We start from the raw sequence: 42,474 nt of genomic DNA, 5'->3' as shown, positions 1-42,474 counted from the left end.
TTATACGTAATTTAAGGGTTTTCATGTACTTATATTAACAATCAAAACTCAAGGAAAATAGTCCTTAGTTAAATCAAACGACACTTCATGTCGTGTCGCTTATATCTCTGACCTGAAGGACAGAGTTTTACGCTCCATTTGATAAAAATTGACAGTTCACAGAAAAAAGCTCAGTCTAATTTACAAAATCATTCGAATACTTCATAACTCTGTGAACACGCGACTCTCTTGGTTTCAACAGTTTCAATCCAGTGCAATCATTATGTATTGCTTGCAAATTTGTATTGTTTTGAGTGGCACCACGCTCGGATTATATTTTCTCGGTTTTCATAGTTTTATTGTGCCCGTCACCTTAGGTGCGATTGCTACCGCGCTCACCGACTTTGATGACCGACTCAGCATCCGACTGCGTAATTTGCTCTATGTCTGCGTACTCTTCTTTAGTGTCAGTAGTATTTTAGATTTTCTCTATCCTTATAAGCTGCTGTTTATCTTGTATCTTTCACTGTCCAGTGCAGGATTTATTTTATTAGGAGCTTTGGGGCAACGCTATGCCACGATTTCTTTTGGCACGATTTTACTATCGATCTACACCATGTTCGGCTTGGGCGAATATGACATCTGGTATTTTCAACCCAGTTGCTTTGTTCTAGGGGCCTTATGGTATGGCTTCACCTCAATTCTTTTTTACCTGATTAAACCCACCCTACCCGTACAGGACAATCTCTCGCGTTGTTTTTTACAAATCGCCGAAGTACTGAATGCAAAAGCACGCTTATTTGACCCAGATAATGTCAACAATGTGGAACATTTACTGTATGAATTATCACTCAAAAACAGTGATGTCATCCCGAGTTTAAACACCACCAAAGCTTCTTTACTCACCCGTTTAAAAGCCTCAAGAGCCAATAAAAACACCATCTACTGGCTGAATTTATATTTCTTGGCACAAGATATTCACGAACAGGCCAATGCGAATTATTTACACTATGAACAAATTCATCAAAATTTTAGCCGTACCGATTTAATTTTCCGTTTTCAAAAAAATATTCGATTACAGGCGCAGGCTTGCCAACAGTTGGCCTACTGTATATTGCATCGGCAGCCCTATCAGCCTGATCCCATTACTGCGCAAGCACTGGCACATTTGCATGCCTCTTTGCAGGAGTGGATGACCAACAATCCGCAAAATATAGAAGTAAAAAACCTACAGCTGATCTTGAGTAATTTGGACAGTGTACAAGAACGCTTTTCGCATGTTCAGGATTTAGATCATTCACAGCAACAGGCCTATCAGCAGCATATTGATAACCTCAATTTACTTGATGACGATATTCATGGGTGGCATGATTTATGGCTCAAACTGAAACAGCATTTGAGTCCCGAATCTGCCTTATTTCGCCATGCCGTTCGCATCGCTTTTGTCTTTGCGATGGGCTATGCCATTTCGCTATTGCCCTTTGCTAAAAATGGCTACTGGATATTATTGACCAGTTTATTTGTCTGTCAGATGCGTTATTTTGCGACCAAAAGTCGTTTAAAAATGCGGACATTGGGAACCATATTAGGGGTCTTACTTGGCATTCCTATTTTGTATTTTGTGCCGAGTGTCGAAGGTCAATTGCTACTGACGATTATTTTTGGCGTGTGCTTTTTCTATCTGAGTGCCAAAAAATATGCCATGGCGACCCTCATGGCAACCTTAATGGTCTTGCTGATTTTTAATTTGAAAGGCGCAGGTTATGCGGTCATTTTACCGCGTATCGTTGATACCCTACTCGGCTGTTTTATTGCATGGTTTGCGGTGAATGTGATCTGGCCAGATTGGGACTTTCGCAATATTTCCAAGACCATTCAAAAAAGCTCTGCTGCGACCCTGCATTATTTTGATGCCGTGGTTGAGCAATATCTCCATGGGAAAACCAATAGCATTGATTATCGGCGTGCCCGTCGTTCAGCCCATAATGCTCAAACTGAACTATCGAGCATGATTTCAAGTTTAAGTACCGAGCCTGAACCCGACCAAACTTTGATTCAACATGCTTTTCGCTATTTGGTCTATAGCCATAGTCAGCTCAGTTATATTTCGGCATTGGGGAGCCACCGTGAACAGGTACAAGACCAACAAGTCCTTGAACTGCTGCAATGGTGTCAAAGCACCTTAGACGAGGTCTTAATTCAGCAAAAACCGCTCAACCCTGAGAAAATTCAGCAAAAACTTTTCGAAATTCAAACATTCAGCACTGAAGAAATGCGGTCTAATCACCTGCAACTGGTGCTCAAGCAGATCAGTTTATTATTAGAAACATTAGCCGAACTGATTCAGCTTCGAACACAGCTGATTCAGGCAGAAATAAAATAGAATCATTTGAGACTCATGATGAAAATGCTTAGTTTAGATTTTAGACGCCTCATATTACCTATGATTGTGGCGACCTCATGTTTAGCTGCGTCTTCTGTTTTTGCAGCACCGACAGCACAAGATTTAAAGCGTATTCTGGAATGTCAGGCCGATTACGACACCTACCATGACACTTTACTCGACTATGAAAAGGTTCTAGGGCAATTGGGTTGGAAACGCCATGATGACCCACATCAACCGTTTATTTATATCTATAAAAATAAGCAGGCTGTAGAGTTTTTTGGCATGCCGACCCAAGAAATTGGCCTGTCTTCCAATGCAGTATTCGCAATCTATCGCCAAGCCGATGTGAAAAAACTTGCCCAAAAGTATGGCATTGAGCAGCATCCAATGTTTGCCAATATGCCGTTTTTCCGTGGTGAAAAAATCCTACGCACGGAAGCTGAAACGGATGATCTGCATGCCATCAATCACAAACTAAGCCTGTCTGAAATGACCGGAAAAAGCCCGATGATTTTACTCGGCTGTAACTATGAATTTGATCAGGGTTCGATTGAAGACGCCTTAGCGGATCTAGAAGATTAATCCGAGCAGATAACTCAGAATTAACTTAAAAAACATTTACTTAGATTCAATATGCGAATCAATTATTTCAACATGAACGCTTCGTTCCTGCTGTGCTTTCAGGTACACTCAAGACTGAAATCACTTTGAATTTAGACTTCGCATGAATATCAAGACCTTACGCTTTGTGGGCCTACTCGAAGGCATCTCCTTTTTATTATTGTTGTTCATTGCTATGCCAATGAAGTACCTGATGGATAATCCAATATTGGTCAAATACGTCGGTATGGGACATGGCGTCTTGTTTATTGCCTTCTTGGTGGTACTATTTGTGGTCTGTGAAAAGCAAAAATGGTCGCTTAGCGTATTTCTAATGGGCCTGATTGCATCGATTTTGCCTTTTGGCCCGTTCATTTTCGATCGCAAATTAAAAAATGCAGAACAACCCGCAGCATCAAATTAAGACGGTATACAGCAAATAAAAAAGCCCAATGTTGTTCTACACAGCATTGGGCTTTTTCTATGATGGCATGAACTCGAATTTAAAATTCACCCGACAATTGACGTTGTCGCATAATATCTCGCACCACCAAACGTGGTAGGCTGAACCACAAGATAATGAGGGTAAATCCTGCCAAACTATAGGCCCAAAGGCCAAAGTTTTCATACAGTACACGTACGATTTCAATCACGGCAAAGAACGTCAGCATCATGATCACAGACACTGCCGCAGCCACTGTGCCCTTCGACATTTCAGACGACATTAAGGCAAAACGATAGAGCACAGAAAAGCTAATCCCTTCACCAAAACTGACCAAACTCATACCAAGAATGAGCAATGTCAGAAAATAACTTTCAGTCATCGTCCCAATCACCACAAGGCTCGTCCCGAGTAACATCAACGGTAGCCCGATCATCGCAGACTGACCTAGAGGCAATTTGTCGATGATTTTAATCAGGACAATATTGCCGATGATCAGCCCGCCCAAAACAGGAAACTGTGCCATGCCGTATTGCATACTACTCAGTCCAAGCTGCTCCACCAATATGACCGGAGATAGCGCAATCCACAGCATCAGTGGCATTGCCACCATCGGTAGACCCAGTGTCAGCGCCAAAAAGCGTTTGTTTTTTAACACCTGTTTAAAGTCATCAATGATATAGCCCACCGGTTGCTTTGGAATGCTGATGTGCTGAGTCGGCATCTTGGCTTTTAAACCAAACCAACTCAGAAAAGATAGAAATGCGATTCCAATAAAGCCCCAATGCCATGACACGTGATCAATCATAAAGGCACCGAGGACGGGACCGATCAGTGGCGCCAGTAGTGAAATATTCGCCATGATCGCCATGACTTTGATGGCATCACGCTCTTCAAAAGTTTCCTGAACAGCAGCATAGCCCACGGCAGAAATGACCGACAAACCAAAACCTTGTAAAAAACGCAACGTTAAAAAGCTTTCGATATTATGCGTGAGCAATATCGCTAGACAGCATAAGCTAAAGAATGCCACACCACCCAACAGGACTTTTTTACGGCCTAATCGGTCTGACAATGGCCCTAATATCGCAGCGACACAAGCACCTCCCAATAAGTAAAATGACATCGACGAGGGTGCCCATGCACTACTCACACCAAACTCTTGGGTAATCGCAAGCATGGCGGGTTGCACTAAGTCGTTTCCGATATAGACAGAAAATTCAAATAAAACCAGTGCCAAGGGAAACATTAAGGTGGCACGACTTAATTTTGTGGTTTGTACGTTTTGCATTGTTATCTACATATCAAATGTGTGCTGTCGAGCTTGAAATGACAAATAGGGAGAGACACTTCAGCCCAATGACGAGCACTGTAATATTAATTTTAAAAATGAATTTGCGGCGTATCCGCCATATGTGCGTCGTATTCACAAGACGCTAGATAGAGATAAAATGAACTTCAACGAACCGATCTGTCGGTTTGAGTCCGACTATTTTAACAGTGTTTGCTGGCGTTGTATTGGTCTTTTTATCTAGCCACTTTTATGGCTTTTCATTGTCTGCTTTTTGGATAAAGCGACCTTGTTTTAGGTCCTCATAGGCTTGCATGACTTCTGCAAAATGATTCATCACAAAATAACCTCGCCCATAGATGGGTTCATTTAAAGGCTGCGCCGATAAATACAACATGTGGCTATCTTCAACTGCCGTCAATTCGACATTTTCACCTTGGCTCGACATAACTGCCATATGCTGTGCATTTAATAGTTCATCCGTTTCATTAAATTTCAGTTTGCCTGAGCGTAAATACACAAGCGTGGTATCCCTTCCTGTGCAGGTAGTGTGATACTTTGATTGGCACTGACAAAGACATCAAATACTTGCATGGGTGTATGTGTCTCTGCGGGGCCGTGGGCCGTTAAATATTGCCCTGCAATGATCCGTATATAACCGGCATCTTGGGCTAAATTGACCTTTGGAATACTGGCTTTGGTTAAGCTCTGATAGCGTGCAGGATTCATTTTATCTTTAGCAGGTAAATTGACCCACAATTGCAATATTTCAAATGCTCCGCCCCGCTGTGCAAAGGCTTGGCTAAAAACTTCTTCGTGTTGTATGCCTGAAGCAGCAGTCATCCACTGTACATCTCCCTCACCAATGACACCACCGCCGCCAGTCGTATCATGATGTTCAAGTTCACCTTTAAACACCAAGGTGACGGTTTCAAAGCCTCGATGTGGGTGTTCCAGCACACCTTTTTTCAGTTGGGTTGGTTTCAGCACCCCAGGCCCTAAATGGTCGAGTAATAAAAATGGCGAAACAGTATTGCCCAATTCATAATGGGAAAAAACTGAAGTCACTGGAGCAAAGTCACCGACAGGTGTGCCTGAATCATTGACGTGAATAAAAGCGAGGGTTTTCATCATACAATTGAAATCTGATCATGATTTGAATTCGGTTCAATATTATTAAAAACTATACGAACTCACGAGAAAATTTTTAGGATTGAATATTCTATGTTTAGGATGAAAATTAAGATACGCGGAAACTCATCCGCAACTGTCCGAGTCAGGACACATTCAATATGTAAAGTTTCTGCGACCTACACAATTGAAGATGGTATTTGACGAGTTTTGCGGATGAAAGATGGTTTTGCTACTTTTGCCGAAACAAAAGTAGATACGAGCTCCAATCATCGAATTTAAAATGAAAGGACCCCGTCATGCTGAATATTTAATAAGAAATTTAGACCTTAACTTTTTATAATTTAAGGACACTTCGCCGATTGGAAAGTCTTGGTATTTTTACCACGTTGGCACTGATATTCCTTTTGTGTATTTACACGCTGCCAGTCACCATCCACCAATCTAAAACTATAAATAGTACGAATTGATTTCACCGAATCATCCATCAAACCTGTTTCAGTCACTTTCACCTGTCCCGCATTTGGCGACTCAACACGGTTAAAGTACTGACGAATTTCCACAGTCGACAACTCTTTACGCAAATCAGGACGTTCTTTTAATACCTGATCGAGTGGTGTAGCAGAAGAACCGACTTTAGACACAATTTTCTGCGTTGTCGCACAACCCGCCAACATCCCCACACACAATGCAGACACAGCAATTAAACGATACATAGAACCAACTCAAATTTATTATTCAGACCTATCATGCCGAACATTTGTCCAAAACACTATTTAAGCAATGTAAAAGAAGTACCCCATTCCAAAAATCAATGTGTGGTCTCTCATCCATACGCGGCTAAAAAGGCGTGCTATAGCCAAAAAAAACGCATCCGAAGATGCGTTTTCAATCGTCTTTAAAAAATTAAAGATCGAACAATTTACCTGGGTTCATAATTGCATTTGGATCGAATACTTTTTTCAATGCTTTCATATATTCGATTTCTTCTGCTGAACGTGTGTAATCGAGGTAAGGCTTCTTAGTCATACCCACGCCATGTTCTGCAGAAATTGAACCGTCATATTTTTTCACGGTTTCAAATACGTATTTGTTTACCACTTGGCATTTTGTAAAGAATTCATCTTTACTTAAATCCGCAGGTTTCAAAATATTTAAGTGCAAGTTACCGTCACCAATATGACCGAACCAGCAAATTTCAAAGTTTGGGTAGTTCGCTTCCACAATTGCATCAATTTCTTTAATAAATGCAGGCACATGTGTAATCAGAACAGAGATGTCATTTTTGTATGGAGTGAACGGTGCGATTGACTCTGAAATGTCTTCACGTAAACGCCATAAGCTGTGTACTTGGTCTAAGCTTTGGCTCATCACGCCATCCAGTACCCAACCTTGTTCCATGCAATGTTCAAAGATTTCCATTGCCGCATCCATGATTGGTTCAAATGGTGCTTCAAACTCAAGTAATACATAGAATGGACATGGTGTTTCAAACGGACGTTGTACATGGCCATTGTCCAATACTTTTTGCATTGCAAGCTCACCAAAGAACTCAAATGCAGTCAGGTCGATTTTCTTTTGGAAGGCATGTAGAACAGGCATAATCGCATCAAAATCAGGCACACCGAGAACCAACACTTGTAAGTCATGGGGTTGACGTTCAAGTTTGATTTCAGCTTCAGTCACTAAACCTAGCGTACCTTCACCACCAATAAATAAGTGTTGAAGCGCATAACCCGTCGCATTTTTGATCATGCCTTTGTTCAAGCGCAGGATGTCACCTTTACCAGTAACCACAGTCATGCCCAACACCCAGTTACGAGTCATGCCGTATTTAATCACTTTAATACCACCCGCATTGGTACCAATGTTGCCGCCAATTTGAGATGAACCTGAAGATGCAAAATCAACTGGATAGTACATGCCTTGTTCTTCAGCATAGTTCTGAAGTTGTTCAGTCACTACACCTGCTTGTACGCGAACCATACGGTCAGCTGGAAAGAATTCCAAGATTTGATTCATCTTGTCCATGCTCACCACGATTTCACCGTTAGCAGCCACAGCACCTGCTGATAAACCTGTACGACCGCCACTTGGGGTAATCGCGACATTAAATTGGTTTGCCAGCTTAACAATTTGTTGAACTTGCTCTGTGCTTGAAGGGAAAACGACGACCGACGGGTTTGGATCGAAGTGCTTAGTATGGTCACGACCCCAATTTTGGAGACTATCCGCATCTGTTTTAATACGGCTTTCGCCAACAATAGCGGTCAATTGGGTCAATAACTCTGGGGTTAAAGCGACTGGAGCATTCATCGTTTTCAGACCTTGCAAGAAGTAAACAAGTTTTTTTAAAGGTCCAGACTTCATTCAGTCAAAACTGCGGTAACGCATATTTCAAGGGAAAAAGCCTGAAACAGAGCGCATCAAAATGTCAGGGAATTGGTCATGATGATTTTGAGCGGCACCATTATAAGCTATAACTGGGCTTTTTTTGACAAAACCCAAAGAAAAACGTGATTTCAAAATGTCACGAGGAATATGACCAAGTTAATTAGACCAAATCTAAAAAATATTGACTCATCATTCGCCAAAATAGCCATGACGTCGGTCATAAAGGAAATGTATATCAGGCGACTTCCTATGCTATTATATGCGCACTAAATTTGGCCTTTGTAGCGGAGCCGTAATGAGCCAACATCTTTCTTTACCTAAAGATAAAATTCGTTTCTTGTTGTTAGAAGGCGTTCACCAAAACGCAATCGACACTCTAAATGCTGCTGGATACACCAACATTGACTACCGTAAAACTGCGCTTGAGGGTGAAGCGTTGAAAGAAGCGGTTAAAGATGCTCACTTCATTGGTATTCGTTCACGTACTCAATTAACTGAAGAAGTTTTTGAAGCGGCGAACAAACTGATTGCTGTGGGTTGTTTCTGTATCGGTACAAACCAAGTGAACTTAAATGCTGCAATGATTCGCGGTATTCCTGTATTTAACGCACCATACTCAAATACTCGTTCAGTTGCTGAACTAGTACTTGCTGAAGCGATTCTATTACTTCGTGGTGTTCCTGCAAAATCTGCTTCAACTCACCGTGGTGGTTGGAACAAGTCTGCAGTCGGTTCATTTGAAACTCGTGGTAAAACTTTAGGTATTGTTGGTTACGGTTCGATTGGCTCGCAACTTTCTGTACTTGCTGAAAGTTTAGGTATGCACGTAATTTATTACGATGCAGTGACTAAGCTTCCGATGGGTAATGCACGTCAAGTCGGTTCTATGGGTGAACTTCTTGCCAATGCAGACGTCGTATCTCTACACGTTCCAGACGTTCCATCAACTCGCAACTTCTTCGGCAAAGACCAATTTGCTCAAATGAAAGAAGGCGCAATCTTCCTCAATGCTGCACGTGGTACATGTGTCATCATTGAAGATCTTGCTGATGCAATCAAATCTGGTCATATTGCTGGTGCGGCTGTAGACGTATTCCCTAAAGAACCAAAAGCAAACGGTGAAGAATTCGTTTCTCCACTTCGTGGCTTAGACAACGTGATTTTGACTCCTCACGTGGGTGGTTCAACAATGGAAGCGCAAGCGAACATCGGTCTTGAAGTTGCTGAAAAATTCGTTGCTTACTCTGATAAAGGTATGACTTTATCTGCAGTGAACTTCCCAGAAATCGCGTTACCGTTGACTGAAGGTAAACACCGTTTACTTCACATCCACAAAAACGTGCCGGGCGTTCTTTCAAAAATCAACAACTTGTTTGCTGAACACGGTATCAACATCTCTGGTCAGTCTTTAATGACTAAAGGTGATGTGGGTTATCTTGTGATGGACGTTGACGCAACTGCTTCTAAAGAAGCATTGGATACACTTCACGAAGTTGAAGGTACGATCCGAGTTCGCGTATTGTTCTAATCACCTTAGACACTGAAGCCACAGCCTTCGGGCTGTGGTTTTTTTATTGTAATAAACTTTTAAAATCTGGCTAGTGCCACTCTCCCGCTCTTCGAGTCATCGAAACAAATTTAGTTTATGCCAAATTTTAAAGTTGCACCGGCTGTCCAAGCACCGCTGATCTTGCTTATTGCCATGATCAGCATGCAAAGCAGCGGTTCATTTGCCAAATATCTTTTCGGTCAATTTCCCATACTGACCGTTTCGGCCATGCGTTTAATGCTAGGCGCTTTGATTTTGGCGATTATTTTTAAAGTTTGGCAGATCAATTTTAAACAAGTGAAATGGTCGTCGATCCTCAGCTATGGCTGTGCCTTAGCAGGGATGAATGTATTATTTTACTTGTCGATTGATCGTCTCCCGCTCGGCATTGCCGTCTCTTTTGAATTTATTGGCCCGCTCAGTGTCGCACTATTTGCTGCACGCCGAAAATTTGACTTTATTTGGGTCGGACTGGCTATTTTAGGCCTTATCCTACTTTTTCCTTTTGACCAAGCTGCACAACGACTTGATCCTGTTGGCATTGCCTTCGCTCTTGGCGCAGGTGCCTGCTGGGCACTCTATATCGTGGCAGGTCAGAAACCCTCTGGCGTTTCAGGCAACCATACGGTTTGTTTAGGTATGTTTGTCGGCATGTGTATGCTCATGCCGATTGCATTATTTGCAGGGATTCCTGCACATGCCTTTGAACCGATGAGCCTCCTCTATTTTCTTGCTTTAGCCACTTTGGCCAGCGCCATCCCCTTTAGCTTAGAAATGATTGCACTCCGCAATTTAACGGCGCTCAGTTTCGGAACGCTTATGAGCCTAGAACCTGCAATTGCAGCACTCTCTGGTTTTGTCTTTTTAAATGAACAATTACTTTGGACCCAGTGGTTAGCCCTTGCTGTCATTATCTGTGCCTCGATTGGGTGTACCTATACCACGCAAAAAGCCAAAGCCATTTAAATTCAAAATATGTTCCCATGACAATGGATGAACTACATGAATCTCAGACTCAATTTTTTGAATTCAAATTGAATCATGACGTGCTCAGTCCTGCTCTTACATCAGCCGAGCCATAGAATTTTAAATTCAAAATCCATCATGATTTGATCAAATGTTAAAATTCACTCAATTGTCAGCATTACCCGCTATACTGTACTGATTCAAAAATAGGGCTTAACACCGCCCAACAACTGTGTGCCACATGCCAAATTCACAACTTCTTGCTGTTGTTTTCATGGTGCTCTCCATGATCTCCTATCAGATCAGTGCTTCCTTTGCCAAACAACTGTTTTTGGTACTAGACCCACTGAGCGTGACCATTTTAAGGCTGTGTTTTGCCTCGATTATTATTTGTTTGATGTTTCGCTCTTGGCACATTTTAAAACGACTTTCATTTTTAAAATGGCGTGATTTACTCTGCTATAGCGCAGCCCTGTGCCTCATGAATGTCTTATTCTATATGTCACTGGGCAAACTCCCTCAAGGCATTGCCGTTGGACTGGAGTTTATTGGGCCGCTAGGTTTGGCGCTGCTGTCGATAAAAAATCGTAGCGACTATATCTGGGTGTTTTTGGCGATCTTAGGGATTGCGTTGATGGTGCCTTGGGGACAGGCTCAAAGCGGCAATTTCTCACTGATTGGTGCAGCTTGTGCATTGGCTGCCGGACTCTGTTGGGCCTTTTATATTTATTTCGGGCAAAAAGTGGTACACCAAAATATTGGCATGCATGCACTGACCATTGCCATTAGTTTATCGGCATTGACCTTATTACCTATCGGCCTCTATAACAACGCAGCAGCTTTAATGGACACACAATATTGGCCTAAAGCACTGTTGATTGCCATTTTAGCCACAGCGATTCCCTATGCCCTAGACCTCAAAGCCTTAAAGATTCTAAGCAAGCTAAGCTATGGCACATTGTCGAGTATCTCACCTGCTTTGGCAGCTATTACGGGTATGGTTTTATTGGGAGAACGTATCGGCATGTGGCAATGGATCGCACTGCTGTGTATTATGCTCGCCTCAGTCGGGGTGACGATGCGTTCCTCTAAATCGGAAACAGCCAACTAAATTTTTAAAGGCAAAATAGTTAAATAAAAATGGCGGGATTGCCGCCATTTTTCAACACCTTGTCTAAGAACTCCTACATCTAAGCTTTTAAATACAAGGCTTTTAAATACAAGGTTCGAAAAAGTCTAGCTTCTATAAAGGACTTAACCAGTCAGGCTGTCTTTATCTGCTTTTTTATATTTTTTATACTCGGCTAAGTATTGTTTAGCCAAAGCTTCTTTTTGCTTATCATCCAATATTTTACCGGCTTGTTGAAAGAAACCGTGTTCCTCTTCCTGTAAATGATGATGCACAGTTTCTGAAAGTTTTTTGGCAATGGCCAGCCAGCCCGGATTGCTAAATTCAGTCTCAGTCAACTGCTCTAAAAGTTCGTCCATTTCATGATGTTCAGCCAAGGCATGACGGGTAATATTCAGCCCCGAATCGGTCATCATTAAAGGAATATAAAAATATCGGTCTTCCCCGACAGCATGCGCGAATAATTCATTTTTAAGTCGGTCAAACAAATCCCGACGTTCTGGACTATCACCAGAAGTTTGTACTAATTGTTCTGCAAGCGCTCTTTGTTGTTCATGACTTTGACGTAAAGCTTCAAAAATATTCATTCTGATGATGCCCTCTGATGCTTAGCGATAGCTGAGTATTTTTTTAATTCAGCAAAATAAAGTGCTTCATTTTTATACTAAACATATCCGCATCAGAATACAGCGCAGCTCTGTTAAGTTTTGTTTTAAGCTTGTCCCGTAAAGGTTTGATACCCTAGCCGTACAATCAAAATACTCACCAAAATCAAAAATAGAATTCGAATAAAGCCACTGCCGTATTTAATCGCCGCACGTACACCAACGATCGAGCCTAATATATTCGCCACAGCCATCATTAAGCCTATAGCAAATAACACATGGCCTGTGGGCGCAAAAAAACTCAATGCAGCCAAATTGGTGGTTAAGTTAGCCACTTTAGACAAAGCAGAGGCATGTAAAAAGTCGGCTTGTAGATAACGAATAAAAAAGAAGATAAAGAAACTGCCCGTGCCTGGCCCAAAGATGCCGTCATAAAAGCCAATCACCAAACTACCAAGAGCGGCAAGACCGAGAATTTTAGGGGTCAGTTCTTGGCGTACATGCACCTGACCAAATTGTTTTTTGGCAAAGGTATAGATCGCAATCACGATCAACATGACCAAAACAAAAGGCCGTAAGACTTCTTTTGGAATCATCGATACACAAGCTGCGCCCACAAAGGAGGCAACGAATGCACAACTTGCAATGACCGCAAGTAATTTCCAACGTAGTTTAACTTGGCGTAAAAAGGAATAGGACGCTGAAGCCGTACCAAAGATCGAAGACAACTTATTGGTGCCAAACACCGTCGCCGGAGATAAGTGCGGCATGGCATTCATAATGGCTGGAATTTGAATTAATCCTCCGCCCCCCACTGCTGCATCAATTGCACCGGCAAAAAATGCAAAAAATAAGAGGCTTAAAATAATTTCAATGTCCATAAGAACTCTTCAATGCTGTATCAGCTACTCTAGATTTAACACACGCTTAGGCACCAAACGTTTACGGTCTGTAATTTCAGCCAGCCCTAAACAACGCTCACCTTCAAATACCAAGACCTGCGCTTCTGCCTCATGTTCAATATTACTTTCCATGCCACGACTGAAATATTCTGCACGCCCTTCTGGCGCTTGCACTTTGCAGAAATGATCGACGGGTGAATACACCGGCAGCAATAATGCTTCACGCTCCGCTTCGGTCAAGCTTTCCAAATATTCAATGGTGTAAGTTGGATTGAGGTCAAAATGCCCTGTTTGCGTACGGTGTAGATAGGTCAAATGTCCAAAAGTACCCAATGCTTTGGCAATATCTTCGCCTAAAACACGAATATATGTGCCTTTGGAACAGGTGATGTCGAGTGTAATACTATTCTCATTAAATGATAATAACTCGATGGCATAAATCGAAATTGGACGTGCTTCACGCTCTATTTCTATGCCTTTACGCGCCAACTCGTACAGCGGGCGACCTTCTTTTTTCAGCGCAGAATACATCGGTGGAATTTGTTGAATATCCCCTACAAATTGCGCCAAGACATTTTGAATATTTTCTTCAGTCAATGTTGGAACAGCTTGCTCTAATAGTATTTCACCTTCCACATCACCCGTCGTGGTACTGTGTCCTAAAAAGACCGTGGTTTTATAACGTTTAGTCGAATCCAATAAAAAATGCGAAAACTTTGTTGCTTCACCTAAGCAAATCGGCAATAAACCTGAGGCTAATGGATCTAGCGCACCTGTATGTCCTGCTTTTTGTGCTCGATACAACCAACGCACTTTTTGTAATGCAGCATTCGAGCTAATGCCCAAAGGCTTATTTAATAAAAATACACCATGTACTGGACGACGCTGAATCTTAGGAGAAGCTTTTTTCATGACTAAAATAGGGCAAAAAGAGAACTGCGCCATGGTATCAATCCATGCTAAGCGTTTACAACTTTTCTATGTTTTTATCATTCTTTTATGTCATATTGAGTTCACATTTAGAACTCATAAAACAATTAAAACGGAATAAAGGTGCATTGGGATATGCAAAAAAATAAACTCTGGCTGATTTTAGCCATTGTGGTTATTGCGGCAGCCGCATTCATGTATTGGCTTGCGCCAAAAACATCACAAAATGATCCTTCAGATCAATCGATTCAACAACAAAATACGCCTTTAGCTCAGGGCGAAAATGCTACAGCACAAGCCACAAGCGGTTCTTCACTGCTCAGTCCAAGTCAACAAGACACGGAAGTTAACTGTCAAATCAGTATGGATGGTTCAAACCACCTGATCGTGAACGAACAAACACGGAATTGTTTTGAATATTTCATCACTCAATATGGTGAAAAGTCGATAGATCAAATCAAAAAGGATTTTAAAGCCTACATTGCACAAGGTCATAAAGAACCGGCGCTGTCCCAAATTTATGATTTGTGGGATCGCTATATGAAATATCGTGAACAATTAGGTAATTTACAGCCACCAAGTGACGACAAAGAATCTCCACAATATTATCGCTCGATCTACAGCAGCACACAGAATTTAAGAAAACAGTTCTTTTCTGATTATGAAATTGAAGGTTTATTTGGCAAGGAAAATACCTATCACGAATACACGCTGAAACGCATGGAAGTGGTGAATGACAAAAAACTGTCTGAGTCTGAAAAAGCCAAAAAACTAAAAGCCCTGTTTGATGAACTCCCAGAAGACTGGAAAGAAAATCTGGAACAAATCAATAAACTTGAAGATTTACGTAAGCTCACAGCAGACATTAAAGCCCGTGGTGGTTCAAGCGAAGAAATCCATCAAATGCGGTTAAATTTAGTGGGTCCAGAAGCTACTCAGCGCCTTGAAAATCTAGACAGCCAGCGCAGCTCTTGGAAATCTAGCGTAAATCAATACCTCACAGAGCGTGACAGCATTGTGAAAAGCAATATGAGTGACAGTGCGAAACAACAAGCGGTGCAGCAACTCCGTAATCAACATTTTAAATCGAAGGAAGATCAGCTCCGCGTCAGTACCTTTGAATCTGTGCATGATCAAGGTGGAAAATTACCTTTCGCAGAATAACTGCAAACAACAATTTAAAAACAACTTCAATTTCAGGATGAAATGATGAAAAAACCACAAGCTCTTTTATGCGCAATCATCGCTGCATCAGCAGTGATCTCCAGCACACAATCCCAAGCGGCGCCAGGACTCCAACATGTCACCGCCAACAGCTCGGCAAACTATGCCAAGACCAAATATCCGATTGTGTTTACCCATGGTATGTTCGGGTTTACTCGCATTGGTTTTGACAGCTTTGGCATGGATTATTTTTATCAAATTTTGCCAGATTTAGCTCGTAATGGGGCCAATACCTTTGCTGCCCAAGTTTCTCCGCTAGAGTCGACAGAAGTTCGTGGTGAACAGCTCCTGAGCCAAGTCGAAGAAGTCCTTGCCCTGACGGGTCAACCTAAAGTGAACCTCATTGGTCATTCACATGGTGGGCCAACAACGCGTTATATTGCAGCGATCAAACCTGAGTATGTAGCATCAGTGACTGGTGTTGCAGGAACATACCGAGGTTCTTTAGTCGCAGATAAAATTCAAGCCAACAAAACCATAGACTCAATCTTTGGCATACTTGGAGATCAACTTTTAGCACCTATTATTACTTGGGCTGAGGGCAACTCTAGTCTACCTAACAGTGTTGATGCATCACTTACCGCGATCAGTGAAAAAGGTTCGGCTGAATTTAATGCAAAATTTCCGACCGCAGCACTAGCAGCGAACTGTAATCAATCGGGTGCCAAAGTCGACAATGGCGTGTATTACTACTCATGGACGGGTACAGCGCAAACCACGAATGTATTAGATGTATTAGATACGGTCATTAGTCAGCTTGCCCCTTTGGTCTATGGAAATCGTGACAATGACGGTTTGGTTGGACGCTGTAGTACTCACATCGGACAAGTAATCCGTGACGACTACAATCACAACCACTTAGATGAAGTAAATATGGTCTTTGGTCTACGCAGCCTATTTTCACCTGACCCAGTTGCGCTCTACCGCCAACATGCCAATCGTTTAAAATTACAGGGTCTGTAACCTCAAAAGTTGGTTCCCTTTCAGCACTGAAAAGGACGTCTTTGGACGTCCTTTTTTGTTTACAATGTTTTTATTTGTAAGTATTAAACAAGCTAATTCAATAAGTTATTAAATCATAACAACTAAAATAAATAGCAAAAATAAAAGACGAATGTATATAAATATACTTGTCACCTCAACGCCGCCCATGTCCTAAAATGACATGGAATTTCAAACCGAGCATGAAAAAATGACAAGGCATCTTTGTCTATTCAAACTCTCTAAAATCAAAGATATGGCCTAGCCAATCACAAAGATGTTGCTTAAAAACAGAGAGTATTTTCGTTATTAAAAAGTAATAAAAACAACATCAGATCAAGGAACATTTATGCGATCTTTAGTAAACACGGCCAAGATGGCCTCTGTAGCTGCAGTTGCAGGCTTAGCGATGAGTATATCGGCAAGCACTCAAGCTGCGCCTAGCGTCCTCCAGGTGAAGGAAACGGTAAAATCTGACTACGCAAAAACCAAATATCCAATTTTAATGGTGCATGGTTGGCTCGGTTGGTCACGTATCGGTACCGACACCATCGGACTAGATTATTGGTACCAAATCTTGCCAGATATGGCACGAAATGGCTCAACCGTATTCGCAGCGCAATTATCTCCTGCAAACACCACAGCACATCGTGGCGAGCAGTTAATTGCACAAGTTGAAGATGTTTTGGCTATTACAGGGAAGCCAAAACTTAACTTAATCGGTCACTCTCATGGCGGCCCAACTGTATTGTATGTTGCTCAAACAAAACCACAGTACATTGCGTCTATTACAGGTGTTGCAGGAACCTATCACGGCTCTAAAGTAGCGGATGATATTCAAGGCAACTCACTTTCTCGCACTGCCTTTAATATTTTAGGTGACTATATTGTCGGCCCACTGATTGCTTTAGGTCAGGCAAAACCTGAGCTTGAAATTGATTTCGATGCTTCTATGAAATCATTATCACAAACAGGTTCTGCTGCATTTAACAGTACGGTTGCAAAATCTGCTGTAGCTGACGGTGTTTTGGCATCTTCAGAAAATTGCAGCAAAAACTTAAAGCAAGTCGACAGCAAAGGCATTCAGTACTATTCATGGACCGGTGTTGCACAAACCACGAATCTACTTGATATCGATACGATCCTGATGCAACTCGGACCATTGTCTTACGGCAATAAAGACAATGACGGTATGGTTGCACGTTGTAGTGCTTATATCGGTAAAGTCATTAATGACAGTTACAAACTTAACCATACCGATTTAGCCAATATGATGTTCGGCTTAACAGGTCTATTTGCACAAGATCCTGTTGCGCTGTACCGTCAACATGCAAACCGTTTAAAACTGCAAGGACTTTAATTCTTATCGTTGAAATTTAAATGCAATAAGGGGGCTTCGGCCCTCTTATTTGCTTTTATCAATCTGAAAATTCGTGATCTTTTATTTTGTTACATTTAGCGTCACAGTTAATCTTTTTCAATTTGCAACAGGTGATCTTTATTGCTTTATTAGAAGTGACAATAAATATTGTCATAAAACAATAATACATTGAGGATCGCTCATGAAATACGGACCATTTTTAGCAGGTTTAATTGCAGCTACGTTCATCGGTAATGTATCTGCCTCGCAAGCAACCCAAGTCACCGCCAAAGCTAGTTCTAGCTATGCAAAGACCAAATATCCAATCGTATTTAACCATGGTATGGGTGGTTTTATTACCGTTGGTACGGACTCATTTGGACTCGACTATTGGTATCAAATCCTTCCTGATCTTGCTCGAAATGGTGCAAATGTTTGGGCAACTCGCGTATCGCCTTTTAACTCTACCGAAGTGCGTGGCGAACAGCTTCTACAACAAGTCCTTGAAATCCGAGCACTCACTGGTGCAGATAAAGTGAATTTAATTGGACATAGCCATGGTGGACCAACGATTCGTTATGTTGCCGGTGTTCGCCCAGATGTCGTGGCTTCATTAACCAGTGTTGCAGGACCTCATCAAGGCTCCCCTGTTGCAGACTTAATTTTAAAAGCTGAAGGCACCGCTGTGGAAGCACCCTTGGTTGGAGCTGTGAATTTTGTCTCTAAAGCCATCGTTTGGGCGCAAGGTCTAGATCCAAAGACTTACCCTCATGACGCATTGGCAGGTGGTTCAAGTTTAACGCTAGCGGGTTCTGCAAAGTACAATGCCGCATTCCCTCTGGGCTTGCCTAAATCCAATTGTGCTGATGGCAATAGCGTGGAAAAAGGCATTTATAACTATTCATTTACAGGTGTGGGCCAAATCACCAATATTTTAGATTTAGACTCAGCCCTAAAAGTGACCGCATTACTGATCGATGGCGGAAAAGACAATGATGGCCTCGTATCACGCTGTAGTGCCAAATTTGGTAAAACCATTCGTGACAACTACAACTGGAACCATTTAGATGAAGTCAACCAAGTGCTTGGTCTCAAAGCGCTATTTGCACCAGATCCTGTCGATGTCTATCGTCAACATGCAAACCGCCTAAAATCTCAAGGTTTATAATTTTCTTTCTCGCATAAAAAATGCGCCAAAAGGCGCATTTTTTACAGCGTTGTAAAACAAATTATTTTGCTTTACGAGCTGGTAATTTTTCACGAATACGTGCAGCTTTACCAGACAATTCACGTAGGTAGTAAAGTTTAGCACGACGAACGTCACCTCGACGTTTCACTTCGATACCAGCAACGATTGGTGAGTGAGTTTGGAATACACGCTCAACACCGAAACCGCTAGAAATTTTACGTACTGTGAACGCAGAGTTCAAACCACGATTTTTCTTAGCAATTACAACACCTTCAAATGCCTGAAGACGTTCACGCTCACCTTCTTTTACTTTAACTTGAACAACTACTGTGTCACCAGGAGCAAAAGCAGGGATGTCTTGTTTCAACTGTGCATTTTCAACAGCTTGTACTAAAGGATGTTTACCGCTCATGGGGTATCTCCGATTATGCGAGTTAGAAGAGGTCTAATCATCGCTGGGGCTAGAGGCTAAAGCGCATAGACCCGATTGACTTTCCCTTTATGCTTGACCGCTTCAATGCATAAAGAGCCTAATATAAGATTTAAAAAATTAAACCTTGGAATCTTTTAGCCATTTCTTTTGCTGCTTGGTCAATTCAACTTTTTCAACCAACTCAGGTCGGCGTTCTAAAGTGCGTTGATATCGCTGCAAAAACCGCCATTTCTCAATATTGGCATGATGTCCTGATTTTAATACTTCAGGAACATCTAAACCTTCAAAATGGTCTGGCTTGGTATATTGTGGGCAATCTAAAAGACCATCCACAAATGAGTCTTGCACATGTGATTGTTCATCAGACATTGCACCCGGAAGTCTCCGAATCACACTATCCAATAAAACCATCGCAGGGAGTTCACCACCAGATAAAACGTAATCGCCTATTGACCATTCCTGATCAACATATTGTTGGATCAAACGCTCATCTACACCTTCATAACGACCACACAATACAATCAAACCATCATATTTGACGAAATCTTGTACCGCAGGTTCATTTAAGGTTTTTCCTTGCGGCGACATATACACCACAGGGACATGAACAGCACCCGCTTGCTTGGCAAGCTCTTTGGCATGATGAATTGCTTTCGCTAATGGCTCAGCCATCATCACCATACCTGGACCACCACCAAATGGACGTTCATCCACTCTTTTGTAGTTGCCCTCAGCAAATTCACGTGGATTGATACAATGAACTTGCACAATGTCACGTTTTGCTGCGCGCCCGCTAATACCGTAGGCTGTAATCGCTTCAAACATTTCAGGAAAAAGCGTAATGACTGCAAAAAACATCGCAGACTCCTCTATTTTCCTGCTGCGTCAATCCTTAAAGGATTAATAATCTACGCCCCAATTTACGTAGATACGACCAGCTTCGAGATCAACACGCTGTACCACATCTTTATGCCATGGAATCATTCGCTCTTCGCTATCGACGCTGTCAGCAGTAGCGCGAACTACCATCACGTCGTTAGCACCTGTTTCAAACAATTCGTGGATTTGACCGAGGTTGACTTCTTGTTCATCTTCACCCAGACCTAACACTGTTAAGCCCTTCAAATCTGACCAGTAGTACTCGTCCACGCCTGCTTGAGGCAGTTGCGATTTAGAGATCCAGATATTTGCGCCAACCAAGTTATCTGCCGCGGTACGATCACTCACACCTTTTAGCGAAACAACCAAGCCTTTGCCATGTGGTTTCCAACGTTTTACATCTACTGTTTGCCAACCTGCTTTGGTCTCAATGTACCAAGGGAGGTAGTCAAAAATATTGCTCATAGGTTCTGTATTGGAATAGACCCAGAGCCACCCATTTAATCCATATGCTGAACGTAGCTGTCCAATCTGAATACGATCTTCGGGAACATTCTGTGTTGGTGTCATGGGTAACCTACTACTAATTAAGCAGTAGCTGCAGCTTTCTTAGCTTCAGCAGCTAAAGAAGCAACACGTTCTGAAGGTTGAGCACCTTGTGAAACCCAGTGAGCAAAACGGTCAGCATCTAAACGAAGTTTTTCTGCTTTACCTTGAGCTGTAGGGTTGAAGAAACCAATACGTTCGATGAAACGACCGTCACGTGCATTACGGCTATCAGTCACAATGATTTGATAGAACGGACGTTTTTTAGCACCACCGCGTGCAAGACGAATAACAACCATGATAGAACCTTATAGTTTTTACGGATTATCCCTGTACCGACCATCGATACATTTCAAACCCCTTTCATAGAGGGCAATATTTTACGTGAAATTTGCCCTGAATGAAAGATCAAAAAGTGTTTATCCACAATTTTGAATTTGAGGTTATTTGCCGTCCCAATTAGAGGTAGCTGATGGGATACATGGTGTGCCAGAATTTTTGTCAGAGCCTTTAGTCCAACAACGCTCCCCTCGGGAGTTTAAAACCAGATGTCCATTACCCGATTGTTGCTGCCCATCTACTGGTGTCGCAGTTAAAACCCATGCATCGCCCGTCATTACTCCATTTTCAGAGGGAGTAATGACTAAATTATAAAGTGTCTGACCATTACGGGGTAAGATACTTGGAACGTTTAAATTAGCAATACTCACACCATTAAGACTGTAATTATTAACTTTAAAGTTAATTAAGTTTCTTGATACTTCCAATATTTCTGCTTGAGCTGCAACCCTTTTTGTCTTTTGTGTATATTCTTGGTAGCTAGGATATGCAAAAGCAGCTAAGACGCCAACAATAGCAACAGCTATCATTAATTCGACCAACGTAAAACCACGATTTACCATTGCTCAGCTCCATCACCACAACCCGTACGACTAACTAAATTTGCTTTATTTTTACACTTATTACCTTCGCTCGTAAGCAAAAAGTTAAAACTCTTATCTTTTACAAGTGAGTTAGACGAATTTTTCGTTACAACAATCGCCCAGTGTTGAGCTAAACCCAGCGTATCAGTATCAGGATCATTACAGGAAGCATCAACTAAAACTTGATTATTTGCACCATTATCAACCAAGTTTAATGTGAACTGCACATCTGCACCCACAGTATTAATTGGATAGTTAATAGCCGTTAAATTATCTACTGTACCACCATAGTAATCCTGTAAATCAAAGCATTTATAAGTAAAATTTTTTGCCTTATGCTTTTCCAGAAGAGTGGAAATTTTAAGCATCTCTTGTGTTACACCAGCCTCTGCTGCTCTACGAACGTAGGCTTGATAACTTGGAAAAGCTATAGCTGCAATAATAGAAATAATTATAATAACAACCATTAATTCTATTAATGTAAAACCACGATTAAAAATTATCTTCACGTGTTCCTACCTTTTCTCAAACCAACGTGTTGGATTTAGCACACGATTACATTGCCAAGTACCTATACCAGCAGTATTTGTAGATAAAGTAAAATTACCGCAACTGTTTCCAGAGCCGCTAGAATCTCCTTTGTTAGCCAATGCTAACCCCTGAATCCCTTTGCCAACAACATTTGAATTTTTGTATTCACCACCTACCAATTGAACTCTGAACCCAGATTTTTTTTCTTGAGCAGAGTCAATAGCTCCTGCTGTCGTTATGCAAACACCAAAAGGCAAACAGTACTGCTGGCGATCTGTTTCACCAATGACACGTGGTAAGCATGGATCTTGAGGACTAATACCAGTACCTTCTGGATCATACACAGGTATAAACAAATTATTTCCAATTGCAATCGGTTCCTCAAATGCTTTTAAACCACCAGATTGTCTAAATGTATTATTCGCCAATTCGCCTGCTTCTGTAGTATCCCAACTCCAAGACAGTGAGCGATACCATCCCTGCTTATGCGTTGTTGCATTAAAAAACTTGCTATAGATTGTTTCGTTACCAGAAATACTATTTTGTGGATTCTGAAGTAAATCAGCCAGTGTCAAGTCACGCGTCTTTAAGCGGTTCTTACTTGGTAAAGCTTCCTCTGTAGTAGCAGATGTATAATCGCCAGTAAGTGCTCTATTCGTGATCAAATCTTTATTAATAAAGTCCAAATCAAACAAACCATAAACTTTATTGGTCGGACGGTTTGCTAAAGCTACTAGTGGACTTAAACCATCTCGCCCTTTAACAGGAGCAACATCTAATGGCGTACTGCGATCTCCAGAAGCAGCACCAACCAAAATAAATGTTTTGCCATCCTCATCATGGATTGTCAAAGTCACTGGTTCATATAACCGTGGGTTATCACCATTCGTTATTGCTGCCCCTGCTGATGTAGTTGCTAAATTCGCCAATCTAACGGTACGAACACCGAAATTCGAATATGTGGTAGCACCACTAGATGTACTTTTGGTTTGATAGTTATCCATATCAACACGGAAAACCTGGCCACCTAAATCACCAAAGTACAAATGATCCACATAACCATCGCCGTCTCGGTCTAAAGTACTAATACGTGAAACAATACTATGTTTTAAATTAGGATTATTCGCATCAGAGCCAGTGTTACTTACCCAAAATAAACGCTTTCCAGTTTCAGCATCAACTACATAAACAGCATTACCTTTTGCCTCTGTTTTATTACAGGTATCAACAACATTTCCAGCAGGATCTTTTAGTTGATATTCTGAAGGATTAGCTACACCTAATTTAAAACGTGGATATTCATAACACGCATCATATCCACCGCCAACAACCATCGCCCGAGTCGGCACACCTTTATAACGAATATTAATTAATACAGGTTTAGACCAAGACTGCCCCATTCTAGTGTAATTTAATTGATCTGTTCCTATTCTAAATTTAAGCTTCGGCGCACTGGTATCGAGTACATCTAAGGCATAATAGCTAGACCCCCCCATTCTTAACCCGCCAAAAACATTCATTTTAGTTGCTTTAATCTGCGCATTTGGATAAGTCCCTTCTGTTCTGTATTCAGAATCAACTATCCATGGTGAATCAACTCCATGTGCAGGTGCTGGTGTACCTGAACCTGCTTTAACTAAAGCATTAGAAGAAATTTGGTTATTTAATATCTCTGTTGGCAAGAACACCATTTGTTCCTCACCAGTTGCTCCATCAACAATATGCAAACCACCTTCCATCGAACCATACAAAACAGATTGCTTACGTGGTTTTAATATTGTTTTGTCTGGAAGCTCAATATCACTTGTTGCCAACTCGCCTGACTCTGTTACAGTGCCTGAATATGTCATTTGTACTGGAAATGAATGAATAATTCCTCCCATTGAAAAATATGGAGAACCTTCATAACTCACTTCCGAATCTGACGGTATAGCTTCCAAAGCAGTGTCTACTTTAAAACCAATGTAATTTAATAGTTTTAATCTAAGTGCTATTGGAAAATCTTTTAGAATCTCTTGACTCTTAAAGCGATCTAAAATTGTACTTTTCGAACTGGTTGTTCCAGCTGATAATTTAGGTACCTGTAGCAGTGGTTGAGGTTCATCATAATCACCATTACTTTTTAAAGTAGATAAAGCCGTAACCTTACTAGCATCTGCACGTGCAGCATCTGTAAATACTTTTCTAGACTTTGCAGTGCTTGATGCAATTGGAACTGGCATCATTTCATAGGCGCCGCCTACGTTAATTGTTCCACCATCATTTTGAGTCCGCGCACCCCATAAATTTTTTGTTGCTGTTTCAAAATCACCTTTCGTATCAAAAATATTAGTTGTCCCATCAACCAACACGCCGTTTTTAAGACTATATTTTTTTAAGTTACCAACCCATGCCAATAAACTTGGCTGCGCAGGATTTGGCTCTAACATACGGAGGTAACCTACGTTTTGTAATCCATTCGGGTTCAACGCATCGACAGGTACAGAAATTGTTCCTGTCGGTAAAGGCGCTAATGGATCGGTTCCTAGATTATCGATAAAGTTTAAAACACTTGTTGTTATATCATTTGCAGAGTTTGCTGTATAAAATCCACCATTGCCGTAGCCTTCTACATGGTTTGCATATGCGGCCGTATTTTTAGTTAAACCATCTGCCTGATAGTGCGAGCACACATCTCCTTTCGGGTTGGACCCTAATCGGCAAGCATTCTTTACATCATCACTACTTAAGCTATTAAAACTACCACTATATCCAACAAAAGCTGTTTGGATTTTTACACCTGCTGGATTCACCCCAGAATATAATCGTTTAGCAAACTCTCCCATACACTTCCATGCACCACCAGAATCACCACCTGTTAATGGGTTAGAAAGATTCCCAGAATTCACATTACAAGAGAAATTTGGAACACTTGTATTTAGGAGTGGGTTCGCCATGGCATTGATCATTTGTTTTTCAGCATTTGCATCTGATGATGAATTAGGGACACCATCAGATAAAACATAGACCCCTTGTCCATCACACGTAACACGCTTATCTATGGCAGGCAGAGGCGAATTATAGTGTTGCACACCATCAGTCGTTATTTTTCCAACGGAATTCGCCATCCCAGAATATGATGAAGAGTTGGTAGGAACTGTTTGTTTAATTGTTCCATTTTTTATGAAATAGTAGCGAACACCATTATAGACCTCACTAAAATCAGAGCTTATTCTATCAAACTCACTACCGCTAATTTCTGTCCACTTATCACAACCATAGTAGTTATAACCATCAACGGTATCGATATTTGTTAAGTATTTATCACATTTATAATATCTATAACCATAACCCGACGCATAGGTTCTTGCAAGATTTTGATTATAAACAATTATATCTTTTTCTATATTATAATTATCAGTTCGCGTCCCCATCAAGTATGAAGCCGCTTCAGTATAACCATGTGCCGTTGGCGTTCCCCCAACAACAGATATAGCATTAACAGCTGCCAGCATATCGCGTCGCTGTTGTGAGTCAAACACCCCCTTTGTCTTAGTTGACGGACCTAACTTCTTCGCCTCCACTAAAATTTTACCCCTCATATATTGGGCGTCTGCGCTATTACTATTACCATCGCCAGGATATTTACCCAAACCAATCACTACATTTTCTAATTTCGGATCATTACTATTTAAAACTGCCCTCAACCCATCTTTTAGAGCTTCAATTCTTTTCGGATTCGAAGAAGTAACATTTGAATATTGGCCTGACATCCCCCAAGCCATACTACCTGAAACATCGACCATCATTACAATAGTTTTCTGCCCTGCAGTAGGCATTGCATAAATTTGCAAATCACTCGCCTGTGTGACACCACTGCACATCAGTGCTGTCAAAGAAGCACTAAGCACAGTCATTTGAATTTTTTTAAGTTGCATAATATATCTCCGACTTTGCTTAAGGTGCTTCTGTTTGGTTTAAAAATGCTGCCAAAGTAAACTCTTGTACCTGACTTACTACAGGAATATTGTATTCACTGAGACAATCTCTAAGCGTTTTTTTATTTGATAAATCTGGATTCAAGTTATCAGATATATAGGTTTTATTTGAAGATAAACAATTGGTTTGAACATCGTCCAAACTTACATTTGCATAAGCAGGTAAAAAAGCTGTCGTAGTTACTCGAATAGTATCCTGAGATATCAAATTTTTTGGTAAACCTGTCCCTTCACTTAAATTAGTACCCCTCACTAAATTATCGCCTGGACTTTTTGTGACATCTATTGATTTAGGAATAGTAATTGCTACCTGAGTAACCACGGCCTGTCTAGCACTACCAAAATCCCTTTTAATGTTGCAAAACCCAGAAACACCACTATTAACCAATCTAGCATCATCTCCACTATCATTCGCAGTAATAACTGATGTATCAGCATTTAATCCAAAAGCCCTATTATTGGTTGGCTTATAACAGAAAATAAATTCCTTATTTACACCTTTATCATCAATAGCTGCACCAACCGCTGTCGTATAACTAACAAGCCTACTTAAATCTGCAGTATTTAAATATTTATTTAATGGTGTATCTGCAGATTGACTAAGCAATTGGTTTATCTGCGCATTTGTTGCTACACCTAAAGAGGTAATCCCCATTTTAATAGCATAAGTTCCAACGACCATAATAATTAAAAGCAAAAAGAGAACTACTATTAAAGTTGCTCCTTTCTGTTTATTTTTTAGATTTATATTAGTTTGATTAATCATTATTTCGCCCCAAACCATTTCTAAGTGCTACTGTCGCAATATATAATTGTCGTGGAACTCTGTTCTCCTCAGTTGTATCAGTCAATGTACCTGATAGCTGAGGTATTGAAGAACCAAATAAATCATATATTTGAGCAGGATTAATATTTTGACTCGGCACTGAACTATCAGAACGAATTAATGTACTTAATTTCACTGCAACTAAACGCATATTGTTTTTTGTTTTAAATGTATCTATATCGTAATACGCCAAATTTCCAGTATCAGTCATCCCACCTAACAAAACTTTAAATTGATCAACTTTGGGAATAATAATTTGGGAATTAACACCCAATCCACTAATTTCTGTTGGGTTATTCTGTACTGGATTATCTTTTACAATCTCTTCAGTAGTACCATCCCCATTTGTTTTTTGTTCAGTAATAGTTGCTGGTGTTGGTGTATTAGCATCACAAACTAGTGATAAAAAGTTATTATCCTCTCTTAAAAAATATCGCTGAACAATCAAATCACCTGCTCTAACAGAAATACCCTCGCAATTGAACATTGTAGTAGGCGCAACAAATTGTATCGTCAATTGATCACTTTCAATATCTGACATATTTGATGGTCCATTAGTTTGACTAACAAGATTCTCTGCCGAAATAGTCGCACCAAGGTTCGCATTTAAATTAGATGCATTAGTCCCTGCAGTTAAAATTACTCCACCTCTAGGAGTATCTGATTTTATTTCATATTGATTACTATTTCCAAAATTCAACATTTGAATATCTTTAATAATATAATCAATACCAAACAAACCACTATCTTGTATCTGAGAGTTAGCTTCTTGCAATCTAGTTGTAATAAAACTCCCTAAAATAAGCTGAACGGCTGCAGCTGTTACAATTAATCCTAAAACCAATGCAATCATTAACTCTAACAATGTGAACCCTCGTTGCTTTTCATGAATAGTCATTAATAAACCTCCATCATCATGCAACTAGAACCAACTACATAAACACCAGCAGCGCTCATACATTGACTCGTATTTTGACGTATATCTGTGTCACCCCAAGCAGCAAAAATACAATTTCTGCGATCAGCCGCAGCAACACTTGTCGTACCCGGACAATTCTCCATACGCAAATGCAGTCCAAAATTACGTGCATTTGCTTGAGCTTGCTGAACATCATTTCTTGCCATTGCAGTTACATCACACCCAGTATTCGTTGGATTTATGCACGCTGTGGAAATTGTAGTAGGTATATCTTGATTAACTAAAGCCATGTATGAAGCTCTGCCTGCGTTGTTCGCTCGCATGCTTTCAGCAAGACCTTTTAATACAAAAATAGCATGTGATCTTTGTGCTGCTTCTGTTGATGCTTCAACTGCTTTTACTTGCAGTGCGGTATATCCAAGAACGCCAATAGATAGTAAGAGCAATGCCACTAAAACTTCCATCAGACCGACACCTTGTTGACTTTGACTTATCATCAACATTCCCCTTCTTCCATTGACTCAAATGCACCAATAATCGAAAATGTAATAATCTTTGCTTTTTTTAATTTTTCTGAGCATAAAGTTATTGTTCTAGGATAATTCTCTATCTGATCTTTTAATACACCATCCACTAAAATTTGATCAGAAACCCATTCTTTCTCACCATTTTGATTAGTTTTTTCTTTCATTTTTACAAAATTTCTTGGCAACATCATACCCTGTGGACTAAATATGATATTAGGTGGGGAGCTATATCCTTGTGGGATTTGCTCTAACTTAATATTGACATTATTAGATACCCAAAAAAAATTAGTTGGTGTTACAGTCGTACTACCATTTAATTGAACAACCGTATTCGTCCTAAGTAAAATAGCCTGACTACGCGCTTGGCTTAAGACCAAAACCAACTCTTTTGCATTTGCTTCTAAAGCTTTTTTATTGAGCAAATCCCCAAACGAAGGCGCAGCCATCATGGCAATAATTGCCATCACAGCAATCGTCACAATCAACTCAATTAATGTGAATCCTTTATTTTTCTGCATACTCCCCCCAAGGCGCGCCAAACTTTACCCTATTAAAAATAATATCTAATTAAATTACAAAACCAACACAAATAAGGATAAAAGGCATAAAAAAACAGATAATTGCCAAAAAGCAATTATCTGTCAATTCTTAAAAAATTCAGAATGTTAAATCATTAACACTTTATGCCTGAGTTACAGGTATACGTAACTCTTTTGGCAAACTAAATGTAATATTTTCTTCGCGGCCATCCAACTCTTGCGGTGCTTTTGCACCCCAATCTTGTAAGCGCTGAATCACTTGCTTAATTAAAATTTCAGGTGCCGATGCTCCTGCAGTTACACCAATTTTTGTGTGCTCATTAAACCAGTCTTGCTGCAACTGATCGGCATTGTCCACCAAATACGCATGCTTACCCATCCGTTCAGCCAATTCACGTAATCGGTTCGAGTTCGAAGAGTTCGGTGAACCCACAACCAAAACAACATCACATTGCTCAGCCAGATCACGTACGGCATCTTGGCGGTTTTGAGTGGCATAACAAATATCATCTTTACGCGGCCCCTGAATTTCAGGAAACTTCTGACGTAAGGCATCAATGACTTTTGCTGTGTCATCTATAGAAAGCGTTGTCTGAGTTACAAACGCTACTTTTTCAGGATGCACCACTTTTAGATCAGCAACATCTTGTTCATCTTCAACCAAATAAATCGAACCACCATTTTTGGTGTCATATTGACCCATTGTCCCTTCAACTTCTGGGTGACCTTCATGACCAATCAAAATCGCTTCCACACCTTCACGAGCGTACTTGGTCACTTCTATATGCACCTTGGTCACCAAAGGGCACGTCGCATCAAAAACTTTTAGCCCACGGCGTTCAGCTTCTTGTTGTACCGCTTTAGATACACCATGCGCACTGAAGATCACAATATTGTCATCAGGTACTTCATCCAGTTCATCCACAAATATCGCACCGCGTTGACGCAAGTCGTCCACCACAAATTTATTATGTACTACCTCATGACGCACATATATTGGGGGGTTAAAGCATTCCAGTGCACGGTTCACAATCGCGATGGCGCGATCAACACCTGCACAGAAACCGCGTGGATTAGCTAAAACAATTTCCATAGAATCCTCAATGCCCACTCAATTTTACGGGTATCACTTGAAATAAATGTAAACAATAGACGTCTGACTATTTTGTTTGGCGCGCGTCTGCTCTAAAATAGAGAAGATATTTTATCATATCAGGAAAAATATCATGTCGGGTCTCTTGTTTGTCGTTTCTGCTGCTTCGGGAACGGGCAAAACATCCCTCGTTAAAGCCCTGCTTGAACGTGTAAACAATTTACATGTCTCTGTTTCTCATACCACTCGTGGTCAGCGTCCTGGCGAATTAGACGGCGTACATTACCATTTTGCTAAAAAAGAAGACTTTCTATCTTTGGTAAATGAAGGCGGCTTCATTGAATATGCAGAAGTTTTTGGTAATTATTACGGTACTGCACAGCGCACTGTAAAAGAACAATTGGCCAAAGGTCATGACGTTTTACTTGAAATTGACTGGCAAGGTGCTGAACAGGTTCGTAAACTTTTTCCTGAATCTAGACAAATTTTTATTCTCCCTCCGAGTCAGTTCGATTTACGTCAACGCTTATCCAATCGTGGTACAGACTCTGTTGAAGTGATTGAACATCGCCTCAGCTGTGCCGTAGAAGATATGCAGCAATATGTTAATTTTGACTATGTCATTATTAATGATGACTTTAATAAAGCACTGCATGACTTAGAGTCTGTGATTATTGCCAATCGTCTTGTTTTAAAACAACAAGCCATGCGCCATGAAAAACTGATTGAGAAATTAATCACCCCTACGGAACAGTGATTAAAACTTGAGTCTATAGACAAAGCACCTTATACTGCACAGTCTGTTAAAAATTTATATTCAAACGAGAATTCTTATGGCACGCGTAACCGTTGAAGATTGTTTAGACCATGTAGACAACCGCTTTGAGCTTGTACTAGTGGCAAGCAAACGCGCGCGTCAATTGGCACGTCAAGGTATCGAACCTACTGTTGAGTGGGACAATGACAAACCAACCGTTGTTGCTCTTCGTGAAATCGCAGCGGGTCACGTTTCTAAAGACATTTTGAAACAACGTGAACAAGACTACCAAACTTCAAGTTTAGACCTTGCACTTTCTGCAAATAACCTAAACTTAGACGGTTTTTCTTTCCAATAAGATAAACCTGACCTTAAAAGCCTAGTTTTTAACTAGGCTTTTTTTATGGATTCTCTTTAATATTTTACTCAGAACAGTTATAACATAAGCTTAAGAAGTGCAAAGCAAGCGAAAAAGATTTTCATTTTTTTAAACTAAAAAATTGACAAGTCATGCGATATGCATTTCATTAAAGTATTAACCGTTTCATTTGTAAATCAGTAGTAAAAGGGTGTTCTATGCCAGGCCCAATGGTCAGCCAAGCCAAGCAACAGTTAAATGTGATAATCGACGCTTACCTTTCAGTAAGTGATGTCGAACGCGTGCTTGAAGCTTGCGACTATGCGGATATTGCCCATGATGGCATTACTCGTAAAAGTGGCGAACCCTATATCCTTCACCCGATTGCGGTGAGCTGTATTTTGGCGCATATGCGCCTTGATGCGGAAACTTTGATGGCCGCTTTACTGCATGATGTCATCGAAGATACTGAATTTACCAAACAAGATATTACTGAAAAATTTGGCCTGACCGTTGCTGAACTCGTCGACGGTGTCACCAAACTCAGCCATTCTAGTGATAAAGAATATAATAAAGCCGCATCCTTCCGTAAAATTCTGCAAGCCACCCTACAAGACCCACGTGTCATTATTATTAAACTTGCGGATCGTTATCACAATATGACCACACTGGGTGCTTTACGCCCTGACAAACGTGCTCGTATTGCCCAAGAAACCTTTGAAATTTTTGTGCCTATGGCACGTCTTGTCGGTATGAATGAAATGGCCGACAACCTTGAACATTTGTGTTATCAAAATCTCGACTTAGATATGTATAACAATGTTCAAGAAGCGTTATTGCAAACCAAACCGAAACGCTGCGAATACCAAACCAAGTGGGAAAACAACCTCACCGCCTTACTAGAACAGCACCATATTTCAGGTCGAATTAAAAAGAAAAATAATAATATTGAATTACTTCGCCACTTCGTAAAAAACGATATCGATCTGCAAGAGCTCACTCATAGTCATGCCTTTGAAATTATTTTACAAAGCATCGCAGACTGTGACCGACTTGCTGACATCCTCAAAGAAAGCTTTAAAGTCCTTAATTACGCCGATCATATCCGTCGCCCACTCCCAGGTGGCAACCAGTCACTGATGATGCGTTTAAAAGGTGAAAAGACCATTTTATCGCTGACCATCCAAACAGAGCTAATGCGTAAAGCGGCGCGGTTTGGTGTGGTCCTCGGTGAAAATGCACCGCAAGCTTGTCGTTCAGCGATCCAAGCCTCCATGCAAAATTTAAATGTGTTAGTCGATGGTGCATGCGCCAAGACCACATTTAGTGAATTACTCGATTATCTACATCAAGAAAAAATTTGGGTTTACACCCCACACGGTCATTTGCATGAACTCCCTCAGGGTGCCACAGCGGTTGATTTTGCTTATTCAGCAAGCTTATTTTTGGGCAACCATGCCGTTGGTGCGAAAATTGATGGGGAAACCAAGCCCCTTTCAACACCATTACTGAGTGGTCAAGTGATTGAAATTATCACTGATGTTCTTGCAACACCAAACCCTGACTGGCTAAGCTTTATTAATACCCAAAAAGCCCGTCGTGCATTACAAAATATCCTCCGTGACCAAGACCAAGATGAACAACGTTTAGTTGGTCAGCAAGCTTTAAATCGCGCATTAAAACTCTTTAACCGTTCTGTAAGTGATTTGACATTAGCGGATTGGGAAAATGTGCTGAATTGGCGTCATTTAAATGATAAAGAACAATTATTTGAACAGATTGCCGTGGGGGACTTACTACCTCAATTGGTTGCCAATCATTTATATGCTCAAGACACCATTCAGACTTCAAACTCTGCACGCTTGATCTTGGGCACAGATGGTGTCGACGTTAAATATGCGCACTGCTGTAACCCGGTTTTAGGCGATCCAATTCAAGGTCATTTATCGCGTCGTGGTTTGATTGTGCACCGTTCACGTTGTCATAATTTATTGCATGAACAACATTTACATCCTGAAAATATCATGCCTTTACACTGGACTACAGAAGACAGTGAGGACATTAGTTTTACAGCCTATTTATGCTTAAATATGCTGTTAAATGATGAACAAATTTCAGAGCTGATCTATCTATGCCGTAAAGAAAAAGTCGGTGTAGAAACTGTCCGTTCACATGAAGAAAAAACCTATGTGAATATTGTTGTACACAATCGTAAACAAATTGCCGAAATTATCCGTAATTTAAGAATGCATTTTGGCTTCCCACGCATCAGTCGTTTGGCACAACCTGTTGCCATTGCTGAGCCTGCGAAAGTTGCCAGCTAACCTGACACCGCATTTTTATATATGTTGTGTCTGTGATGATAATAGGAGAAATAGATGTCCCGCCAGGTAATCCATACTGAAAATGCACCCGCTGCAATTGGTACTTACTCACAAGCCATTTTAGTGGGCGACACTTTGTATTTATCAGGTCAAATTGGCTTAGATCCATATAGCATGGAGCTGGTAGAAGGCATTGAAGCTCAAATTCGCCGTGTATTCGACAACTTAAAAGCGGTATGTGAAGCGGCAGGTGGTACGCTAGCCGATATCGCCAAGCTGAATATTTTCCTCACTGACCTTTCTAACTTCCAATTGGTCAACCAAATTATGGGCGAATACTTTGCTCAACCCTACCCTGCACGTGCTGCACTCGGTGTAGCCAGCCTACCAAAAGGTGCACTAGTTGAAATGGATGGCGTGGTTATTATTAATCAATAAGTTAGAAAACACCGATTAAGCCTTTCACGAAATATCTCATACTAAAAGAACAGAAGCCTCATAAGGAAATCTGAGCATCACTCAGATTTCCGCTTAAATGACATTTTTTATTCAAAAACCCAATCATCATAAAAGTTTTTTCAAATGATTTTTATTGACAAACGATAATAATTATCAATAATATTACTTATCCCATTTATTCACTTGGTTTGATTTCATGTACGTTTGTTTGTGCCGTGGTATTACTGATCAAGACATTAAAGATGCAATTGCCAATGGCGCAGAAAGCTATCGTGAAGTTCGCGATATGCTTGATTTAGGCACCTGTTGTGGTCGCTGTGCTCCTGAAGCACGTATGATCATCAGTGATGAAGTTGCGCAAATTGCAGCCCGTATCGCAATTGCTGCATAAACCAAGCTTTTAAATTTCCTCAACAATCATAATTATAAAACCAATGGTCTCAGACCATTCCTCCTCCCCCGCTTCTGACTCTAAGCGGGTTTTTATTTATTAAAACCCTGAAAATTAGCGCCTTGTTTTGATTGTGATTTTCATTTGCTGTTCTATAAAACACTCGCTAAATTGCACTTTGTTGTTTAAGATATTTCTATTCTAATATCGAATTTATATTGCTTAGTTCGAGCTTTATTGCAGTTAAGGAGTCAGACATGAAAGGCAATCGTGATGTAATTAATCAGTTAAATCAGGTGCTTTATCATCATTTAACTGCAATTAACCAATATTTTCTTCATTCACGTATGTTTAACGATTGGGGCATTGAGCAACTGGGTTCTGCGGAATATAAAGAATCAATTCGTCAAATGAAGCATGCCGATAAAATTATTGAGCGCATTTTGTTTTTAGAAGGCCTGCCTAATTTGCAGCACCTCGGTAAACTATATATCGGCCAGCATACCGTTGAAGTTTTAAATTGTGATGTGCGTAAAGTCAAAGAGAACATCGAAGCCATTCAAGCTGCGGTTAAGCTAGCAGAAGAGCAGCTAGATTATGTCACTCGAGATCTGGCTCAAGAAATCTTAGAAAAAGAAGAAGAATATTTAGATTGGACAACGACTCAGCTTGATCTAATTCAAAGTGTAACTATTGAAAACTATATTCAAAGCCAGCTTTGATTTCTTAAAGACATAAAAAAGCCATCATGATGATGGCTTTTTTATTGAGCTGAAACTATTTCGGCATATCTTTAATAACTTCATCATAGTTCAGTTCAGTTTTTTGAATCGTATTCAAACGCCAGAGCTGGTGATGTGCCTCTTTAATATAACCATTATAGGCCAGTAAACGAATATATTTTAGCAAGTTGTATTTAGTTGGATAACTCACCACCAATTTTTCATGTTGATGGATTTCGTCCTGACTTATCTTGGTATAAGGATCTACCCGGATCCAGTCAATACGATGATTAAATTCCGTCAATAAGAAAATTGGTTTTTGATTGGTGATTTTTTCGGGTTGCTGTTCATAGCGAATGCTCTGACCGAGTTTTGGCACAGCAGTATCATAATCCCGGTAAATGACTGCAATTAAAATAACACCTGTAATGAAGATTAATTTCATCAACCATGCTGGCATGACAAGCTGCTTAACCATATCAGCTCGCTGCGCCAGTACTGTACCGATAATAAAACCCACTGGTAACAAGAAATAGGCATAATGCTGTGGGAACTCAAACATGGCATGAGTGACAAAAGCACCAATCATTAATATATCAATGACAGACTCGGGGGTTTTCACCCATCGCTGCATTTGATAGCCCAAGTAGCCGAAATAAGCTAAGAATGGGACACCAATCACTACCCCGTTCCAGATCAGGAAATCGATAATAAAATTATGTGCGCTACGAATCCAGACCGGACCTTGAACCGTATCCGTTATTGAGACAAAAGCAACACTGGTTTGATACCAGCCATAGCCAAACCATGGCTGGGCCTGAATCGCGGCCAACATTTGCTGCCAGATGGCAAGTCGTGACATATCCCCTGTGGCACGTGACACCAACTCACGACTACGGATCACCTCTGCATCTGTCATCTGTGCAATCAGTAGACTCAATACAGGGAACAACCAGATAAAGACAATAAATAGGAATAGCAAGAGACTGCTGTAATACCATTTCAGGCGAATAATGCCTTTATATTGATAAATGGCAAGATAAATCATGATGACTATGGCAGCTACCCACGAGGTACGGGATTGGCTAAGCGCGATGCCCATAATGATCGGTAATGCGCAAGTCATTAACCACTTTGTTTGAATCTTTTTCTTTTCATAAAGATATAGGCAACTCATCAGCGACATAAGTAAAAACGTCGCCATATTATTTGGCTGGGCAAAATTGGCATAGGGACGTTGAGTACCACTGATATTCACCATGCCTGGCAAGACTGAATCCAGATTTATCCACTGACATAGAGCAATTAAGCCTGTAATGGTGCCTGACACCAAGAATACATAGCTTAAATGGGTAAAGGTTTCTTCTCGGCTATTGTTTCCTGTAGAAAAATTATAGCCAAGTACACTTGCCAGCCAAAAGCTAAAAACAAAAATAAAGCCTATCATGGCAGTGCTAAAGAAAAATACCTGTCCTGTCAGAAAATGTATCAGTGGTACACAGGCGAGTAGCAATAATGGCAGACTGAGAGCTGGAATTTTGAGTTTTTCTTTGAGGCAAATTGCAGCTAAAGCAAATAGTGCAAAAAAGGCATATAGCTCACCCGTATATGTCACCCAAGGCCGATAGTGTACAGGCATCAGCCAAGCAAGGGAGATTAGAATTGCTGCGACGAGTGCGAGCGTGAATTTCATAAGAACTTCAGGAAAAGGAAATTTTGCACATCATAATCAAAAATAAAATCTTACTAAACCAATAGAATTAATTTAAAATGATTAAAAATTAATCTATCAACTCATCCATTATTTTATATTTAATTTGACTTCTCTGAATATGAGAATCTAACTTACCCGAAGAGCTACCAAACCAAACAATAAAATCACCTTTTTCATTATAGATTACCCAAGATATAGAAGAAGGCATGTATCCTTGTTTTATAAGAAATTTTTTATCTTTATACTTTATAAAATTAAATCCTGTGTTTTGACAAATTTCATTCTCTATACATAAATCTTTTTTCAAGTTTTCCTCTAAATTAAAAAAATTTTTGGTTGAAATTTTCTTTAATTGATTAGCGAAATTTATTCCTGAAGTTATTATACCCGCAGAAAATGCTAAACCTTTATAATCAAATGTTTTAAGATCCTCTTCTGCCCATTCCTTAGAATAACGAAAGTCATAATTCACTTCATTTTTAATTTTATATGGCGCAGCAATATAGAAATCATACACAGTAAATATTTGTTCTATTTTTTTGTTGCGTTTATTTTCTAATAACCAACCAAGCAAACATGTATTACGGTTATCATATGCATAATAGCGCCCTGGTTTAAAGTCTAACTTTTGTTCTGCTAGCTTATTGATTTCATTTATACACCAAGGAGTTTTTCCTTGTTCCATTACAACATCCAAGCTTTTACCACGATCAAAACCAGATTTATGAGATAAAAGATCTTTTAAAGTAATATCTAGAACTCTTTTATCCTTTACTTTATTAGGAAAATTTAAGATATAATTTACAAAAGGCTCTTTTAAATTAATTTGGGATTTATCAGCTAATTTTAAGATCTCATATGAGGTAAAAATTTTTGTGAGGCTTGCAATTCTAAAATGAGTATTTTCAGTAATTTTTTCCGAAATGTAGGGGAATTTCTGCCAACCTGTAGCGCAAGAATTTAAGTGACCTTTTTTATAGATAATCAACTGATTTCTAAGAGATCCAAAGTCTTTTATTATATATTCTAGAACTTTTTGATTTATATTTTTATCAGAACATTGAATATGCTTAGAGGTCAAATAACTTTCTATCGGATAAATTTTTTTTTGGAGATAAAAAGAATTTTTCCAAATAAAATTAATAAGATATATTTGGCTAAATAAAAAAATTAGTATAAAAATTATTATTTTCATATTATAAAAATGAGGCAAAAAAGATTAATTTCTTTCTTGCCTCTAGATAATTAACCAGCTGTTACTGTGGTTAATGTTTCTTTTACACAACCATTCGGAATAAATTTAGTTTCCTCAATGTCTGTCTGACATTTCCAAGAACCGCCATCCGCATTTGTTGCACGAGTCCATTGAACGCTTTTACCACGAATTGCACCACTCGCACTATTACCAAAAGTACCTTTAATAGATACAGCACCTGTACTAAAGTTTGCAACAATTACAGCCTGCTTATTATCTGCTGTTCCAGTAGGCATAGTAATAGTAGAAGGAGTAGAAGGAGTAGAAGGAGTAGAAGGAGTAGAAGGAGTAGAAGGAGTATCCTCACCTAATAAACTAGACTGAGGTACACTAAAGGTACATTCTGTACCATCTGTTAAACATAAATCAACTAGAGTACGTAAATTACCTAATTCACCTGTAACACGTGTAACTTGAGACTTAGTTACATAATTTTGGTATTGCGGAATCGCAATCGCAGCAAGAATACCGATAATCGCAACAACGATCATTAATTCGATAAGAGTAAAACCCTTTTGAACTGATTTCATAACATTCTCCACAAATGTTTTTTAATTTAATTATTTAATAAAGCTATGTAGCTTGTTTTATAAATAGCACAGAGCGTGCCAAGATTTATTATAATAAAATTGACAGAAAAAACAGCACTTTAAGAAAATATTTTTATTTTTGTAAATATTGTGTCTCTTTTTGTGTAAAAAAGTGACGATTTGTGTCACTTTCCTACGCTTTATTACCTCAAAATAATTGGTGTATTGCTCAGTTCATTGGCACGGTCTACAGACTTACCTGCATAAAACTCATCCATGACATTTCCGATCTCTTTTACACCCTCTGTCATGGCAGTCCTATACATCTCTTTTTGCATGTGTTGAATGATCCTTTGGCAAATTCCATCCCAAATATTTTGCTCTGTTGCATTTTTAATGCCGCGATCAATCACAATTTCAACCTGACGTTCACACAGGTTTAAATACAGTAAAACACCACTATTAAATTCCGTATCCCACACACCCAGTTCCGCAAAGAGCTGTTCAGCACGTGCACGAGTATTCTGATAATAAGCTTGGTTTGAAGGAATATGCCCTTCGATCACCACTTGTATTTCACCTACATGTCCATGCTCTGCTGCTGTGACTGCTTGCGCAATGGCCTGCTGATCTTGCTTATTAAAAAAACGGTTTGCCGCAGGCATATAAAAGAAGTGCTTCAACCAGCGTTTAAAACTTGGTTGTTGTATTTCCTGTGTTTTAGGACAGGTGACAATTTCTGTTGTTTCTGTTTTCGTTACCATGAACCTGATGCTCCCCCTCCGCCAAAACCACCACCGCCTCCGCTATAGCCTCCGCCACCAAAGCCACCAAAGCCACCACCTCCGCTACGGCCTCCACCACCCCCACCACCGGCAAGGAACATTTGAAAAATGGTTTGAGCAATAGCAGTGATGAGTAGAAAGAATATTGCCCCACCCATCAACAGACTGGTGAGTAGACCTGCACCATTGACCAAACCCGCAACGGTCCCGGCAACAGCTGCAGTTGACGCACTTAAGCGCTTACCCACAATAAAGGATGCAAAAATACCAATCACCAAAATAATGAGAACCGTTGTAAACGTTTTCTCTTTGGCTTGTTGCTCGTGTAAGGCTTGTTCTTGGCGTTCTTTTAACTCTTGGGCTGCTTGAGCTGCAACTTCAGGGTCTTGATTTAAAATTTGGGTTATTTCTGTTAAGCCAGCATCAATGCCTTGAGCATACTGTGCTTGTTTAAAATACGGAGTGATTTGATTACGAATAATGCGACTAACGATGATATCAGGCATGATTCCTTCCAGCCCATAACCCGTCAGGATTTGAATTCTGTGATCATTCACAGCAATCGCCATCAATATCCCGTTGTCACGTTTTGCTGAACCGAGTTGCCATTTTTCTGCAACACGCATGGCATAATCAAAAATATCTTCTTGACCTGTGGTTGGCACAATCACGACGCCAATTTGTGCCTTGCCTTGTTCGTGTAACTGTAAAATTTTCTGGCTAATGGCTTGCTTTTCAGCAGCGGAAAGTAAGTTTGCCTGATCAACCACCGGCTCATTCAGTGTTGGCAAGCCACGAATCGACTCGCCATCTGCCATATCATTAGCGATATTCGGCTGCTGAATTTTGATTTCAGGCTGTGCTGTTGTATCTTTTTGCGTAGCTGACTGCTGATCTTTTAATATTTTACCGACAACAACTGTTTCAGCATCTACATCTGTAGCGGTGGCAGTTTCTGCATGTGTGAAACCCACCACACACAATAAGCATGCTAAAACCATGCGCTGCAGCCACAACAAACCTGTATGTTTTAGCTCAAAATCCACCATCAGCCCACCTCACAATGCAGTGATGCCAATTAATTAAAATCAACTTTCGGTGCAGTTTGTGCACTTTGCTCTGCGCTAAAGTTAGGCTTGGTATCCATACCGATAACTTTAGCTGTCATCACTTGCGGGAACTGGCGTGCATAGCCATTAAAGTCTTGTACCGTAGTAATGTAGCGATTACGTGCGACAGCGATGCGGTTTTCAGTGCCTTCTAACTGAACTTGTAAATCACGGAATTGCTCATTGGCTTTTAAGTCTGGATAATTTTCCGAGACTGCAATTAAACGAGAAAGTGCGCTGGTCATCTGCGCTTGAGCTTCTTGATATTTTTGGAACAGTGCTGGATCTTCCAAAACTTCCTTATCCACTTTTAAGCCCGCAACATTGGCACGTGCTTGAGTCACTTCTGTCAGTACTTGTTCCTCATGTTTCGCGTAACCTTTAACCACGTTGACAAGATTAGGTACCAAATCTGCACGGCGTTGATATTGGTTTTGCACCTCAGACCATGCTGCTGTAACGGCTTCGTCTTTGACTTGTAATGTGTTATAGCCACAACCACTCAGGGTCAACGTACTGACTAATGCGATTGCGAGCATGCTTTTTTTCATTGAATTCATAACCCTTAACCTCAAGTATTTATTTGTAATTGTTTAAATAAATTCATTCTAACCTTATTTTTCGAATGAATTATGTATTTTCTTTGTGATTAAACTGATCTACTCGAAAAATATTTAGCATTAAAAAAAGCCCACAACTCGGGCTTTTTTAACATTTTGAATTAACTATACAATTGCGGTGTAATTTCAGTCTGAAAACTTTCCATTTGATATTCATCAGCAAGGCGTTCTTTCCAATATTTCACGATCTGACTGTAATCAATTTCGCTCGGATGGAATTCTGCTTTGTAATATGACAAATATTCAGGCGCCAATTGAATAAACATTTTTGCCAATAAATACGCCCCGAAAATATTTCCGCCTATCTTCGGTAAACTTTTTTTCTTATCCTGCATAAATAGCTTCGTTGCAGAATAAAACGTGAGACTTGCAAAACCCGTGGTCACACTGCGCATAATCATGCGACGTATTTTGTCATCACCATAGACATGTTGATATACATCGAATGCCACTGCGCGATGCTCAATCTCTTCAATTGCATGCCACACCCAAAGTTTCACTGCATCATCATCTAAAGTACTCAGCACTTCAGGATGTCTTAAAATATAGCCGCCAAGCAAAGCGGTAAAATGTTCAAAAGCACAGGTGATTGCAAGTTGAATCTTTGGATGTAAGTTTTTTACATAGCTGTCTTTACGTGCCAGCCATGCTTGGAAACGATCTAAATTATAGTTTTCACTGCGCCAAGCATCGTTAAATTCAGCATGGGCTTTGGAATGCATCGCTTCTTGCCCAATAAATGCTGCGATCTCTGCTTGCAATTTTTCATCACTGACTTTATCCCGTACATTGCGCACGCTATACACAAAGAATTGCTCACCAATGGGAAAGGTCGATGACAATGCCGTCAACAAATGCGACATCACCGGTGAGTTGGCAAAATAATGCCGGCGAATCGCTTTAGGATTGAATTGTGCTCGACGTACCGTAATGCCAATGGCTTTAGGACGATTTAGATATGTTTTTTGTGTCGTCACTTGCGTCATGGTCGCTTCCTAAGATTTGGATCATGATCGCAGTATGTAATTCCTAAGCTCTTTCACACATGGCAAAATGTGCTAGCACATTTGCATATAGCCAAATCCTAAAAACTATAGAACAATAGAGATATGGGATATTCAAAAGATTTTAAAGACAAAGTCATAGAAATTATGATTCGAGATGAAATGTCTGTGCGAAAAGCAGCACAGCATTTTAAC

The 42,474-nt window shown here is 40.2% G+C and carries 41 protein-coding genes and 1 pseudogene; 16 read left to right on the top strand and 26 right to left on the bottom strand.

Annotated elements, in window-relative coordinates; all coding sequences use genetic code 11:
• Positions 1-211 precede the first annotated feature (211 nt).
• From yccS to FTT88_RS11885, 3 genes are all read left to right on the top strand, one after another.
• Positions 212-2,362 carry a YccS family putative transporter gene (gene yccS / locus FTT88_RS11895; protein ID WP_373685353.1) on the top strand — a complete coding sequence of 717 codons (2,151 nt, stop codon included), beginning with the start codon at positions 212-214 and terminating at the stop codon, positions 2,360-2,362.
• A 15-nt stretch (positions 2,363-2,377) separates the two neighbouring features.
• On the top strand, positions 2,378-2,947 hold the full coding sequence (locus tag FTT88_RS11890) for a hypothetical protein (RefSeq protein WP_180105652.1): 570 nt from the start codon (positions 2,378-2,380) through the stop codon (positions 2,945-2,947).
• Positions 2,948-3,089: 142 nt separating this feature from the next.
• Positions 3,090-3,389 (top strand): DUF3817 domain-containing protein, encoded by a 300-nt coding sequence (locus FTT88_RS11885; RefSeq protein WP_180092516.1) that lies wholly within the window; start codon positions 3,090-3,092, stop codon positions 3,387-3,389.
• A gap of 79 nt (positions 3,390-3,468) precedes the next feature.
• On the opposite strand, the gene FTT88_RS11880 is transcribed toward FTT88_RS11885, so the two are convergent.
• From FTT88_RS11880 to FTT88_RS11865, 4 genes and pseudogenes are all read right to left on the bottom strand, one after another.
• Positions 3,469-4,698 (bottom strand): MFS transporter, encoded by a 1,230-nt coding sequence (locus FTT88_RS11880; protein ID WP_180105653.1) that lies wholly within the window; start codon positions 4,696-4,698, stop codon positions 3,469-3,471.
• A 250-nt stretch (positions 4,699-4,948) separates the two neighbouring features.
• Positions 4,949-5,829 (bottom strand): annotated as a pseudogene (locus FTT88_RS11875) (pirin family protein).
• A gap of 344 nt (positions 5,830-6,173) precedes the next feature.
• Positions 6,174-6,545 (bottom strand): hypothetical protein, encoded by a 372-nt coding sequence (locus FTT88_RS11870; protein WP_078192499.1) that lies wholly within the window; start codon positions 6,543-6,545, stop codon positions 6,174-6,176.
• A 190-nt stretch (positions 6,546-6,735) separates the two neighbouring features.
• Positions 6,736-8,145, bottom strand: coding sequence for an FAD-binding oxidoreductase (locus tag FTT88_RS11865; RefSeq protein WP_180105654.1), 1,410 nt, complete (start codon positions 8,143-8,145; stop codon positions 6,736-6,738).
• Positions 8,146-8,518: 373 nt separating this feature from the next.
• On the opposite strand from FTT88_RS11865, the gene serA reads away from it, so the two are divergent.
• The 3 genes from serA (at position 8,519) to FTT88_RS11850 (ending at position 11,849) form a co-directional block, all read left to right on the top strand.
• Positions 8,519-9,751, top strand: coding sequence for a phosphoglycerate dehydrogenase (gene serA, locus FTT88_RS11860; protein WP_078192852.1), 1,233 nt, complete (start codon positions 8,519-8,521; stop codon positions 9,749-9,751).
• A gap of 117 nt (positions 9,752-9,868) precedes the next feature.
• Entirely contained in the window at positions 9,869-10,738 is an 870-nt protein-coding gene (locus FTT88_RS11855; RefSeq protein ID WP_180105655.1) for an EamA family transporter, read from the top strand.
• Between the two features lie 241 nt (positions 10,739-10,979).
• Positions 10,980-11,849, top strand: coding sequence for a DMT family transporter (locus FTT88_RS11850; RefSeq protein WP_180008737.1), 870 nt, complete (start codon positions 10,980-10,982; stop codon positions 11,847-11,849).
• A gap of 143 nt (positions 11,850-11,992) precedes the next feature.
• Here the strand turns inward: FTT88_RS11850 and FTT88_RS11845 are convergent, their stop codons facing one another.
• From FTT88_RS11845 to truB, 3 genes are all read right to left on the bottom strand, one after another.
• Complete coding sequence (locus FTT88_RS11845) at positions 11,993-12,454, bottom strand: hemerythrin domain-containing protein (RefSeq protein ID WP_168378156.1); 462 nt, start codon at positions 12,452-12,454, stop codon at positions 11,993-11,995.
• 125 nt (positions 12,455-12,579) lie between these two features.
• Positions 12,580-13,353 (bottom strand): TSUP family transporter, encoded by a 774-nt coding sequence (locus tag FTT88_RS11840; RefSeq protein WP_180008735.1) that lies wholly within the window; start codon positions 13,351-13,353, stop codon positions 12,580-12,582.
• Between the two features lie 24 nt (positions 13,354-13,377).
• On the bottom strand, positions 13,378-14,286 hold the full coding sequence (truB, locus tag FTT88_RS11835; RefSeq protein WP_180105683.1) for a tRNA pseudouridine(55) synthase TruB: 909 nt from the start codon (positions 14,284-14,286) through the stop codon (positions 13,378-13,380).
• A 153-nt stretch (positions 14,287-14,439) separates the two neighbouring features.
• Here truB and FTT88_RS11830 point away from each other — a divergent pair, with 153 nt between their 5' ends.
• From FTT88_RS11830 to FTT88_RS11815, 4 genes are all read left to right on the top strand, one after another.
• Entirely contained in the window at positions 14,440-15,468 is a 1,029-nt protein-coding gene (locus FTT88_RS11830) for a lipase secretion chaperone (RefSeq protein ID WP_180105656.1), read from the top strand.
• A gap of 42 nt (positions 15,469-15,510) precedes the next feature.
• Positions 15,511-16,491 carry a triacylglycerol lipase gene (locus FTT88_RS11825; protein ID WP_180105657.1) on the top strand — a complete coding sequence of 327 codons (981 nt, stop codon included), beginning with the start codon at positions 15,511-15,513 and terminating at the stop codon, positions 16,489-16,491.
• Positions 16,492-16,858: 367 nt separating this feature from the next.
• Positions 16,859-17,869, top strand: a complete 1,011-nt coding sequence (locus FTT88_RS11820) for a triacylglycerol lipase (RefSeq protein WP_180105658.1) — start codon at positions 16,859-16,861, stop codon at positions 17,867-17,869.
• A 202-nt stretch (positions 17,870-18,071) separates the two neighbouring features.
• Positions 18,072-19,037 (top strand): triacylglycerol lipase, encoded by a 966-nt coding sequence (locus FTT88_RS11815; RefSeq protein WP_078189349.1) that lies wholly within the window; start codon positions 18,072-18,074, stop codon positions 19,035-19,037.
• 61 nt (positions 19,038-19,098) lie between these two features.
• On the opposite strand, the gene rplS is transcribed toward FTT88_RS11815, so the two are convergent.
• The 12 genes from rplS to ispH all read right to left on the bottom strand — a co-directional run bounded on the left by rplS (position 19,099) and on the right by ispH (position 30,251).
• Positions 19,099-19,470, bottom strand: coding sequence for a 50S ribosomal protein L19 (gene rplS / locus FTT88_RS11810; RefSeq protein ID WP_078189351.1), 372 nt, complete (start codon positions 19,468-19,470; stop codon positions 19,099-19,101).
• A 138-nt stretch (positions 19,471-19,608) separates the two neighbouring features.
• On the bottom strand, positions 19,609-20,349 hold the full coding sequence (gene trmD, locus FTT88_RS11805) for a tRNA (guanosine(37)-N1)-methyltransferase TrmD (protein ID WP_180105659.1): 741 nt from the start codon (positions 20,347-20,349) through the stop codon (positions 19,609-19,611).
• A gap of 42 nt (positions 20,350-20,391) precedes the next feature.
• Entirely contained in the window at positions 20,392-20,940 is a 549-nt protein-coding gene (gene rimM, locus FTT88_RS11800) for a ribosome maturation factor RimM (RefSeq protein WP_078189353.1), read from the bottom strand.
• A 17-nt stretch (positions 20,941-20,957) separates the two neighbouring features.
• Entirely contained in the window at positions 20,958-21,215 is a 258-nt protein-coding gene (gene rpsP, locus FTT88_RS11795) for a 30S ribosomal protein S16 (RefSeq protein ID WP_078189354.1), read from the bottom strand.
• Between the two features lie 144 nt (positions 21,216-21,359).
• Positions 21,360-21,818 carry a type IV pilin protein gene (locus FTT88_RS11790; RefSeq protein WP_180064839.1) on the bottom strand — a complete coding sequence of 153 codons (459 nt, stop codon included), beginning with the start codon at positions 21,816-21,818 and terminating at the stop codon, positions 21,360-21,362.
• A complete protein-coding gene (locus FTT88_RS17465; protein ID WP_373683437.1) occupies positions 21,812-22,348 on the bottom strand; it encodes a type IV pilin protein in 537 nt (178 codons plus the stop codon). Before FTT88_RS17465 ends, FTT88_RS11790 begins: the two co-directional genes overlap by 7 nt.
• 6 nt (positions 22,349-22,354) lie before the next feature.
• Positions 22,355-26,287 (bottom strand): PilC/PilY family type IV pilus protein, encoded by a 3,933-nt coding sequence (locus FTT88_RS11780; protein WP_218945764.1) that lies wholly within the window; start codon positions 26,285-26,287, stop codon positions 22,355-22,357.
• Between the two features lie 19 nt (positions 26,288-26,306).
• Positions 26,307-27,113, bottom strand: a complete 807-nt coding sequence (locus FTT88_RS11775; RefSeq protein ID WP_180105660.1) for a PilX N-terminal domain-containing pilus assembly protein — start codon at positions 27,111-27,113, stop codon at positions 26,307-26,309.
• Complete coding sequence (locus FTT88_RS11770) at positions 27,106-28,071, bottom strand: prepilin-type N-terminal cleavage/methylation domain-containing protein (protein WP_180105685.1); 966 nt, start codon at positions 28,069-28,071, stop codon at positions 27,106-27,108. The genes FTT88_RS11775 and FTT88_RS11770 overlap by 8 nt, the downstream gene beginning before the upstream one ends.
• Positions 28,071-28,589: a type IV pilus modification protein PilV gene (gene pilV, locus FTT88_RS11765; RefSeq protein WP_180064842.1), complete on the bottom strand. Its 519-nt coding sequence runs from the start codon at positions 28,587-28,589 to the stop codon at positions 28,071-28,073. Before pilV ends, FTT88_RS11770 begins: the two co-directional genes overlap by 1 nt.
• Positions 28,589-29,137, bottom strand: a complete 549-nt coding sequence (locus tag FTT88_RS11760) for a Tfp pilus assembly protein FimT/FimU (RefSeq protein WP_180105661.1) — start codon at positions 29,135-29,137, stop codon at positions 28,589-28,591. The genes pilV and FTT88_RS11760 overlap by 1 nt, the downstream gene beginning before the upstream one ends.
• Before the next feature lie 163 nt (positions 29,138-29,300).
• Positions 29,301-30,251: a 4-hydroxy-3-methylbut-2-enyl diphosphate reductase gene (ispH, locus tag FTT88_RS11755; RefSeq protein ID WP_180105662.1), complete on the bottom strand. Its 951-nt coding sequence runs from the start codon at positions 30,249-30,251 to the stop codon at positions 29,301-29,303.
• A 133-nt stretch (positions 30,252-30,384) separates the two neighbouring features.
• Here ispH and gmk point away from each other — a divergent pair, with 133 nt between their 5' ends.
• The 6 genes from gmk to bfr all read left to right on the top strand — a co-directional run bounded on the left by gmk (position 30,385) and on the right by bfr (position 35,262).
• The gene (gene gmk / locus FTT88_RS11750; RefSeq protein WP_078189363.1) at positions 30,385-31,008 is read left to right on the top strand and encodes a guanylate kinase; all 624 of its coding nucleotides are present in this window, start codon (positions 30,385-30,387) and stop codon (positions 31,006-31,008) included.
• Between the two features lie 76 nt (positions 31,009-31,084).
• Entirely contained in the window at positions 31,085-31,366 is a 282-nt protein-coding gene (gene rpoZ / locus FTT88_RS11745; protein WP_067762989.1) for a DNA-directed RNA polymerase subunit omega, read from the top strand.
• A 218-nt stretch (positions 31,367-31,584) separates the two neighbouring features.
• Positions 31,585-33,690, top strand: coding sequence for a bifunctional (p)ppGpp synthetase/guanosine-3',5'-bis(diphosphate) 3'-pyrophosphohydrolase (locus FTT88_RS11740; protein ID WP_180173937.1), 2,106 nt, complete (start codon positions 31,585-31,587; stop codon positions 33,688-33,690).
• A 54-nt stretch (positions 33,691-33,744) separates the two neighbouring features.
• Complete coding sequence (locus tag FTT88_RS11735; protein ID WP_078189365.1) at positions 33,745-34,128, top strand: RidA family protein; 384 nt, start codon at positions 33,745-33,747, stop codon at positions 34,126-34,128.
• A 217-nt stretch (positions 34,129-34,345) separates the two neighbouring features.
• Positions 34,346-34,540 carry a bacterioferritin-associated ferredoxin gene (locus tag FTT88_RS11730; protein WP_078192519.1) on the top strand — a complete coding sequence of 65 codons (195 nt, stop codon included), beginning with the start codon at positions 34,346-34,348 and terminating at the stop codon, positions 34,538-34,540.
• Positions 34,541-34,797: 257 nt separating this feature from the next.
• Entirely contained in the window at positions 34,798-35,262 is a 465-nt protein-coding gene (bfr, locus tag FTT88_RS11725) for a bacterioferritin (protein WP_180173936.1), read from the top strand.
• Between the two features lie 55 nt (positions 35,263-35,317).
• Here bfr and FTT88_RS11720 read toward each other — a convergent pair whose 3' ends face one another.
• The 7 genes from FTT88_RS11720 to FTT88_RS11690 all read right to left on the bottom strand — a co-directional run bounded on the left by FTT88_RS11720 (position 35,318) and on the right by FTT88_RS11690 (position 42,261).
• Complete coding sequence (locus tag FTT88_RS11720; RefSeq protein ID WP_180173935.1) at positions 35,318-36,955, bottom strand: PglL family O-oligosaccharyltransferase; 1,638 nt, start codon at positions 36,953-36,955, stop codon at positions 35,318-35,320.
• An 88-nt stretch (positions 36,956-37,043) separates the two neighbouring features.
• A complete protein-coding gene (locus tag FTT88_RS11715) occupies positions 37,044-38,057 on the bottom strand; it encodes a serine hydrolase (RefSeq protein ID WP_180113003.1) in 1,014 nt (337 codons plus the stop codon).
• 164 nt (positions 38,058-38,221) lie between these two features.
• Positions 38,222-38,761, bottom strand: a complete 540-nt coding sequence (locus FTT88_RS11710) for a pilin (RefSeq protein WP_180173934.1) — start codon at positions 38,759-38,761, stop codon at positions 38,222-38,224.
• Between the two features lie 203 nt (positions 38,762-38,964).
• Positions 38,965-39,525 (bottom strand): TPM domain-containing protein, encoded by a 561-nt coding sequence (locus FTT88_RS11705; RefSeq protein ID WP_180077108.1) that lies wholly within the window; start codon positions 39,523-39,525, stop codon positions 38,965-38,967.
• Positions 39,519-40,595 carry a TPM domain-containing protein gene (locus FTT88_RS11700; protein ID WP_180173933.1) on the bottom strand — a complete coding sequence of 359 codons (1,077 nt, stop codon included), beginning with the start codon at positions 40,593-40,595 and terminating at the stop codon, positions 39,519-39,521. The genes FTT88_RS11705 and FTT88_RS11700 overlap by 7 nt, the downstream gene beginning before the upstream one ends.
• Before the next feature lie 29 nt (positions 40,596-40,624).
• Positions 40,625-41,215 (bottom strand): LemA family protein, encoded by a 591-nt coding sequence (locus tag FTT88_RS11695; RefSeq protein WP_078189372.1) that lies wholly within the window; start codon positions 41,213-41,215, stop codon positions 40,625-40,627.
• 161 nt (positions 41,216-41,376) lie between these two features.
• Positions 41,377-42,261 carry a metal-dependent hydrolase gene (locus FTT88_RS11690; RefSeq protein WP_180113017.1) on the bottom strand — a complete coding sequence of 295 codons (885 nt, stop codon included), beginning with the start codon at positions 42,259-42,261 and terminating at the stop codon, positions 41,377-41,379.
• Between the last annotated feature and the right edge of the window lie 213 nt (positions 42,262-42,474).

This window comes from Acinetobacter sp. YH01024 (assembly GCF_013420195.1).
GTDB lineage: Bacteria > Pseudomonadota > Gammaproteobacteria > Pseudomonadales > Moraxellaceae > Acinetobacter > Acinetobacter amyesii.
The sequence above is the reverse complement of the archived record's forward strand: the minus strand, read 5'-3'. Positions and strand labels throughout refer to the sequence as shown.

Excerpts from the sequence above, each read along its gene's own strand:
- rpoZ (WP_067762989.1), top strand. The coding sequence starts at position 31,085 with ATGGCACGCGTAACCGTTGAAGATTGTTTAGACCATGTAGACAACCGC.
- FTT88_RS11770 (WP_180105685.1), bottom strand. The coding sequence starts at position 28,071 with ATGACTATTCATGAAAAGCAACGAGGGTTCACATTGTTAGAGTTAATG.
- FTT88_RS11865 (WP_180105654.1), bottom strand. The coding sequence starts at position 8,145 with ATGAATGCTCCAGTCGCTTTAACCCCAGAGTTATTGACCCAATTGACC.
- bfr (WP_180173936.1), top strand. The coding sequence starts at position 34,798 with ATGAAAGGCAATCGTGATGTAATTAATCAGTTAAATCAGGTGCTTTAT.
- FTT88_RS11880 (WP_180105653.1), bottom strand. The coding sequence starts at position 4,698 with ATGCAAAACGTACAAACCACAAAATTAAGTCGTGCCACCTTAATGTTT.
- FTT88_RS11740 (WP_180173937.1), top strand. The coding sequence starts at position 31,585 with ATGCCAGGCCCAATGGTCAGCCAAGCCAAGCAACAGTTAAATGTGATA.
- FTT88_RS11850 (WP_180008737.1), top strand. The coding sequence starts at position 10,980 with ATGCCAAATTCACAACTTCTTGCTGTTGTTTTCATGGTGCTCTCCATG.
- FTT88_RS11855 (WP_180105655.1), top strand. The coding sequence starts at position 9,869 with ATGCCAAATTTTAAAGTTGCACCGGCTGTCCAAGCACCGCTGATCTTG.
- FTT88_RS11775 (WP_180105660.1), bottom strand. The coding sequence starts at position 27,113 with ATGATTAATCAAACTAATATAAATCTAAAAAATAAACAGAAAGGAGCA.
- rimM (WP_078189353.1), bottom strand. The coding sequence starts at position 20,940 with ATGACACCAACACAGAATGTTCCCGAAGATCGTATTCAGATTGGACAG.
- FTT88_RS11780 (WP_218945764.1), bottom strand. The coding sequence starts at position 26,287 with ATGCAACTTAAAAAAATTCAAATGACTGTGCTTAGTGCTTCTTTGACA.
- serA (WP_078192852.1), top strand. The coding sequence starts at position 8,519 with ATGAGCCAACATCTTTCTTTACCTAAAGATAAAATTCGTTTCTTGTTG.
- truB (WP_180105683.1), bottom strand. The coding sequence starts at position 14,286 with ATGAAAAAAGCTTCTCCTAAGATTCAGCGTCGTCCAGTACATGGTGTA.
- FTT88_RS11830 (WP_180105656.1), top strand. The coding sequence starts at position 14,440 with ATGCAAAAAAATAAACTCTGGCTGATTTTAGCCATTGTGGTTATTGCG.
- FTT88_RS11845 (WP_168378156.1), bottom strand. The coding sequence starts at position 12,454 with ATGAATATTTTTGAAGCTTTACGTCAAAGTCATGAACAACAAAGAGCG.
- gmk (WP_078189363.1), top strand. The coding sequence starts at position 30,385 with ATGTCGGGTCTCTTGTTTGTCGTTTCTGCTGCTTCGGGAACGGGCAAA.
- FTT88_RS11695 (WP_078189372.1), bottom strand. The coding sequence starts at position 41,215 with ATGAATTCAATGAAAAAAAGCATGCTCGCAATCGCATTAGTCAGTACG.
- FTT88_RS11760 (WP_180105661.1), bottom strand. The coding sequence starts at position 29,137 with ATGCAGAAAAATAAAGGATTCACATTAATTGAGTTGATTGTGACGATT.
- FTT88_RS11690 (WP_180113017.1), bottom strand. The coding sequence starts at position 42,261 with ATGACGCAAGTGACGACACAAAAAACATATCTAAATCGTCCTAAAGCC.
- FTT88_RS11700 (WP_180173933.1), bottom strand. The coding sequence starts at position 40,595 with ATGGTGGATTTTGAGCTAAAACATACAGGTTTGTTGTGGCTGCAGCGC.
- FTT88_RS11730 (WP_078192519.1), top strand. The coding sequence starts at position 34,346 with ATGTACGTTTGTTTGTGCCGTGGTATTACTGATCAAGACATTAAAGAT.
- pilV (WP_180064842.1), bottom strand. The coding sequence starts at position 28,589 with ATGATAAGTCAAAGTCAACAAGGTGTCGGTCTGATGGAAGTTTTAGTG.
- FTT88_RS11820 (WP_180105658.1), top strand. The coding sequence starts at position 16,859 with ATGCGATCTTTAGTAAACACGGCCAAGATGGCCTCTGTAGCTGCAGTT.
- ispH (WP_180105662.1), bottom strand. The coding sequence starts at position 30,251 with ATGGAAATTGTTTTAGCTAATCCACGCGGTTTCTGTGCAGGTGTTGAT.
- FTT88_RS11735 (WP_078189365.1), top strand. The coding sequence starts at position 33,745 with ATGTCCCGCCAGGTAATCCATACTGAAAATGCACCCGCTGCAATTGGT.
- FTT88_RS11815 (WP_078189349.1), top strand. The coding sequence starts at position 18,072 with ATGAAATACGGACCATTTTTAGCAGGTTTAATTGCAGCTACGTTCATC.
- rplS (WP_078189351.1), bottom strand. The coding sequence starts at position 19,470 with ATGAGCGGTAAACATCCTTTAGTACAAGCTGTTGAAAATGCACAGTTG.
- FTT88_RS11890 (WP_180105652.1), top strand. The coding sequence starts at position 2,378 with ATGATGAAAATGCTTAGTTTAGATTTTAGACGCCTCATATTACCTATG.
- FTT88_RS11720 (WP_180173935.1), bottom strand. The coding sequence starts at position 36,955 with ATGAAATTCACGCTCGCACTCGTCGCAGCAATTCTAATCTCCCTTGCT.
- FTT88_RS11705 (WP_180077108.1), bottom strand. The coding sequence starts at position 39,525 with ATGGTAACGAAAACAGAAACAACAGAAATTGTCACCTGTCCTAAAACA.
- FTT88_RS11870 (WP_078192499.1), bottom strand. The coding sequence starts at position 6,545 with ATGTATCGTTTAATTGCTGTGTCTGCATTGTGTGTGGGGATGTTGGCG.
- FTT88_RS11840 (WP_180008735.1), bottom strand. The coding sequence starts at position 13,353 with ATGGACATTGAAATTATTTTAAGCCTCTTATTTTTTGCATTTTTTGCC.
- FTT88_RS11710 (WP_180173934.1), bottom strand. The coding sequence starts at position 38,761 with ATGAAATCAGTTCAAAAGGGTTTTACTCTTATCGAATTAATGATCGTT.
- trmD (WP_180105659.1), bottom strand. The coding sequence starts at position 20,349 with ATGTTTTTTGCAGTCATTACGCTTTTTCCTGAAATGTTTGAAGCGATT.
- FTT88_RS11825 (WP_180105657.1), top strand. The coding sequence starts at position 15,511 with ATGATGAAAAAACCACAAGCTCTTTTATGCGCAATCATCGCTGCATCA.
- rpsP (WP_078189354.1), bottom strand. The coding sequence starts at position 21,215 with ATGGTTGTTATTCGTCTTGCACGCGGTGGTGCTAAAAAACGTCCGTTC.
- FTT88_RS11790 (WP_180064839.1), bottom strand. The coding sequence starts at position 21,818 with ATGGTAAATCGTGGTTTTACGTTGGTCGAATTAATGATAGCTGTTGCT.
- FTT88_RS11885 (WP_180092516.1), top strand. The coding sequence starts at position 3,090 with ATGAATATCAAGACCTTACGCTTTGTGGGCCTACTCGAAGGCATCTCC.